Consider the following 57,671-nt stretch of genomic DNA (forward strand, 5'->3'; position numbering starts at 1 on the left):
CTCCGTGCGGTGCAGTCCTAGACAGCTCCACCACACCGGAGGTCTTCGCCATGATCAAGCACCGGCACGTGTCAACAACGCTCGTGATCAATACACCTAGGTCCTGTCCGGCGGCGGGAGGCGCGCCCACGGGCCGCGTCCGCCCCGTACAACCGATGGTACGAAACGAGCCACAATCCGGGGTGATCGCGTCACGGCACATCGGCCCCCCGCACCACACCCCGTTCACAATCCACAACAGCGCGAGCCGCCCGCCGGATCTCCGCACCCTGTCCGGATCCGGTTACCGCGAACCCCCGGAAACACCACCGCAATGATCGACGAAACGTCCGCTTAACGAACAAGGCCCTTCGGGCAGCGAACGAATTCCGGCCAACTTATTGACGCGCTCCTGACAGCCAGCCGTCACGCCTGCCACTCTTCCCCCGTTCTCCGCACCACCTTGCTCCGCGTGCACTGTCCGGACGGCCCACCGAGCTGCCCGGTACCCCCCTCGCAGAAGGAGTTCGCGTGAGACCCACGCTCAGCCGCCGCGCCACCGCGACCGGCGCTCTGATCGCCGCAGCAGCTCTTCTCACCGTCGGTGTCCAGGCCGGCACCGCCAGCGCCCAGCCGGACAGCGCGCCCGCCGCGCCCGCCGCCGGCCAGGCCGACCCCGGAGCGCTGCCGCGCGCCCTCTCCCCCGCCCAGCGCACCGCGCTGATACGCGAGGCCGACGCGTCCAAGGCGGCCACCGCCAAGGAACTCGGCCTCGGCGCACAGGAGAAGCTCGTCGTCCGCGATGTCGTCCAGGACGTCGACGGCACCACGCACACCCGGTACGAGCGCACCTACCAGGGCCTTCCGGTCCTCGGTGGTGACCTCGTCGTCGCGGCGACGAAGGCGGGCACGACCCAGTCCGTCAGCAAGGCGTCCGCGGCCGCGCTGAAGAACGTCGCCACCACGGCCGATGTCGCGCCGGCCGTCGCCGAGAAGCAGGCGCTCGGCGCCGCCGCCGCGGACGGTTCGAAGAAGACCGAGGCCGAGCGCGCGCCGCGCAAGGTGGTCTGGATGGCGCAGGGTTCACCGACGCTCGCTTACGAGACCGTCGTCGGCGGACTCCAGCACGACGGCACCCCGAACGAGCTGCATGTCGTCACCGACGCCGCCACCGGCAAGAAGCTGTACGAGTGGCAGGCCGTCAACAACGGTGTCGGCAACACCCAGTACAGCGGTCAGGTCACCCTTGGCTCCACCCAGTCGGGTACGACGTACAACCTGACGGACGCCGGTCGCGGCAACCACAGGACGTACAACCTGAACCGCGGCACCTCGGGCACCGGCACGCTCTTCTCGAACTCCACCGACACCTGGGGCAACGGCACCCCGTCCAACCTGGAGACCGCGGGCGCCGACGCCGCCTACGGCGCCGGGGAGACCTGGGACTACTTCAAGAACGTGCACGGCCGCAGCGGCATCCGCGGTGACGGCGTCGGCGCGTACTCCCGGGTCCACTACGGCAACAACTACGTCAACGCGTTCTGGCAGGACAGCTGCTTCTGCATGACGTACGGCGACGGATCGGGCAACGCCAAGCCGCTGACCTCCATCGACGTGGCCGCGCACGAGATGTCCCACGGCGTCACCGCCGCCACCGCCGGTCTGATCTACAGCGGCGAGTCCGGCGGTCTGAACGAGGCCACCTCCGACATCTTCGCCGCGGCGGTCGAGTTCTACGCCAACAGCCCGCAGGACCCGGGCGACTACCTGGTCGGCGAGAAGATCGACATCAACGGCAACGGCACCCCGCTGCGCTACATGGACAAGCCGAGCAAGGACGGCGCGTCCAAGGACTACTGGTACTCCGGCATCGGCGGCATCGACGTCCACTACTCCTCGGGCCCGGCGAACCACTGGTTCTACCTGCTCTCCGAGGGCAGCGGCGCCAAGGTCATCAACGGTGTCTCGTACGACTCCCCGACCTCCGACGGTCTGCCGGTGACCGGCATCGGCCGGGCGAAGGCCGAGCAGATCTGGTTCAAGGCGCTCACCACGAAGTTCACCTCGACGACCAACTACGCGGCGGCCCGCACCGGCACGCTCGCGGTCGCCGGTGAGCTGTACGGCACCACCAGCCCCGAGTACACCGCGGTCGCGAACGCCTGGGCGGGTATCGCGGTCGGCACCCGCCCCGGTGGCGGCGGCGGGGGCGGCACGGTCTTCGAGAACACCGCGGCGGTCGCCATCCCGGACAACGGCGCGGCGGTGACCTCGTCGGTCAACGTCACCGGCGTCACGGGCAACGCCCCGACCAACCTCCTGGTCGGCGTGGACATCACGCACACCTGGCGCGGTGACCTGGTCATCGACCTGATCGCGCCGGACGGCACCGCGTACCGGCTGAAGAACTCCAGCGGCAGCGACTCCGCGGACGATGTCGTGGAGACCTTCTCCGTGAACGCCTCCTCCGAGGTGGCCAACGGCACCTGGCAGCTGAAGGTCCAGGATGTCGCGGCGCAGGACACGGGCCGTATCAACAGCTTCAAGCTCACCTTCCCGACGAGCTGAGCCGCGGGACCCTACGATCGGCGGACCGCCCGGGGTGTGACGACACCCCGGGCGGTTCCATGTCCGCGCCGAGGACCGCCGTCGGGCAGGTGGCACGGCCGTGGTCGGCCATCGCGGGGACGAGAAGGGGGAGCTGGTCAGGCCCCCGGGTCGGCGGCGCGGACGAGCTGGCGCAGCGCGCCGTAGAAGACCTCGTGGTCCACGACGGCGGGCAGGATGGCGGCGAGATGCCCGGTCAGCACGGGGAACTCCGCCGGGTCCAGCGCCGCCAGCGCGCTCCGGGTCACCGCCAGCGAGGACTTCGGGTCACGGTGATCGACGAAGGTCGCGCTGCCGAGGGTGAGCAGATACATCCGGCGGTACGCGACGATCGCCTCCCCGGGGGTCATGCCCGCCCGGATGCTGTCGGCGAGCTGCGGCTCCACCAGCCGCCCCAGCAGCTGCGGCCCGAGCCACGGCCGGCCGCCGCGCAGGGCGAGCAGCCCCGGATGAGCGGTCAGCGATTCGTAGAGCCGGCGGAAGCGGACCTCGGTGGCATGGGCCCAGTCGGTGCCGGGCGGGATGTCCGGCAGATCGGCCGCGAGGTGGTCGGCGCAAAGGTCGAGCAGCCCGGCGAAATCCGTGCAGCGGCGCTGGACGGTGGCGTGGGCGACACCGAGGCGGGCGGCCAGCGTACGGAAGCTGAGGGATCCGGGCCCCTCCTCGTCGACCAGCGCGAGAGCCGTCGCGGCGATGCGGCCGGGGGTGGCGGAGTCGAGGGAAGCGGATTGCCGAGGCATGCGAGCCAGCGTACGGTACACCGTATCGAAACGAGGAGCAGCCGGTGCGAGATCTCAGCTACGACGACATCAAACAGGCCACCGACCGCATCGCGGGACTCGTACGCCCCGTGGCGGTGGCGCCCGCCGACTCCGGCGCCGCCCAGCTCTGGCTGGCCCTGGAACACCTTCAGCACACCGGCAGCTTCAAGGCCAGGGGCGCCCAGAACTTCCTGCGCGCCCATCGCGAGGAGGGCACCCTCCCCGACGCGGGCGTGACCATCGCGTCGGGCGGCAACGCCGGACTCGCCTGCGCGTGGGCCGCCCGCCGGCAGAACGTGACCGCCACGGTGTTCCTCCCGCAGACCGCGCCGCCGGTGAAGGTCGCGCGGCTGCGCTCGTACGGCGCCGACGTACGGCTGACCGGTGCGTCGTACGCCGAGGCGCTGGCCGCGTGCCAGGACTTCGCCGCGACAAGCGGAGCGCTCGCCTCGCACGCGTACGACAACCCGCTGATCGCCGCGGGCGCGGGCACCCTGCTGGAGGAGATCCACCAGCGGATCCCGGATCTGGACACGGTCGTGGTCTCGGTGGGCGGCGGCGGGCTCTTCACCGGGGTGGCCACCGCCGCACGGCACCACGGCATCCGGACGGTGGCGGTCGAGCCGGAGAACTGCCGCGCCCTGAACGCCGCGCTCGAAGCCGGCCGGGTGGTCGACGTCCCGGTCGACTCCGTGGCCGCCGACTCCCTCGGCGCCTCCCGCGCCTCGACGCTCGCCCTGCGCGCCGCCGGCCACGACGATGTGCGCTCCGTCCTGGTCCCGGACCCGGAGATCACCCGCGCCCGCCGCATGCTGTGGACGGACCACCGCCTCGCGGTCGAACACGCCGCGGCGACGGCTCTCGCCGCGCTGACCGTGGGGCGCGAGGGGTATGGCTACCGCCCCGAGAAGGGCGAGCGGATCTGCGTGGTGCTGTGCGGGGCGAACACGGATGTGGGGTCGCTGGCGGGAGCGGATGAGCCGGCGGGCTCGGGTGAAGGGGACAGCTGAGTGCGGGGGTGACCGGCCGGTGGGGCCGGTGGGCGACCGTGGTGTGATGGGGCTGTGAGCCACGCCGCCGAGGAGTCCAACCGCCGCATGCTGCGGGCACGGGACGCGATGGACCGCGCCTACGCGCAGCCACTCGATGTCCCGGCCCTGGCCCGGATCGCCCATGTCTCGGCGGCACACTTCACCCGCACCTTCCGGGCCACGTTCGGCGAGACGCCGCACCGCTATCTACAGCGCCGCCGTGTCGAGCGCGCGATGTACCTGCTGAGGGAGACCGACCGCAGTGTGACGGACATCTGCTTCCAGGTCGGCTTCGGCAGTCCGGGAACCTTCAGCCGCACGTTCCGCGACATCGTCGGCCGGTCGCCGAGGGCATACCGCAAGGAGGCGACGGCCACGAACGTACCGACGTGCTTCACGAGGGCGTGGACGCGGCCGAGCGACTGACCACCCGCGCCGCGTGTTCACCGGCTGAGCAGTTTTGGATAAGTTTTCGTCGATGTGGCTCGGTAGCGTGATGCACATGTTCAACGCGATCACGCACTCACAGATTTACGTACTCGACCAGGACGAGGCTCTCGACTTCTACGTCGGCAAGCTCGGCCTGGAAGTCAACGCCGATGTCGACCTGGGCTTCATGCGCTGGCTGACCGTGAACGTCCCGGGCCACCCGGACCGTCAGATCCTGCTGGAGAGGCCGGGCCCGCCGGCGATGTCCGAGGAGACGGCGGAACAGGTGCGCGAGCTGGTGACCAAGGGCGCGACGGGCGGCTCGCTCATCTTCAGCACGGACAACTGCCGCACGACGTACGAGACGCTACTGGCCCGGGGCGTCGAGTTCACCGACGAGCCCACCGAACGCCCGTACGGAATCGACTGCGGCCTCCGTGACCCGTTCGGCAACAACATCCGCTTCACCGAGCCGAAGGGCTGACGTTCGCCCAGCCGAAGGGCTGACGCCGACCGCCCACCACCCTCACCCCGCCCGCGCCCTCACCCTCCCCTTCCGCACCGCGTCCACCAGCGCCTGGTGATCGCGTTCGTTCTGGTCCGCGTAGCTCTCGGCGAACTCCGTCAGCGCGGCATCGAACGCCTCCCCCGCCCCCAGATACGCGGCGATGGCGATGCGGTCACCCGACCGGGCGTGGGCGCGGGCCAGGGTTTCTCCGCAGAGTTCGCCGAATACCCGCATCCCCCTCGGCACCATGATCTGCGGCACCATGATGCCCTTCCAGTCACGCAACTGGCGTACATAGAAGTCCCGTCGACGGCCGTCGATCCCCTTCACCCGGTCCCAGCCCAGGAAGACATCGCCGACGGCCTGCATGAGCCGCTGTCCCGCGACCACGCGCTGTCCCTGGTTGTCGTACGCGCTCTCGCCGACATGCGCGGCGAGCACCGAGTGGTCGGCCTCCTTGGCCTGGAGGATCAGGGGGTCCTCGTCGTCCTTGCCCAGCAGCAGCAGAATCCAGCAGCGGGTTCCGACGCTGCCCACCCCGACGACCTTGCGTGCGATGTCGGCCACCCGGTACTGCCGGAGCAGATGCGCCCGCTCCGTGGACAGGCTCCGACCGTACCGTTCGACGAGCGCGTGGAGTTCACGGGAGATCCGGTCCCGCTCGCTCCCCACCGACATGTCGTCGATCGGCACGACCAACGGCGGGTCGGCCACGAACCGGCGTTCACCGTCGCGGAGTCGGGTCAGTTTCGCGAATGCCTGAAGGCTGTCCTTGGTACGCGCCTTCGCCATGACCTGCGACACCCGCCCCCGGCCTCGCGCGCTCAGCCGCCGGTCCATGACCTTCTGGAGCTGCGCGGTGTCGGCGCTGTCGTACCACACCTCAAGATTTCCCATGCCCGCGTAGAGCCGCATCCGCTCGCGGTACGACCGTACGGCGGCCCGGACGATCCCCGCCCGCTGCTTCGCCGAGTAGCCGTTCTCGCGTCCCGCGATCACCAGGCTCGCGGCCAGCCGTTTGACATCCCATTCCCAGGGGCCGGGCAGGGTCTCGTCGAAGTCGTTGATGTCGAACACCAAGCGCCGCTCGGGAGAGCCGAGCAGCCGGAAGTTCAGCAGATGCGCGTCCCCGCACAGCTGAGTCCTGATGCCGGAGACCGGAGTGGAGGCCAGATCACCGGCCATGATCGCGGCAGCGCCCCGGTAGAAGCGGAACGGCGACTCCGTCATACGTCCGTACCGGATCGGGACGAGGTCGGGCACGCGCACGGCCGACTGCTCCTCGATCACATCCACCGGGTCCGGCCGTCCCTTGGCCGGGGTGTACTCGGCGTGGCTGGACCTGGGAGTTCTCTTGCGGGCTGCCCTGCCCCTGTCCGCCCGTTCCCGTGGTGACAGGGGCCGCCCGTCACCGGAGATTCCGCCGCCCTTGATCATGGCGTGCACTTCCGTCCGAGAGTGCGGTGGCGCGGAAGGGATGGGGCACCGACGGTCCCGCCCCGCCTTCCCCTACGCCTACGAAGCCAATTATCCGTGGCCCTCAGCGGCCCGCATCCCGGCACCGTTCACCCGGTCCCTCACCCGTCCGCCTCATCGGGGCCCACGGATCCCCAGGGCGCGCGCCCGCCGCCGCGTCGAGGAGGGCGCGCGCCCGCCGGCGCACGCCCTCCTCGCCCAGGATTCGGCTGCGGCTAGGTCCTGTCCGACCGGACAGGACCTAGTTCGGGTTACTGGCGTTCGTCAGTGTCTCCCAGGCCACGAACAGGTTGTTCGTCCCCGCCGGCCGCTGCTGCTCCGTGAGCCGCTGGGTGTTGGTCATCGCGTAGCCCAGCCGCGTGTTGAGCGCGTTGAAGCCCACCTCGGTGATCGGTCCGAGGCCGCGCTGCACACTGCCGCCGCAGAGCGAGGACGGTACGGGCTCGGCCTGGATCTCGTACTTCGCCTGGAAGCCGAGCGCCTGCCGCAGCCGCTCGCCGACCTGCGGGAACAGGTCCTGGCCCTGGAGGCGCGCGGTCTCGTAGACATGGCCGACGGACGAGATGCCGTAGCCGGTGTGCACGAAGTCGCGGCAGGTCTCCTGGGTCAGCCCGGTCATGAAGGTTCCCTGGCCCTGCCAGTAACTGACGATCTTGTCGCGGGTGTTGAGGTTCTGGCTCGGGACGGTCTTGGGCAGCGCGCCGTCCGAGGCGAGATAGATGTAGGCGGGCACGCGGACGAGGTACTTGCCGATCGCCCTGTCGTAGCTGGCGCCGTCATCGAGGAAGACGGAGATGCTGACCGCCGCCTCCATCATCGTCAGCTCCCAGTTGCCGTTGGAGTTGGAGCCGTTGATGATCTCGGGCAGATAGACATTGCGCAGCATCGTGCTGAACCGTCCGGCGTTCGGCCAGTTCCCGTACACATGCTTGATGATCTCGGCGGCCTTGGGCCACGAGGATCCGGCCCATCCGGTCTGGAGCGGGGCGTTGCTGTTGGTGTGGTCCTGGATGGAGTTGGACCAGGCGTCCATGAGCTGGATCGCCTTCTGCGCGTAGCGGTCGTCGCGGGTGATGTACCAGGCGAGGGCGTCGGTGTACGCGGCGATCGCGTCCTCGCGCTCGTCGGTACAGCCGTTGTTGGGGTTGGAGTACGAGCCGCACTCGACGATCGCGCGCGGCTTGGGCGCCCGCGTGAGACTGGCGTACTTGCTGGCCATCATCTGGTCGTAGGCGCTCTTCCAGGGCTGCGCCCCGGCCTGCACCTTGGCGCGGATGAAGTCGAGTTGGGCGGTGTTGAGGTTCACCCCGGGGTGGGTGAAGGCGGCCGGCGCGGCGGCGACCGCGGCGGTGGCGGGCTTGGCCGGTGCGGCGTCCGGCGCCTTCTCGGCCGAGGCGGGTGTCATGAAGGCGGCGGCGAGCACGCCGGCGAGAGCTGTGGCGAGTCCGAGGACTCGGGGGATGGATCCGGGGCGCATGTGGGGGTGCCTTCCGGTCGCTGGACGTCCTCAACTCGATTCACCCACATGAATGCGGGATTGAGTTGTGAACCGGTTGTTGAGTGAGGAACGTAGAACCATCCCATGGACACGTCAAGGTCTGGACCATTGGGCAACGCAGGGCGGTTGGGCCGCACAAGACGGTTGGCCATCGGGAGGGGCCGGACATCCGAAGATGTCCGGCCCCTCGTGACTCGGCGTGATCCGGCGTGATCCGGCGTGACCGGTGCGGCCGACGGGATCCGGCGTGACTCGCTGCGGCCGACGGGATCCGGCGTGATCGGCGAGACCAGCCCTCACCTCAGCAGCACACCCGCGCCCTCCCCCGTCGCCTCCGTCGGCAGCGCGACCAGCCCCAGATCCGCGCTGGTGGCGAGCAGCGGATGGGCCGGCAGCACCCGGACCGTATATCCGTACGGGCCCGTACGGTCCAGGGCGAGCGGGCCCTCGTACACCCAGCGGCCCTCCAGATCGGGTCCGCCGGCCGGCTTGAGCGGGAAGGTCTGGGCGTCCACGATCGTGTCGTCGGAGCCCACCCGCCCGGCGACCGCCTGCACCTCCACATCCTCCGGGCGCAGTTCACCGAGGCCGACGCTCACCCGTAGCGAGAGCGTCGCGCCCAGCTCGGCGCCGCCGCCCGCGCCGCCCCCGACGCCGGTCGCCGCGACCGTCTCGACATGGTCGACCGACACGTACGGCCAGAGTGTGCGTGTGCGGTACTTCCAGGACGCCAGCTCCGAGGCGGTCTCGGCGTCCAGCGCGCGATGGGCGACGGCCGCCGGGGCGTACAGCCGCTCCACGTACTCGCGCACCATCCGTCCCGCGAGCACCTTCGGCCCGAGCGACACCAGCGTGCGCCGGACCATCTCGATCCAGCGGTCCGGCAGTCCGTTTCCGCCGCGGTCGTAGAAGCGGGGCGCGACGCGGTCCTCGATCAGTTCGTAGAGCGCGTTCGCCTCCAGTTCGTCCCGGCGGTTCTCGTCGGCGGACGAGCCGTCGGCGGTGGGGATGGCCCAGCCGAAGTCCGGCTCGAACCACTCGTCCCACCAGCCGTCCAGGACGGACAGGTTGAGACAGCCGTTGAGCGCGGCCTTCATTCCGCTGGTGCCGCACGCCTCCAGGGGCCGCAGCGGGTTGTTCAGCCAGACGTCGCAGCCGGGGTAGAGCTTCTGGGCCATGCCCATCCCGTAGTCGGGCAGGAAGACGATGCGGTGCCGCACCCTCGGATCGTCGGCGAACCGCACGAGCTCCCGCACCAGCCGCTTGCCGCCGTCGTCCGCCGGATGGGCCTTGCCCGCGACGACGATCTGGATCGGCCGCTCGGGGTGCAGCAGCAGCTCGGTCAGCCGCTCGGGGTCCCGCAGCATGAGCGTGAGGCGCTTGTACGAGGGGACCCGGCGGGCGAAGCCGATGGTGAGGATGTCCGGATCGAGGACGCCGTCGATCCAGCCCAGCTCGGCGGCCTCGGCGCCGCGCTGGCGCCAGGAGGCGTGCAGGCGCGCGCGCACCTCGGTCACCAACTGCTCGCGCAGGGCGCGCCGTACGGCCCAGACGTCGGCGTCGGGGACGCCCTCGGCGTCGCCGAGGCGGGCCATCTCGGGGGCCACCCAGGTCGGTGCGTGCACCCCGTTGGTCACGGAGGTGATGGGCACCTCCGAGGGGTCGAAGCCGGGCCACAGCCCGGCGAACATCCGGCGGCTGACGGCGCCGTGCAGGGTGGATACGCCATTGGCGCGCTGGGCGAGCCGCAGGCCCATCGCGGCCATGTTGAAGAGGTTCGGCTCGCCGCCCGGGTACGTCTCCATGCCGAGCCCGAGGACGCGCTCGGCGGGCACACCGGGCAGCTCGCCGTCGTCCCCGAAGTGGCGGGCCACCAGTTCGCGGTCGAAGCGGTCGATCCCGGCGGGCACCGGGGTGTGGGTGGTGAAGACCGTACCGGCCCGGACGGCTTCCAGGGACGCCTCGAAGCCGAGACCGCCCGCCATCAGCTCGCGGATGCGCTCCAGGCCGAGGAATCCGGCATGGCCCTCGTTGGTGTGGAACACCTCGGGCTCGGGGTGGCCGGTGAGCCGGCAGTACGTACGGACCGCCCGGACCCCGCCGATGCCGAGCAGCATCTCCTGGAGGAGGCGGTGTTCGCTGCCGCCGCCGTACAGCCGGTCGGTGACCTCGCGTTCGCCCGGACCGTTCTCCTCGACGTCCGAGTCGAGCATCAGCAGCGGGACCCGCCCGACCTGCGCCTGCCAGACGCAGGCGCGCAGCGAGCGGTCGCCCGGCAGGGTGAGGACGATCTGGGCGGGGGTGCCGTCCGGCTCGCGCAGCAGTGTCACCGGGAGTTCGTCGGGATCGAGGAGCGGATACTGCTCCTGCTGCCAGCCGTCCCGGGAGAGCGACTGGCGGAAGTAGCCGTGCCGGTAGAGCAGCCCGACGCCGATCAGCGGTACGCCGAGATCGCTGGCGGCCTTGAGATGGTCACCGGCGAGGATGCCGAGGCCGCCGGAGTACTGCGGCAGGGCGGCGGTGACCCCGAACTCCGGCGAGAAATAGCCGATGGCGGCGGGCAGCTCGGCGCCCTCCTCGTCGCGTTCCTGGTACCAGCGCTCGCCGCGCAGATAGGTGTCGAGACCGGCCGCCGCGGCGGCCAGCCGGTCGAGGAAGGGACGGTCCCCGGCCAGCTCGGCGAGGCGCGCGGCGGACACCGCTCCGAGCAGCCGTACGGGGTCGCGGCCGGTGGCCCGCCAGCCGGCGGGGTCGATGGATTCGAAGAGTTCACGGGTCTCGGTATGCCAGGACCAGCGCAGATTGCGGGCGAGGTCGCTGAGCGGTTGGAGTGGTTCGGGCAGGACGGGGCGGACGGTGAACCGACGGATTGCCTTCACGTGTTCCACCTTCGCAGGGGACATACGAGCCACAGGGGACGCACCACGTTGTGCGACCCGCCGTCTCTTTGACGGTAGCCCCACCTCACCCTCCGCAACCACGGCGCACACGCGCACTCACCCGGGGGTGTCCGCGCCCTGCTCCCCAATTCATGGCCCGAACCTTGCCGTTAGTGACCGTGCGCTCCCACTGTTCCTGTACGCCGCAGTAGTTAACAATCCGCCGGATTGCCCACCCGAAAAGAGTGGGAAGGCTCCCCCGGTACACCCGGCACGTACGCATGTTCATCGCACCGCACACGAGCGCGTCCCTACACAATTGAGGACGAATCCAGCGCTATTCGAGTGAACGCGGACAGGAGCGGCCATGCCCGCAGCCTCCCAGTCGTCTACCGAGCAGCTACAAAGAACATCAAAACCTCGCAAAAACAGCAGATCTTCGGAGGGCAGCAGTTCCTCCGATCCCGCACCACCCGACGCGTCCGCACCGCCCGGTCGGTCCGATCGGTCAGCTCCACCCGCCCTGCCTGTCACGCCCGCACAGCCCTCAGGTGATCCAGTGAAACCGCTGATTGGTCGCATTCCCGTCCTGGACGTACGCCCGCTCGTCGACTGCGGCAGACGCCCCGCGAAGGCGGTGAGCGGTGAGTCCTTCCTGGTCACCGCGACCGTCTTCCGGGAGGGTCATGACGCCGTCGCGGCCAATGTCGTCCTCATGGACCCCAGTGGCCGCCCCGGCCCCTGGACCCCGATGCGTGAACTCGCCCCCGGCACCGACCGCTGGGGCGCGGAGGTCACCCCCACCGAGGAAGGCCGCTGGACCTACACCGTCGAGGCGTGGAGCGACCCGGTCGCCACCTGGCGCCACGCCGCCCGCATCAAGATCCCGGCGGCCGCCGACGACCACGACATCGACCACGACATCGCCCTCGTCCTCGCGGAGGGCGCCGCGCTGTACGAGCGGGCCGCCGACGGCGTACCGAAACGCGACGGCCGGGAGGCCGTGCTCGCCGCCGCGGACACCCTGCGCGACGAGACGCTGCCCGCGCGGGCCCGGCTCGACGCCGCGCTCGCCCCCGAGGTCGACGCCGCCCTCTCCCGCCATCCGCTGCGCGATCTGATCAGCTCCTCGCGCCCCGCTCCCCTGCTGGTGGAGCGCGTGCGGGCACTCTTCGGCTCCTGGTACGAGCTGTTCCCGCGCTCGGAGGGCGCGGTCGTCAAGAAGGACGAGCCGCCGGTGAGCGGCACGTTCAGGACGGCCGCCGAACGGCTGCCCGCCGTCGCCGCGATGGGCTTCGACGTCGTGTATCTCCCGCCGGTCCACCCCATCGGCACCACGCACCGCAAGGGCCCCAACAACACTCTCACCCCCGCCGCCGGGGATGTCGGTGTGCCCTGGGCGATCGGCTCGGCCGACGGCGGCCATGACGCGATCCACCCCGATCTCGGCACGATCGAGGACTTCGACCACTTCGTGGAGACGGCCCGCACCCTGCGCATGGAGGTCGCGCTCGACTTCGCGCTCCAGTGCTCCCCCGACCACCCCTGGGTCACGAAGCACCCCGAGTGGTTCCACCACCGCGCGGACGGCTCCATCGCGTACGCGGAGAACCCGCCGAAGAAGTACCAGGACATCTATCCGATCGCCTTCGACAGCGATCTGCGCGGTCTGGTCCGGGAGAGCTGCCGGATCCTGCGCTACTGGATGGCCCACGGCGTACGGATCTTCCGCGTCGACAATCCGCACACGAAGCCGGTGCTCTTCTGGGAGAAGGTCATCGCGAACATCAACCGCACCGACCCCGATGTCATCTTCCTGGCCGAGGCGTTCACCCGGCCCGCGATGATGCACACGCTCGGCGCGATCGGCTTCCAGCAGTCGTACACGTACTTCACCTGGCGCAACACGAAGCAGGAGCTGACCGACTATCTGACGGAGCTGTCGGGTGAGGCGGCCGCGTACATGCGGCCGAATCTCTTCGTCAACACGCCCGACATCCTGCACGCCTATCTTCAGGAGGGCGGCCGGCCGGCCTTCGAGGTACGGGCGGTACTGGCCGCCACGTCGGCACCCACCTGGGGTGTCTACGCGGGCTACGAACTCTGTGAGAACACCCCCGCGAAGCCCGGCAGCGAGGAGTACCTCGACTCCGAGAAATACCAGCTGCGGCCCCGGGACTGGGAAGCGGCCGAGCGCGAGGGCCGCACGATCGCCCCGCTGATCACCACGCTCAACCGGATCAGACGGCGCCACCCCGCGCTGCGACAGCTGCGCGACATCCACTTCCATCACGCCGACAACGACGCGGTCATCGCGTACAGCAAGCGGTCGGGTACGAACATCATTCTGGTGGTTGTCAACCTCGACCCGCACCACACCCAGGAGGCGACGGTCTCGTTGGACATGGAGCGGCTCGGCCTCGACCGGCACGAGACCGTCCCGGTGCGCGACGAGCTCACCGGCGAGACCTATCACTGGGGCAGTGCCACCTACGTGCGCCTAGAGCCGGGCGTCACGCCCGCGCACGTCGTGGTTCTGCGACCGTCCCCGCCGATCGGAGGGTCACCCACATCATGATCGTCAATGAGCCCGTCCACGACACGTTCGAGGACACCCCGGCCAAGGACCGCGATCCCGACTGGTTCAAGCGTGCTGTCTTCTACGAGGTCCTGGTGCGCTCGTTCCAGGACAGCAACGGCGACGGCATCGGCGACCTCAAGGGCATCACGGCCAAGCTGGACTATCTCCAGTGGCTCGGAGTGGACTGCCTCTGGCTGCCGCCGTTCTTCAAGTCACCGCTGCGCGACGGCGGCTACGACGTCTCGGACTACACGGCGGTGCTCCCCGAATTCGGGGACCTCGCCGACTTCGTGGAGTTCGTCGACGCCGCGCACCAGCGCGGCATGCGCGTGATCATCGACTTCGTCATGAACCACACGAGTGATCAGCACGACTGGTTCCAGGAGTCCCGCAAGGACCCCGACGGGCCGTACGGCGACTACTACGTCTGGGCCGACGACGACAAGCAGTACCAGGACGCCCGGATCATCTTCGTCGACACGGAGACGTCCAACTGGACCTTCGACCCGGTGCGCAAGCAGTACTACTGGCACCGCTTCTTCTCCCACCAGCCGGATCTCAACTACGAGAACCCGGCGGTGCAGGAGGAGATCATCTCCGCGCTGCGCTTCTGGCTGGACCTGGGCATCGACGGCTTCCGGCTGGACGCCGTGCCGTATCTGTACCAGCAGGAGAACACCAACTGCGAGAACCTCCCGGCCACCCACGAGTTCCTCAAGCGGGTACGGAAGGAGATCGACGCCAACTATCCGGACACGGTGATCCTCGCCGAGGCGAACCAGTGGCCGGAGGATGTCGTCGACTACTTCGGCGACTACGGGGCGGGCGGCGACGAATGCCATATGGCGTTCCACTTCCCGGTGATGCCGCGGATCTTCATGGCCGTACGGCGCGAGTCCCGCTACCCGGTCTCGGAAATCCTGGCGAAGACCCCGGCGATCCCGACCGGCTGCCAGTGGGGCATCTTCCTGCGCAACCACGACGAGCTGACGCTCGAAATGGTCACGGACGAAGAGCGCGACTACATGTACGCGGAGTACGCCAAGGATCCGCGGATGCGGGCCAACATCGGCATCCGGCGCCGGCTCGCCCCGCTGCTGGACAACGACCGCAACCAGATCGAGCTGTTCACCGCCCTGCTGCTGTCGCTGCCCGGATCCCCGATCCTCTACTACGGGGACGAGATCGGGATGGGCGACAACATCTGGCTGGGCGACCGGGACGGCGTACGGACGCCGATGCAGTGGACGCCCGACCGGAACGCGGGGTTCTCGTCCAGCGACCCCGGCCGGCTCTATCTGCCGACGATCATGGACCCGGTCTATGGCTACCAGGTCACCAATGTGGAGGCGGCGATGGCGTCGCCGTCCTCGCTGCTGCACTGGACGCGGCGGATGATCGAGATCCGCAAGCAGAACCCGGCCTTCGGCCTCGGCTCGTACAGGGAGCTGCCGTCGTCGAACCCGGCCGTGCTCGCCTTCCTCCGTGAGGCGCCCTCCGAACAGGGGGAGGGCGACGATCTGGTGTTGTGTGTGCACAACTTCTCCCGCTTCGCGCAGCCCACGGAGCTGGATCTGAAGGAGTTCAGCGGGCGCTGTCCGGTCGAGCTGATCGGCGGTGTGCGGTTCCCCGCGATCGGTGAGTGGCCCTATCTGCTCACCCTGGCCGGCCACGGCTTCTACTGGTTCCGGCTGCGCAAGGATCCCGCGGCCTGACAGCGCCGCTCGACACCCCTCAACACCGCTCACTCGTTCACGCGGTGTTGCCCGTGCTCCCGTGCCGGGCGGTTTCCACCGCCTCGCACGGGGCACGCTCCTCCACATCCAGTTCGATCGATTCGATCAAATTCGTATCGAGTTCGTACGGAATCGATCCGTACGGATCATCCTCACCCGACACGTCCCGCACAGCCGGACAGCCATTGCCGCAATCCGGGACACTCTGCGCATCCTGTGGTGTGCCCGGGGAAAGGACGCGATGCCATGTCGAAGGCTGCATCCACCCGGATCACGCCGCGCCCCGCAACTGCTTCGCCCGTCGCCCCGTCCGTCGCGCCGCCCGTGTCACCGGCCCTGTCGCCCGCCGACGCGAGAACGCTGGTCGGCTCGCTCGCTCCGCTGCTCCACGACTGGCTGCCCCGCCAGCGCTGGTTCGCGGGCAAGGGCCGTCCCGTCACCGGCTTCGTGCCGGTGACGGTCACCGAACTGCTGCCCGTGGACGCGGCTGGTCCGGGTCTGCTGCATCTACTCGTACGCGTCGAGCAGCGCGGCACCTCCGGTCCCTCGCGGTCGATTCCGTCGTCCCCCTCCGCCACCCCCTCCGGTGTCTCCTCGCCCGCCGGTGACTGCTATCAGCTGCTGCTCGGGGTACGGAAGGCACTGCCGCCGCGCCTCGCCTCCGCGCTGATCGGCCACACCACGCAGGGGCCGCTGGCCGGCCGTACTGTCTACGAGGCCCTGCACGACCCCCATCTGGCCGAACCGCTGCTGGAGCGGCTGCGCTCCCCCGGCGCGCTGGGCCCGCTGCGATTCGACCGCGCGAGCGCCGTACCCGCCGGGCTGACCGGCCGACTGCTCGACGCCGAGCAGTCCAACTCCTCCCTGGTCTACGGGGACGCCTACATCCTGAAGATCCTGCGCCGGGTCTACCCCGGCCCGCACCCCGATCTGGAACTGCCGCTCGCGCTGGCCGCCGAGGGGTGTGAGCGGGTGCCGGCGCCGGTCGGCTGGTTCGAGGCCGCCGACCCCTCGGGCAGCGGGGACTCCCTCACCCTCGGCGTCCTCCAGCCCTATCTGCGCGGCTCGCAGGACGGCTGGCAGCTGGCGCTCTCCTCGCTGGCCCACGGCAGGGAGTTCATCACGGAGGCCCACGCGCTGGGGCGGGCCACCGCCGAGGTGCACACCGCGCTCGCCGCCGCGCTGCCGACCGTGACCCTGGGCCGCAGACAGACCGCGCAGTTGGCCGACGGGATGGCGGAACGCCTGGAGTCGGCGGCCCGCGCGGTGCCCTCGCTCATGCCGTACGCCGCCGGGCTGCGTACCGCCTTCGACGCGCTCGCCGGTCTCGACGAGGCCGGACGCGGCCGGCCCGCGCAGCGGGTCCATGGCGATCTGCATCTGGGCCAGACCCTGCGGACGCCGGACGGCCGCTGGTCGGTCATCGACTTCGAGGGCGAGCCCGCCAGACCGCTCGCGGAGCGCCGCCGCCCGCAGCCACCGGTCCGCGATGTGGCGGGCATGCTCCGCTCCTTCGACTACGCGGCCCGCTCCCACGAGCCATGGCGCCCTGACTGGGCGGCGCGCTGCCGGGAGGCGTACTGCGAGGGGTACGCGTCGGCCGGCACCGACCCGCGCGCGGAGCCCGAGCTGCTGCGCGCGTACGAGACGGACAAGGCGATCTACGAGGTCCTGTACGAGGCGAGGCACCGCCCCGACTGGCTCCCGGTCCCGATGGCGGCGATCCGCCGGCTGGCCGCGGGCGCCTGACACATCCGGCCGGAGGCCGGTCGCCCTGTTCCCCATACCGACCTGTCCGGCCCCGCTCCCCACCCCGTTCGACCGTCCAGCAGCGAAGCCCAGCCGAGGAGGCAGCACCCGTGACCGCCCGCACGCCGTCCGACCGTTCGTCCGACAGCACGTCCCAGCCCGAGCTTCCCACCGCCTCGCTCCCGGTTCCGGCGCCCGCCACCCCGACCGCGCGTCCGGCTGCGGCTGCGGGCAAGGCCACCGCCAAGAAGGGGAAGAAGACCGCGCGCCGCAAGGCACCGCCGCCCCAGGCGGCCCCGCCCGCCCTGGCGGAATCGGCCGCCACGGCCGGGGCCCCGGCGGTGGCTCCCACGGCGCCCCGGCCGCGCGGGCAGCGGGGTGGCGGCCGTCGGGTGCGGGCCGCGCGACCACTGGGCGTCGGCGACCGGGAGCGGCTGCTCTCCGGTGCGCACCACGATCCGCACGGGCTGCTGGGGGCGCATCCCGTGAAGGACGGTGTCCTCTTCCGGGCGCTGCGGCCGTACGCCCGTGCCGTCACCGTCGTCGCCGACGGGCTGACGCTCCCGGCCTTGCTGAACGACGACGGCGACGGCTTCTTCTCCGGGGTGCTGCCGCTGCGCGCGGTGCCCGCGTACACGCTCCGCGTCCGCTACAGCGACGCCACGCAGGAGCTGAACGAGATCGAGATCCGGGATCCGTACGGCTTTCTGCCCGCCCTCGGTGATCTCGATCTGCATCTGATCGGCGAGGGCAGACACGAGGAGCTGTGGACAGCCCTCGGCGCCCGGATCATGACCCACCAGGGCGCCGAGGGCACCCGCTTCACCGTCTGGGCGCCCAACGCCCAAGGCGTCCGGGTCGCCGGTGACTTCAACTACTGGGACGGTACGAGCCTCCCGATGCGCTCGCTGGGCTCCACCGGGGTGTGGGAGCTGTTCGTGCCGGGGGTCGGTGAGGGCGCGCTCTACAAGTTCGACATCACACGCCCCGACGGTTCGCACACCCTGCGCGCCGACCCGATGGCGCGGCGCACGGAAGTACCGCCCGCGACCGCGTCCGTCGTCACCGAGTCCCACCATGTCTGGCGCGACGAGGAGTGGATGGCGCACCGCGCCGACCGTCCCGTGCACGAGTCGCCGTTCTCGGTGTACGAGGTCCATCTGGCGTCCTGGCGTCCCGGCCTGACATACCGTCAGCTCGCCTCGCAGCTGCCCGCGTACGTCAAGGACCTCGGCTTCACCCATGTCGAGCTGATGCCGATCGCCGAGCATCCCTTCGGCGGCTCCTGGGGCTATCAGGTCACCGGCTACTACGCGCCGACGGCCCGGATGGGCACCCCGGACGACTTCCGGTATCTCGTGGACGCCCTGCACCGCGCGGGCATCGGGGTGCTCGTCGACTGGGTGCCCGCCCACTTCCCCAAGGACGACTGGGCACTGGCCCGGTTCGACGGCCGGCCGCTGTACGAGCACGCCGACCCGCAACGGGCCGAGCACCCCGACTGGGGCACCCTGGAGTTCGACTACGGCCGTACGGAGGTCCGTAACTTCCTGGTCGCCAACGCCGTCTACTGGTGCGAGGAGTTCCATGTCGACGGGCTGCGGGTCGACGCGGTCGCCTCGATGCTCTACCTCGACTACTCGCGCGAGGAGGGGCAGTGGACCCCCAACGAGCACGGCGGCCGGGAGAACCCGGACGCCGTCGCCTTCCTCCAGGAGATGAACGCCACCGTCTACCGGCGCTGTCCCGGCGCGGTGACCATCGCCGAGGAGTCCACCGCCTGGAACGGGGTCACACGCGCCACCCACTATGTCGGGCCCGACGGCTTCGGCGGGCTCGGTTTCGGCCTGAAGTGGAACATGGGCTGGATGCACGACTCCCTGGACTATGTCTCCAAGGAGCCCGTCCACCGCAAGTACCACCACGGTGAGATGACCTTCTCCATGGTGTACGCGTACAGCGAGAACTACGTGCTGCCGATCTCGCACGACGAGGTGGTGCACGGCAAGCGGGCGCTGGTCTCCAAGATGCCCGGTGACTGGTGGCAGCAGCGCGCCAACGAACGCGCGTATCTCGGCTTCATGTGGGCCCACCCGGGCAAGCAACTCCTGTTCATGGGGCAGGAGTTCGCCCAGGGAGCGGAGTGGTCGGAGGGGCACGGCCCGGACTGGTGGCTGCTCGATCCGTCGTACGCGGCCGAGCCCGACCACCGGGGCGTGCGGGATCTGGTCCGCGATCTCAACACCGTGTACGGCGCGACGCCCGCGCTCTGGCAGCGGGACACGGTCCCCGAGGGCTTCGCCTGGGTGGACGGCGACGCGGGTGAGGACAATGTCTTCGCGTTCCTGCGCTTCGACGCGGACGGCTCGCCGCTGCTGGCGGTCTCGCACTTCTCGCCGGTGGTGCGCCATGAGTACCGGCTCGGTGTGCCCGAGGAGTTCTCCGCCTGGACGGAGGTCCTGAACACGGACGCGGCGCGCTACGGCGGCGGCGATGTGCTCAACGCGGACCCGGTGAAGCCCGAGTCGGTGGCGGCGCACGGCCGGCCGGTGTCGATCCAGCTGACGCTGCCGCCGCTGGCGACGGTCTGGCTGCGACCGGTCTGATACGGAGGTCTCTCCCGCGTGTGAGGAGGTGGCGCCGCCCGAGTCCTGGGCGGCGCCACCTCGTCGTTCCGAGATCAGGAGCCGGGGCTCAGGATCCGAGGCTCAAGAGCCGGGCTGTGGCTCCGCCGGGGCTGTGGCTCAGGCCGCCGGCGCATGCTCCGCCGCCAGCGTCGCGGCCACCTCGGAGGGGGCCGGCATCGCGGCGATCTGGTCGGCGACCATCCGGGCCGCGGCCCGGAAGCCCTGGTCGGCCAGTACGGCGGACGCGGCCTTGGCGACCCCCTCGGGGGTGGCCGTGCCCGGCGGGAGGCCCAGTCCGGCGCCCGCCGCGGCCACACGGTCGGCCTGGATGAACTGGTCGGCGCCCTGCGGAGCGATCACCATCGGAACGCCCGCGGCGAGCGTGCCCAGCGTGGTGCCCGCGCCGCCGTGGGTCACCACCAGGTCCGTATCGCGCAGCAGTTCACTCAGCGGGGTGAAGCCGACGAAGGTCACCCGGTCGTGGTCGACGTCGAAGTCCTCGGCGGACGCGCTCAGTCCGAGCGTGACCCGCAACTCCATGTCCGTCTGGGACAGTTCGCGCAGAATCGGGCTGAGCACTTCGGGCGCGGAGAAGACCGTGCCGAAGGTCACCAGTACGCGCGGAGGCCGCCGATCAGCATCGACCGGCGCCACGGCCGGCTCCGACGGCCGCTGTCCGCGCTGCCCGTGGGGCTCCGGGCGCAGCGGCAGCCGGCCAGAGGGGGGCTGCCAGCCGTCCTGCTGCATCGCGGGCGGGCAGGTGTCCAGGTAGTGGGCGGCGGGGCGTGGGGTCAGACCGCGCTCGGCGTAGCGGACGGCGGCGACCGCGTCCATGGGCTCGATGAACTCGGGCGGCAGGGCGGGGCCGAACGCGACCGTCGCCACCGGCACTTCGAGGTCGGCCGCGGCCAACGGGCCCACGAAGTCGCACGGTTCGGAGACGATCAGCTCGGGCCGCCAGTCGCGGGCCGCGACCAGCGCCTCGTCCGCGGTGAGGTCGACCCTGGCCCCGGCGAAGAACTCGGCGACCACGTCCGGGGTCGGCTCGCCCTTCGGGTCCGCGCCGGTCCTGCGGGCGGCTTCCGCCATCAGCACATCGATGGCCGGTCCCGCCGGCAGTACCTCGAAACCCTCCCGCGCCAGTAAGGGAGTGAGCTCACCCGCGGTCAGGAACACCACGTCGTCACCTCGCTCTCGGAACGCGCGGGCGAGGGGGAGTTGGGGGAGCAGATGGCCATGGGCGGGGGTGCTTGAGAAAAGTATCCGCATACCGATCAGGGTATTTGCTCGGCTCGGCTCCGGAGCGTTGATCCCGATGGTCGTCGTGCCGACCGGAATCGGACTCCGACCGCGCGGGCGGACCGCGCGCCCGGGTTACGCGCGGTCCGCCCGCGTCCTGGGCGGGGCTTCACGGATACGGCCTACGGCGTGGCCGTCTTCAGCCGGGACGGAACCTCCGCGTCGCGGACGATCCCGAGCCGCTGGGTCGCCCGGGTCAGCGCCACATACAGATCGTTGGTGCCGCGCGGCGAGGCGTCCATGATCCCCTCCGGGTCCACGACGATCACCGTGTCGAACTCCAGGCCCTTCGCCTGCCGTGCGGTGAGCAGCACGACGGGCCGCGTCAGATCGGGCGTGATGCCCCAGGAGGCGTCGGGCAGTTCGGCGGCGAGTCGCGGCAGCAGCGCGGCCGTGGCGATCACCGCGAGCCGGCCCTCGCCCGGGTGCTCGATCGCCATCGCGGCGGCCGTACGGGCCAGATCACCCGGCTTGGCCGAGCGTACGAGCGGCCCCTCGCCCGTCGCGCGCACGGACCTCGGCGGCTCGAAGAGCGGGTCCGCCAGCCGCCGCACCTCGGCCGCGACCTCCATGATCTCGGCGGGCGTACGGTAGTTGACGCCCAGCTTGGACAGCTCCCAGCGCCGCTGTACGTACGGCTCCAGGATCTGCTGCCAGGAGTCGCAGCCCGCCGCGTCCCCGGTCTGGGCGGGGTCGCCGACCAGGGTCATGGACCGGCTCGGGCAGCGGCGCATCAGCAACCGCCAGGCCATCGCGGAGAGTTCCTGTGCCTCGTCCACGACGATATGACCGAAGGCCCAGGTGCGGTCGGCCGCGGCCCGCTCGGCGGCGCTGCGGGTGTCGGTCTCCTCGTGCCGCTCCGCGAACCGCTCGGCGTCGATGACGTCGTGCGCGGCCAGGACCTCCGAATCCTCGTCGTCCTTGTCCTCGAACTCCTGCGTACGGGAGCCGTAGGACAGCTCAAGCACACCCTGCGCGTAGGCGATCCGCTCCTGGCGCTCCAGCGCGGCGGCGGCGCGGGCGGCGCTGTCGTCCTCACCGAGCAGCTCGGCCGCCTCGTCGAGCAGCGGTACATCGGCCGGGGTCCAGTCGATCCTGGCGTCGGCGCCGGTCCGGGGCCCGCTGCGGCGTACGGCGGCGGCGTCGCGCGAGCCGAGCAGGGCGCCCGGATCCGCCAGGAAGTCGGCGACGAGTTGCTGCGGGGTGAGCCTCGGCCACAGCGTGTCGATCGCCGCCTGTACCTCGGGACTGGTGGCGATCTCCTTGCCGAGCTGGGCGATGTCCGTCGGGTCGAGGAGGTTGGGACCGCCGAGCGGATCGGCGCCGATCCGGTCCGCGAGCTGTTCGGTGAGCGCGTCGATGATCCGGAAGGCGAAGGTCGGCCGGGCGGGGTTGTGCGGCAGTCCTGTGTCCCGGGCGCGCTGCCGTGCCTCGTGGACGGTGTCGCGGTCGAGCACCAGCGTGCCGTACTCGGCGTGCGCGATCTCCAGGACGGGGCGGGGCAGCGACTGCCGGCCGCGCAACTCCTCGGCCAGTACGCGCGCCATGTCGGCCCGGCCCTTGACCTCGGCAGCCTCGGGAGTGTCCGTGCCGGTGGCCCGTACGCCCGGGAACAGCTCCCCCACGGTCGCCAGCAGCACACCGGTCTCACCGAGCGAGGGCAGCACCTCGCCGATATAGCCGAGGAAGGCGGGGTTGGGGCCGACGATCAGCACGGCGCGGCGGGCCAGTTGCTCGCGGTACGCGTAGAGCAGATACGCCGCCCGGTGCAGCGCGACGGCGGTCTTGCCGGTGCCGGGGCCGCCCTCCACCACCAGCACACCGCGGTGCGGCGCGCGGATGATGCGGTCCTGCTCGGCCTGGATGGTCTGCACGATGTCGCTCATCCGGCCGGTACGCGCGGAGTTCAGCGCGGAGAGCAGTACGGCGTCGCCGTCCGGGTCCTCGTATCCGGTGCGTGTGGTGTCGGTGAGGTCCATGATCTCGTCATGGAGGTCGGTGACACGACGCCCGTGGGTGGTGAGGTGGCGTCGTCTGCGCAGCCCCATCGGGGAATGGCCGGTGGCGAGATAAAAGGGACGTGCCACAGGGGCCCGCCAGTCGATCAGCAGCGGGGTGCGTTCCGGGTCGTCCTGTCGCATTCCGATGCGCCCGATGTGGTGGGTCGTCCCGTCGCTGAGATCGATCCGGCCGAAACACAGCCCGGATTCCACCGCATTCAGCGCGGACACCCGGCCCGAGTGTTCCGCGACGCTGATATCGCGCTCGACACGGGCCTGCCGCACGGTGGTGACCTGGCCGATCGACGCCTCCACGGCGGTCTCCGCCTGCTCCCTCAAGGCATCGAGACGCTCATAGAGGAGGGAGACGAATTGCTGCTCATTTCGCAATTCCTCGGTTGACAATTCAGCCCCTGTCCGATACGCTGCTTTCCAGTGACCTGGCCCATGCCGTTATTCATTGAAGACATGGAAACAGTCAATATACGCAGAGGAACACCCCGGTCGTCAATTCGATCCGGGGTCTTTTTATGTTCCACACCTTTCTCACACATATCGACCGTCAGCGCGCGCCCCCTCGGTGCCGCCTCGGCGCACCCTCGGGCGGATCGCTGCCCGTATACTCGTTGTATGCAACCTTCGCTGTGGGGGAAGTCATGACGTCGGGCAGGGAGAAGGCGTACGCGTTCCTCAAGGAGAACGTGCTCACCGACCCGGACAGACAGGGCGAGTTCCTCTCCGAGCAGGAGCTGGCGAACCGCATAGGGGTCTCCCGTACCCCCATCCGAGAGGCGCTGCTCCTGCTCGCCGCCGAGGATCTCGTACGGCTGGTCCCCAAGCGGGGGGCGCAGATCGTACCGCTGTCGGGGCGGGAGATCACCGAACTGATGGAGCTGCGCGGCATCGTCGAGCGGTACGCGGCAGAGCAGGTCATCCCGGGAGACCGGGACGGACTGGTGGCCGAGCTGACCGGGCTCCTGGAGCGCCAGCGGACCCTGAGCGGGCCCGAGCACGCCAAGGAGTTCATCGCGGTGGACCATCTCTTCCACGCCACGATCGTGGCCGCGGCGGGCAACTCGCTGCTCAACCGGCACTACGACGGGCTGCGCAGCCGGCAGATCCGGGCCGGGGTGGTGGCGCTCTACAACCAGCAGGGGCGGCAGGAGTCCGTACTGACCGAGCACCGCGCGATCCTGGCGGCGATCGCCTCCGGTGACCGGTCGGCCGCGCACAGCGCGATCGACGGTCACCTGGAGACGACGCTCAAGGTCCTGCTCGCCGGTTAGGACCTAGGCCCTGTCCGGGTGGACGCGTACGCGCTGACGGGCGGGCACGTACGCGCCGACCGGTTGCTGTCAGGCGTGCGGATCAGACGTGCGGGTCAGGCGTGCGGGTCAGGCGTTGGGGTCGAACGGGATGCCGACCGGCTTCGCCTTCTGGAGATGGCTGTTGAAGTTGCCGTCCTTGAGGCCGAAGACGGCGCTGCCGAAGTTGGCCTGGCTCAGCTTGTCGCGGAGACCCGCGGGGTAGCCGTTCCAGCCGACCAGCGTCGGGAACTGCCAGGCGCCCTTGTGGTTCTCCGGCGGCTCGTCGTTGTTGTTCGCGGCACGGAAGCAGTGGGTGCCGATGCCGTCCTTGTGGTAGACGACCTTCGGGTGTGTACCGTCCCAGCGGATCTGGTCACGGGTGTGGATGTTGAAGTTGCCGTGGGCGGACGTGGAGACGTACTGGGCCACGTTGTTCTGCGTCCACACCACGACATGCTCCCAGTCGTGGCGGTGCCCGCCGAGCCCGCTGCCGGCCACGGCCTGGTCCTTCTCGAAGTAGAGGCCGTAAATGATCGCGCACCAGCCGTTGTTGCACTTGGAGCGCGCGTATCCGTTGGTGTTGTCGAGGTCCCACGAGTCGCGGCACGAACCGTTGACGGCCCCGGTCGTGTTGAGGCCGGGGGCGATGGTTCCGTCGGGGCCGATGGCGGGGGTGGGGTAGCAGCCGTCCGTGTCGTAGTCGAAGGCCGGCTGGAACGTCTGCTCCAGGCCGTCCGCGTTGCCGGGCAGAGCCTTGGGGGGATCGGCGAGCGCGCTGCCCGGCACAGCGATGACCAGCGCGATGGCGCTGCCGAGGATGAGCGAGACCTTGCGGATGCGCGAGCTTTTCTTCACTGCGTCCTCCTGATCGGCCGCGAGGTGGGGGGTACGCGGTCCGGTTGACATGCTCGGATCAGATTCGCCCGCCCTCGTTGACACGTCGAGCATCGCCGGATGTCGGAGCGATGAAGGGTCAGCCAATACGGAGGGGGGTGAAGCAGACCGGAGTTACACGCTGAGTGAAGTGTGACGGCAGAGGACGCCGAAGTGAAGCGGGCCGAAGTGCGGCTGAGGAAAACCGAGTTGAGCCGAAGCGGGTAGGCGGGCGCCTACCGCTTCGGCTCAACTCGGTCGTCGCCCCACTCGGTCGTCGCCCCACTCGGGCTTCGTCAACTCGGGAAGCGGCGATCGGGTCAGTCGGCTCGGGGGGAGGCTGATCAGGTCAGCCTGCGGTTGGCCAGGACGGGAACGGCACGGCGGACCGCGGCGACCTCGTCCAGGTCCACGTCCACGAGCAGTGTCCCGGGGCCGGCGCCGAGCCGCTGCCGTACGGTCCCGTCGGGACCGACGAGGGCGCTGTGGCCGATCCCGGTGGGGGCGGTCGACTTCGTGGCGGATACCGCGGGATCGGAGGCGGCGGGATCGGCCTGGCCCACGGCGGCGAGCCAGAGGGTGGCGTCCAACGCCCGTGCGCGGATGAGCAGTTCCCACTGTTCACGCTTGCCGGGACCGGCGCCCCAGGAGGCGGGGAGCAGCGAGAGCACCGCTCCGGCGTCGGCGTGCGCCCGGAACAGTTCGGGGAAGCGGACGTCGTAGCAGGTGGCCAGGCCGATCCGGACACCGTCCACCTCGATGGTCACCACCTCGGAGCCCGCCGCCACGGTGTCGGACTCGGCGAAGCCGAAGGCGTCGTAGAGATGGATCTTGTCGTAGGCCGCCTCGACGCCGGGACCGGTGGCGAGCAGGGTGTTGGCCACCTTGCCGTCCGGCGCCGGGGTGAACATGCCCGCGACCACGACGAGTCCCGTCTCCTGCGCGAGCCGCCGCACCGCCGTCGCCCAGGGGCCGTCGAGCGGCTGCGCGAGCGGCGCCAGGGGCGTGCCGAAGCAGGCCATCGCGGCCTCGGGGAAGACGATGACGCGGGCGTTCTCCGCCGCGGCGCGGTGGGCCTCGGTGCGCAGGAGTTCGAGGTTCCGCTCGGGGTCGGGGCCGGTGGTGAGCTGGCTCAGCGCGATGCGCATGAGGTGGTTCCCTTCTCGGGGCGCGTGGCTCGAAGGCTCGGGGGTCGGGCTCGGGCTCGGGCTCGGGCTCGGGCTCGGGGGCGGGTGCGGGGGCGGGTGCGGGGCGCTCAGGTGCGGGGCTCGGGTGTCGGGTGTCGGGTGCCGGGCTCGGGTCTCGGGTCTCGGGTCTCGGGTACGGCGTACCGCTCACGCCTGTACGCGGACGGGCTGTTCCGTACCGCTCAGATCCTCGTCGTCGGCCGGGTTCCCGTCGCGGCCCAGGGACAGGCCGACGACCGTGACCACGGCGGTCAGCGCGACATAGAGGGCCAGCGGGATCCAGGAGTCGTACGCGTCGAGCAGCGCGGTGAACAACAGCGGCGCGACGGCTCCGCCGATGACCCCGGCCAGCGTGTACGCGAGTGAGGAGCCGGTGTAGCGCAGACGCGGCGAGAACTGCTCGGCGATGAAGGCCGCCTGCGGCCCGTACATCAGTGAGTGGATGGCCAGCGCCACCACGACCCCGAGCGCGAGGAGCGGCCAGTTGCCGCCGCTGGTCATCGGGAAGAACAGGAACGGCCAGACGCCCGCGGCCACGGCGGAGACGCCGTACAGCAGACGCCGGTTCATCCGGTCGGAGAGCGCCCCGGCCAGCGGGATCAGGAAGACCTGGAACGACGAGCCGATGAGGACGGCGGCCAGCGCGGAGCCGCGGGACATGTCGAGTTCGCCGGTCGCGTAGGTCAGTACGAAGACGGTGAACAGCGCGTACAGCACATCCGGGGCGACCCGGCTGAGGATCGCGGCCGTGAGCGCGCGGGGATGCGTGGTGAAGACCTCGCGGATCGGTGCCTCGGGGCGCTTCTGCTCGGCCTCCATCGCCTTGAAGACGGGGGTCTCCTCAAGCTTCGCGCGGATCCACAGCCCGAAGACGACCAGCACGCCGGAGAGCAGGAAGGCCACACGCCAGCCCCAGCTGGTGAACTGAGCCTCCGTCAGCATGGCACCGAGGGCGGCGAGTACACCATTGGCCATCAGGTTGCCGGCGGGCGGGCCGATCTGGGCGGCCGAGGCGTAGAAGCCGCGCCGGCGCGGATCGCCGAACTCGCTGGAGAGCAGGACGGCCCCGCCCCACTCGCCGCCGACACCGACGCCCTGGGCGAAGCGGAGGATGACGAGCGCGATGGGCGCGGCCACGCCGATCGTGGCGTAGGAGGGGAGCAGCCCGATCAGGAGTGTCGCGGCCCCGATGAGTACGAGGGTCGCGATGAGGACCTTCTTGCGGCCGATCTTGTCGCCGAGCCGGCCGAAGACGAAGCCGCCGAGGGGCCGGGAGACATAGCCGACGGCGTAGGTGGAGAAGGCGAGGAGCGTGCCGGTGGCGGGGTCCTCGGAAGGGAAGAAGACATCGCCGAAGACCAGCGCGGCGGCCACGGAGTAGATGGCGAAGTCGTACCACTCCAGGGCGGTCCCGGTGAGGCTGGCGAAGAAGGCGCGGCGGACCGCGGACCCGCCCAGCGATTGCGTTTCCATTCCCTTACCCCTGCTCGTGTCCATGTTCGTGCTGTTCTTCACGATGTCCGTCCTTGCTGAGGTGCGCTATCGACCTTCCGGCATACTTCTTGTATACAGGTCGTATGCGCAAGCCTTCCGCGCAAAGTTAACCTCGCTGATACCGCGATCGATGTGGAGAACCCCATGGCGCTGCTGACCTTCGAACTGCCCGACGGCACCACCAGGCGCGTCGATGTCGTCCAGGTGCTCAACGCCGGATACGCCGGCCGCAGCCAGGACGATGTCGCCGCGCATGTGGCGGAGCTCGCCGAGCTGGGGGTACCGGCGCCGTCCGTGACGCCCGCCCTCTACCCGGTCGCCCCGTATCTGGCCCAGCACACCGACCGGGTCAGCGTCCAGCACGCGCGTACCTCGGGCGAGGCGGAATGGGCCCTGGTCGTGGACGGCGACGGGGAGCTGCTGCTGACGGCCGCCTGCGACCACACCGACCGCGAGCTGGAGGTGCACGGTGTGGCGTGGAGCAAGAACGCGGGCCCGGACGTCCTCGCCCGGCGCGCCTGGCGGCTGGCCGACGTACAGGACCGGCTTGACGCGTTGACCCTGCGGGCGTGGGTGACCCACACCGGCTCAGGGGAGGCGACCCTTATCCAGGACGGCACGCTGGCGGAGCTGCTCACGCCCGGGTACTGGGCCGAGGTGCTGCGGGAACGGGGCGATCTGGTGCCCGGTACGGTGCTGATCTCAGGCACCATCCCCATGGCCGAGGGCGTGGACCAGTTCGCCGACCACTGGCGGGTCGAGCTGGGCGACCCGGCGACGGGGGACGTGATCGAGCTGGCTTATGACGTGGTGCGGATGCCGGCGCCCATCGGCTGAGACGGGGTGGGCCGGGCCGTATGGCGGGGGACGTACGGCACGGGACGTACGGCGAGGCGCCGGATGGCAGTCCGGGGTGCCCCGCGGCCGGACGCCGCGGGGCTGTCGGCCGTACGGTATCCCCCGACGCGATCTCCCCGACGCGTCAGACCACTTCTTCCAGTTCCTGGAGCAGCTTGCGCTTCGGGCGGGCGCCGACCATGGACTTCACCGGTTCGCCCGCGCGGAACACCATCAGCGTCGGCATGGCGAGGACCCCGTACCGCGCCGTGACCTCGGGGTTGGTGTCCACATCGAGCTGCACCACCTTGAGCCGGTCGGCCTGCTCCCCGGCCACGGCGCTCAGCACCGGCGCGAGCTGTCGGCACGGGCCGCACCAGTCGGCGGTGAATTCCACGAGGACCGGGACTCCGGCCTTGAGTACCTCGTTGTCGAAGTCCGTGTCCGTCACGGCGTCGACACCGTCTATCGCGATCATTTCTCTGTCTCTCCTCGATCTCCGTGACTGAACGCGTGCGCGCCTTCGTGTGCGGATCGTTTGGGTGCGGATATGGACGCGGGGGCTGGGGCGGGTGCGGGTGAGGGTGCGGGTGCGGGTGCGGGTGCGGGCAAGGATGCGTGCGGCGTCAGTTCGCACCGCGGTTCAGGACCGCCGGGCACCGCCGCGTCGGCCGCCAGCCCGGCCCGCGCCGCCTCTGCCTGCGCGAGCTGCGCCCCGACCTGGGCCCGTACGGACTGAAGCTCACCGATCAGTCCGTCCAGCTCGCCGAGTTTGCGGCGGTAGACGGCGAGCGAGGCGGGACAGGAGTCCCCGGCCGGATGCCCGGCGCGCAGACACTCCACGAACGGCCGCGTCTCCTCCAGGTCGAACCCGAAGTCCTGAAGGGTCCTGATCTGCCGGAGGAGGCGCAGATCGCTCTCGTCGTAGGTGCGGTAGCCGTTCACCGCCCGCCGGGCGGGCAGCAGCCCGCGTGACTCGTAGTACCGCAGAGTCCGCGTGGTCGTCCCCGCCCTCTCCGCCAGCTCGCCGATTCGCATGTCTTCGACCGTAATCCTTGACGCCGAGGTCAAGGCAAGGAGAAAGGCATTGACGCTGTGCCCGCGCGCCGCTACAAGACGTACTGAGGGCGCGCTGAGAGCGCTCTCAGCACCGTCTTCTCAGTCCCCTCGGCACCATCCGCACCGGAGGTGTTCCTTGAGAACGAGTCCCGTCAGAGCCACTCCCCGCACCCCGCACACCCCGCGCACGCCCCGCGCCGCGCGCACCCCTCGCACGCCCCTCATCGCCGCGATCCTCGCCATGACCGTCGCGCTGGCCGGGTTCATCGGCGTCACCGGCGCCGGCACCGCCCAAGGCGCGATACCGCCCGCTCCCGGCTGGAACCTCCAGTGGAGCGACGACTTCAACGGCGCGGACCGTACCCCGCCCTCCGCCGCCAACTGGCAGACCGACACCGGCCACGGCTACCCCGGCGGGCCGGGCAACTGGGGTACCGGCGAGATCCAGAACTACACCGCGAGCCCGGACAATCTGAGCCTCGACGGCAACGGAAACCTCCGTATCACCCCGCTCAGGGACGGCGCGGGCAACTGGACCTCGGCCCGGGTCGAGACCCGGCGCGCCGACTTCAAGGCTCCGGCGGGCGGCACCCTCCGTATCGAGGGCCGTATCCAGATGCCGAACGTGACGGGCGAGGCGGCGCTCGGCTACTGGCCCGCCTTCTGGGCCCTCGGCTCGCCGTACCGGGGCAACTACTGGAACTGGCCGGGCATCGGTGAGTTCGACATCATGGAGAACGTCAACGGGATCAACTCCGTCTGGGGCGTGCTGCACTGCGGGGTGAACCCGGGCGGCCCCTGCAACGAGACCACCGGAGTCGGCGCCAGCCGCACCTGCCCCGGGGCCAGTTGTCAGTCCGCGTTCCACACCTACCGCTTCGAGTGGGACCGCGCGGTCACGCCCAACGAACTGCGCTGGTACGTGGACGACCAGCTCTACCACACCGTGCGGCAGAACCAGATGGACGCCGGCACCTGGGCCAATATGACCGAGCACGCCGGGTACTTCATCCTCCTCAACGTGGCGATCGGCGGCGCGTTCCCCGACGCGCTCGGCGGCCGGACCCCGACCGCGGCGACCGTCCCGGGCCGCCCCATGCTCGTCGACTACGTGGCCGTCTGGACCCGTGGCGGCACGCCCCCGACGGATCCCCCGACCGACCCGCCGCCGTCGGGCTCCTCGACGCTGTACGCGCGGACGGGCGCCGGGCTCGGTGACTCCACCGGCTCGGCCGCGTCGGCCACCCTCGCCACGGCGGGCGGCGCCAACTACGACGGCACGCCCCACACCCCGCAGGTCTTCACCTCCGGCGGCATCACCCGTAAATACAACGGCGGCGCCACCCAGTTCGACCTGTTCGTGGACGCGGGGACGTCGGTCGGCAACGGCCAGCAGGTGAGGGTGAGTTACGACCGTACGGGCGACGGCACCTGGGACCGTACGGAGACCTACGAGTACTTCGCGACCGATCCGGTGCCGGGCTATGAGCACTACACACAGGCAAGAGGTCTGAAGTCGGCCACCGGGTCGCATGGCGACCTGGTCAACGGAAAGGTGCGGATCGAGGTCTGGAGCGCGATCGGCACCGGCGCGAGCACGCTGGGGATCGGCAACCAGTCGGTGATCCGGATCCCGTTCGCCTGACACGACGCGACATCGGTCGACGCGACACCGGTCGACGCGGCACGAGAGGGCAGGTGTGTCACGCGTAGGCCCGCAGGCCCGCAGGCCGGTACGGACCGTCGTGTCCGTACCGGCCGGGCGCGCGCGACAGGACCGGCAGGACCAACCGGACTCAGCCGCCCGATCGCGGGGCGGTGATCCGCGCCTCGATCGGGATGTTCCGGTACCAGAAGCCGCACAGCCCTTCCCAGAGCTCGCGTTCGGCCGCGCTGCTGAGCGTGTCGGGCGCGGGCGCGGGCGGCGGCTGGTGCTGCTGCCGTTCCGCGGGTCCCGCCTCCGGCAGAGGTGGCCGACCGCCGTGCCGGGCCGTGTCCAGCAGCAACCCCCGGTAGAGGTCGAAGGCGACACGGATCTGCTGCCCGTGCACCACGGCGGTGGCGAGCGCGGTCCGGTAGCCGGTCAGCGCGCTGAGCGCGCCGATGACGAGACAGACGACGGCGAGCCACGGCGAGCCGCCCACCGCCACCGTGCAGACCGGCGCGGCGACGGTGAACACCACGGACAGCGCGGCGGCGGCGAGTGAGGCGTCCAGACGTGCCCGGCTCGACGCGAACGTGCCGGTGAACGGGGCGGGCAGGAGCGGGAACAGCCGGGGCCAGACGAGCACGGCGTCGATTCCGTACCGGGTACGGGGGTAATCCTCGGCCCCGCGCAGGACATTGCCGAGGCGCGTCGGCAGTACGGGCGCGCCGGGCAGCGGGTAGTGCAGATAGAGCGTCTCGTACGCGTCCGGGCTGCCCGCCCTCACGTCGCCGCGCAGCTCGGCGCGGGCTCGTTCGTGACGGCTCGCGCGTCGCGCCCCGAGCCATCTGCCGGGACGCCCCGGCCAGTACCCCTCCGCCCAGCGCGACAGGGTCACCCGATGGGCCGCCAGCAGGGCGGTGAGGAGGGTGACGGCGAGGACGAAGCCCGCCGCGTGGACGGTACGCACACTCGCGGGCCGGTCGCTCCAGGTGGCTACGGCCCTGCCGAGCCCCGAGCCGAAGCCACTGCCGGGGGCGGTCTCGGCACCCGCGCCGGCGACTGTGGCCGCTTCGAGGGTGATCCCGAGGAGGACGGTCGAGAAGACGAGGGCGGGGATGGCCGAGGTGAAAAGCAGGCGCCGGCTCGTACCCGTCAGCGCGTCCCGGAACACGTCCGCGATCACGTCATCACCCTCTTGGGGAAAGGGTCAACGGATGCGCGGGCACCGCGCCGCCGGGCCCTGCCTCGCCGAACCGCGCGCCGCCCGGCCCTGCCTCGCCGGACACCGCCTCGCCTGGCCCGGGGCACTCCGGGGGATCCTCGGGATCGTAGAAGTGCAGCGCGTTGACGCGGCCGCAGCCGCCGAACGCGCAGACCACATGGGCATGCGGAGTGCGGTGTGTGCCGCACAGACAGCCGTCGTCGCCGGTGACCGCACCCCCGCCCGCGCGTACGGGGCCGCCGGGGAAACGGTCCTGCCGGAGATACGCGTCGACGGTGGCGCGTTCCAGTACGCCGGTGACCGTGCCGCTCGCGTGGTCCATCACCACGGCGGCGTCGGGGCTGAGTTCGAGCAGATGGAGCAGGGCCGACCCTTCGACCACGTCCTGAAGGGTCGCGGAGCCGGAAACCACCACGGCGGGCATGCGCCGAGGAGCCGTGCTCGGAGCGCGCACGGCGAGAGTGAGAGGCGTTCCGTCGGCCGAGAGCCCGATCCGGTAACGACGGTCCTGACCGCCCACGACGCCAGGGCCTTCGTAGGTCACGACGAAATCGGAACTGGCCAGGTCTGCCAGCGGGATGTGCGCCGGGAACGCTGCCATCGGGCCTCCCATAGTCATCGAGCCCCCCACGGTCATCGGGCCTTTCACGGTCATCGGGCGTCCCACGGTCATCGGGCGTCTCCTACCAGGACGAACGGGGCCCAGAAGTAAGGGTGCTCGAAGGGGCGGGCTCCGGAACCCATGCCACCTCTCGCCTCGGCGCTGGCGATCAGCCGTGACCAGAGCAGCATCAGCTCCCTCCGCTGCGGGCTGCCGCTCGGGGTGCGCTCCTTGAGCAGCGCGAACTTCCGCTTCGCGGCGGAGAGATCACCGGACTCGCAGATCAGCCGGAGCAGCGCCGCCTCGTACGCGGTCCGCTCGGCGGCTCGGGCGGCGTCGTGATCGGGGACGTGAGCATCGTCGGCCCGTACACCGGCCCGAACGTCGGCCTGAACATCGGCCAGTACGTCGGTCCGGGCATCGGTCCGGGCATCGGTCCGGGCGAGAGCGTCCTCGCACCATCGCACGGCGGCCTCGGTGGTCATCCCGCGTACCGTCGCCCGCGCCTCATGCAGGGCCCGGCCGCGCGGCGCCCCCGCCACCAGCAGGCCGTAGAAGCGCTCCATGAACAGCGCGGTGGACAGATCGTCCACCTGCCACTGCGTGACCAGGACAGACTTGGCCCCGGCGATGAGGAACGCCCGTGCGAGACCGAGCCGTTCATCACCGGGGCGCGCTCTGCTCTCCCCGCTCCGGCAGGCGCTGAGGGTCACCAGATCCGCTCGGATACGCAGCCCGAGCAGATCGTCCATGGTCAGCGGTCCGTCCGCGCAGCTGATCGCGCTGCCGGCGATGTCGTCGGGGGCCAGCACACCATGGCAGGCGAAGTGCACCGCCGTCGCCCCCGAGTGGACGAGCCGGTCCAGGACCGTCTGCCGGGTGACCCGGTCGCCGTGGAAGACTTCGGCGCGCTCACCGAACGCTCCGGCCAGGGAGCGGGCCTCCGCGCGCGCGTGAACGAGCGGCTGACCGGAGCGTGAGTCGGCGAAGACGCACAGGCCGCTCGGGGCGGGCGGGGCGGTGTCCCGGTACAGATCCGCGAGGAGGGAGGCGCTCTGCACCACATGCACGGGGTTGCGAGCGGCCAGCGGCACCCCGCCGGTGGCCACCGCGTGGAGTGGGATCTCGTGCAGCACGCCGTGCGGCACCAGGCACACCGGCTCCCCCGGCCGGCTGTGGCGCGTCACCGCCTCGACCAGCGGGCCGAAGTCCGTATCCAACCCTTCCTGATCGAAGGCCGCGGCCGATGTCAACCGCCCGAAGCTGTGCTGGGCACTGGGCCGCACCAGCTCGGGAGGCAGTTCGCCCTCCTCGACCACGGGCGATGAGGTACCGGCACGGACGAGGAAGACGACGACCCGGGCGTTGAACACGTAGTAGCTGACAAGGAGACCGCGCCGTCCGCCGCTCCGTCCGCCGCTCCGCTCGAACTCCGCCAGCACGGCGGTCAGTTCGGCGTAGTCGACGGTCGCCGAGGAGCCGGCGCCGGTCACCTGGTCAGGGCGCAGCAGTTCCAGCAGCACGCGCGAACGGTCCTGTTCGCTGTGGTCGAAGGCCACCGCCCACTGCGGCGCGGGCAGACCGGGGATGTGCCCGCGCTCGGGCCCGGTGAGGAGGAGGATCAGGCGGTTGTAGTGGGAGGCCTGATAGTCGATGCGCCGGCCGCCGTCGGTGATGGCGCCGCGGCGCGATTCCTCCAGCCGGACGAGTTCGCTCCAGCGCGCGTAGGCGGCGGGCCAGTCCTTCTCCTCCTCGTCGATCGAGGCGAGCAGCTTCAGTGCCTCCATGTGGAGGGCGATGTCACCGGACTTCTTCCGTGCCCGCTCCAGCAGCCACCGCGCTGTACGGAAACGGCGTACGGGGGCGAGGAGTTGGGCGTGCCACACCATCTTCCAGGCGGTGCCGATACTGGCGACGGATTCGCCGTAGTAGTTGATGCCGTCGACATTGAGCCCCGGCCGGTCGACCGCGCCCGAAGCCTCGTCCGACCCCGTGCCGGGGGCCCGCGTCCACGTACGGATCAGCTCACCGGACTCGAACATCTGCTGGTGGACGCGCCAACTCATGCTCTCGAAGCGCCTCACCGCCGCGTCGGGTACCGCCGGTACGACAGCCCGTGGAAACCACCCCCGCCCCTCCGCGCGCCACTGGAAGCTCCCTTCCGCGGCGAGCGTTTCGGCGGCCTCGGCCCGCTCGTGGAACGCGACCCGTTCGGGTGCGCCGGAGCGCGCGGCGTTCGCCAGGAATCGATGGGCGAACGGTGACATCCAGGCCGCGTCCCGGCTGCCGTCGGTGAGGGGGCGCAGCACATCGCGGACGGCGGGGTAGTCGTTGCGCAGCCTCCCCGCCCACTGGAGCCGCGCCACGGCGGCGAAATCGGGATATCCGGCCGCCTCCAGGTCCTCGACTGCCGCGGCGCTCCGCGCGAGGGCGTCTTCCACGGCGCCCTCCCCGTCGGCGACCGCGGCGAACGCGAACGAGACCGTGCCGCGTGCTGCCCGATGCAGTCGCCACAGTTCCTCGCGGCGCTGCTCTCCGATGCCCGGTTCCGCGCGGTAGGCGGCCTCCGCCGTGAGCAGCATGGAGTCGCACAGCCGCAGATAGCCGGGGGCGTTGCGACGGCCGCCGCGGGTATCGGGCGCGGCGGTGGCCTGAGCCGCCAGCAGGATCAGCAGGGTGTAGTCGGGCGTGCCGGGCTCCCCTGACGTGTGAGTCCCGCGGATCCTGGTGATGAGCCGGTCGTGCACCCAGGACCGGACCAGCGCGTCCCCGAGCGAGGCCCACTTCCTCGGCATCGTCGCCGAGTGAAGCATCAGCTGTCCGAAGTCGTTCAGCCACCACCGAACCGTGAGCGCGACGACCAGTTCGGCGAGAATCACCACCAGCGCGGCCTGGACCAGCTCGGGCCGCGGTGCGGCGACACCTGCCAGCAACAGCGGGAGCGTACCGGCGCAGCAGAGGCCGCGCACCAGCTGAACGGGCAGCAGAAGGACGGTGGCCACGACCACGCACCCGCTCCGACCGAACCGGGCACCGGCCGCCGGCTGCGGCCAGAGCATGGTGGCGAGCCCCAAGTCCTGCGGTGCCACGAGGGCGGCCTGAATGGTCAGCCCGGCCAGCAGCAGCCCGCCAGTCCAGCCGGTGAGCCAGGGCCTCCCCAGCCACTGCGCCACCAGCCACTCGCCGGCGGGGCTGTGCGCGAGCACGACCACGCCCACGAGCGGCCCGGCCAGCGCGAGTCGATGGACATCGCGCCCGAACGGCGGCAGGTGCCGGCCGGCGTCGCTCCGTACCAGCCCGAGGACCATCAGCAGCCCGGCAGAGAGCAGCAGAAGCCCACGTACTGCCTCCGGAACGTCGCCCACCGAGGGGATCAGCACAAGCGGCGACAGAATCACGACACCTCGGGCAGGCCCGGCCAGAAGGCTCAGACACCCCAAGCCCTGCACGTCCGCTGCGGGCGGCTCCCGGTCCGAGGCCGGCCGCGAGTCCAACACACCCATCCTTGCTCCCCTCCCCCCTGTGCTCCCCCTGCACTCCCCGCCTTACGCACCCCGTCCGAGCCGGGCCGACGACCGGCCAGGAAGCCACGCCTCCGCTCGGGCCGCCATCACTGCCCCTTCATCCACTGGGAAGCCCCGAAGAGAACGGTGAACCCGCCCAACGCGACGGTCCACACCGACAGCCACATCGGCGCGTCCATGACGAAATTCCCCACGCCCATCACGACGAGCGCGAACCCCTGAACCAATTGCTGCTTCGACGACATGCCGTTCCCCGGGCCATGAGCCACTCCGGCCCACTCCTGAACTCGTTGCGAATGAAGGCTTGTTGGGCCGAGAGTGGCAGACACCACCACCACGCGCGGCGGAACGCGCAACAACCACCCCATCGGGTGCGGGGCGGACGGTGGACGAGTCCCGGCCCTGAACTGCTTGGGATGCCAAGTGCGTCTCATGTCAAGATGAGTTGGTGTCCGTGACCGATCCGGTCGTGGTGGGATGGGGGCTGTCGCATCGTGGGTTACACCATTCCTGAGGGCGTCGACACGATGCTCGACGTGGTCGGCGTGGGCTGGCCCAACGTCGACGAGGACGCGTACCGCGACATGGCGGACGCGTTGAGGGAGTTCGCGGATGACGCGGACGACGACGGACACGCCGCGCATCAGCACATTCAGCGTCTGCTCTCCAGCGGGCAGAGCGAATCACTGACCGCTCTGGACACGCACTGGTCCAAGGTGCAGGGCAAGCACAAGGACCTGGCGAAAGCGGCTCGGGTCATCGCAGCCGCACTCGACCGCGTCGCGGACCTCATCGTGGCCCGGAAGATCGCCGCTGTCGGTGAACTCGCGGATCTCTGCGCCACGGTGGGCATCACGCTCGCGTTCGCCCCCGTGACGGCTGGTCTGTCGACGCTCCTGGCAGGGGCGAAGATCGCGGCCACCCGTATCGCGTTCAAGAGAATCCTCAAGGAGATGGCGGAGGCAGCCGTCGCCGAGATCGTCGCCGCACTCACGGAACCCGCGGTCGCCGCGATCGAGAACGTCGTGGCGGACCTGGCCATCCAGACCGCTCTGAACGTCGCCGGTGTACAGGACGGGATCAACACCGATCAGACGGTCCAGGCCGGCAAGGACGGGCTCCAGCTCAACTCCGCTCCGGGGCCGGTCGGTCCAGGGCCCGGCGGTGGCCCGATCATCGACCACGACACGCACGGCAAGACGGGCTTACACCTGGCCGGCGTACAGGTCTCCATGCGCGAGAAAACCGGCGGCAAGCTCACCAAGGCCAAGGGGCACCACGGCCGCGCCAAGGGCAAGGACTCCCTGACCGCTGTCCTCGACACCACCATCGAAGGCGTCACGGAGAAACTCGGCAAGGCATTGAAGGACCTCGGCGACCACGTCGGCGAGACCCTGCCCAACTCCATCAGCAAGAGTTCGAAGACCCACAAGGAAAACGACCAGGACATCCGCGAAAAGATCAAGAAGATCGATTCCGCGGCCGACAAGGACGAGGGAGGCCTCGGAGGCGGAGGCGGAGGCGGAGGAAACGGTGGCGGAGGAGGCGGCACGCCCGGCGGAGGCCCCAACGGGAAGCCGATCAAGCCGCAGCCGGGGTGGCACGGGCAGAGCGCCGGCAAGATGAAACACCATCGACGCGACGCACTTGACGTCAATCATCTCAGCGAGGAGCAACAACGGGATGCCCTCGTCCGAGAAACACGCAGCCTTGCCGACGACGCCCGCGACCAAGAAGCAGGGCACAATCCGCCCGGCAAGGACCGACTGGTGAAGTCGTGTGCCGGAGGTCTGCTGCACGAGGGAACGCTGACGAGCCACTCAAGCTCCACGAAACGGCACGGTCAGACGCTTCTCGACACCCACCCCGCGCTCAAGAGCGTCCTGGATCAAGTGGAGAAGGAGATCCGAGCGGACAATGAGAACCCGGGCGCCGGGCACGGCAAGTGCGCCGAGATCGCGCTTGTATCCGACCGACTCCATGGTATAGAAGAAAGGGATCACACAGCGATCCGCACACCGGAAGACATTCGTAGAGTGATGAGCGGAGCGCTCGTCTACTCCCTGCAAATCGGAGAACAGGACTCCCCCACCGGGTTCAAGAATCACGGCGATTACAAAGAACCGTGTCGGTCTTGCTCAAGAATTCTGCCGTTGATCGGTGTCACGGCACACAGTTAGAATGAGGACGACGATGCCGATACTTTCCACAGCCGAAGAAGTGGATGCGTGGCTGACAGAAGCCGGATGGCACCCGGAACGCGATGTCGGGGAGGAAGCCTCCGAAGCGGTCGCCGCCGTGGTCGAGCGGTACCGCTCTTACGGCGTGGACATCGAGCCTTCCCCGTCTGCCCTCGCTTTCATCCGGGAGCACGCGTTCCTTCGAGCCGTCATCGACACCGCTCCGGAGAACTTCGCGATATTCACGCCGCATCTCGTCTTCAAGGGAGATGCCGAGGAGATCTCTGAACTGGCCGGAGATCTCGGCACGAAGCTCTTCCCCGTCGGATACGACACATACGACGGCTCGACCATCCTCATGGACGAAACCGGTCGTTTCTTTTTTTCGCACCACACCGGGGCATATTACCTTGGGCGCGAAAAGTACGAGGCACTGATGAACCTCATGAGCAGCGAAATGGAAGATGCGGAGGACTACTTTGTCTGACCTCGTTCCCGGCGTGGCCGCGTCACTGCTCGTCCACGGCCAGATCTTCAGCCACACGAGTCTCGGCGGCGACGAACAGCCCGATCTTCACCCCGCCGTGCGGGAGTTCTTCGACGCATTGCCCGTGGAGCAGCGGGAGTCCTTCATCGGATACTGCGCTGAGTCCGCACTGATCTCGGACCAGTTGTGGGGACTGGACCGCAGGCGCACCGACGGGGGGACGACGCCCCTCAAGGAGGCCGTCGGTCATTTCACCGGCTCCGCCCTCGTCGCGAAGAAGATCCGTGGCCATGGCGACCCCGAACACGGCAGCGCGGCTCAGGTCTGCCGCTCCTGCTCGGCGCTGCTCGACCGGCTCGGCATCCACGTCATCGGCTCATGACACGAGGCGAGGACGCGCTGGTATCCGCCGGCTGGCACAACGGCCGTGACGTCAGGAACGAAGCTCTCTCAGCCATCCTCCGAACCGTCGCACTCATCGAGCCAGTGGCCGATGGAGCGACCTGGGTGCTGTTCCCGGCTGCCGAGCGGGCATTGCGCGAATTCCACGGACTGCGCGTAGAAGCGGCCGGACCCGGTCATGACGTGGCGGCCACGGGATGCGTGATCGATCCTACGGAAGCCCGGCATGCTCTGCGCCCGTTCGCACTTCTCGGTGAGTCCACGGGCTCCCGACTGTTCCCGTTCGGCCGTACGGACGTGGACGCGCTGCTCGCGGTCGACGAGGAAGGGCGCCTCTTCTCCATTGATCACGGTGGGCGTTGGCAGCTCGGCGACACCGTGCGTGAGGGCCTTGCCAGGCTGACGGAAGGACGTACCCCGCACAGGATCGCCGCTCAACGGTGGGCCTGGACCGCACCGTCGACGGCTGATGGACAGCCTCTCGTCAACGCCGTACGTACCTCACTGGTGGCCCTGTACGTCCTGCACCACCATCACGTGTTCAGCGCCCGCGACCTGCGACTGACCGTCACGGCGCTGCGCGGCATCGGCGCGGAGGCGCTGGAGCATACGGTCCCGCTGCCGGGCGGCTCGCTGGAAGAGAGCGCGGCGCCCCTCGCGGCCAGTATGGAGGCGCTGATCAAGGCCGAGGGTGTCACGACGCGGGGCGCCGAACTCAAGGTGACCGTGAGCGCCCCGCAGGACACCGCCGCCCCGCTGTCCTCCGTCAGCTGCGCCGTACGCACGGGGCACTCGGCAGAAAGCCCGGGGATGACGGAACTCTCCCTCTCCGCGGGCGCGGGCGCCTCGGTCGGTCGGGCTCGGACGGCCGTTCTCGCATGCTCGGAGGACTTGGCACGCTACGCCCGGCATCCAGCGCCGTGAGCGATGCGGGAAACACCGGCGACTACTCCTCAACTTCCGTACACGCCAAGCACCCTGCCGGAAGCGTGCCTCCGGCCTCCGGCAGGGTGCTCCTGAAGGCGGGATTCACGCGCACCGACACAGCCCACGGTTTCTCGTTGTACGTGGCGAAGCGCGCCGGCGGGCCGACGCCGGGCGTCCGCGTCCCGGACGGGGCTCGGTAACGTACCGGCAGGTGGGTGGCTGGAAGGGGGTCTTTCGTCGTGCCCGCTGTCGGTTCTGGCGGCTACGGTATCGCCGGAGGGAGGAGGCACCATGATGGAGACGGTCTTTCACAGCGAAGACCTTCCGCCGACGGAGCGGCTGGCCCGCTTCGACGCGTTTCAGGTCGACAGTCCGCACCCGATGCGGGTGGAAAGCGGTGAACCGGCGCGGTTCAGTGCCACGGCGCGTGCGCTGGACCTCGCGGCGGTGAATGTCGTCGAGCTGACCTGCTCGCCCTCGGACGTACGGCGCACCCCGCGGCTGATCCGGCAGTGCGATCCCGAGCTGTACTCGGTCGTCTTCGCCCTGCGCGGTCGGCTCGGTGTCGTCCAGGACGCCCGCGAGGCGGAGTTGGGACCGTTCGACTTCGCGCTGTACGACAGCTCGCGACCCTTCGACGTGAAGATCGTCGGCGACCGCGGGACAGCGGCGCTCGTACGCGCCCATGTACCCCGCGCGCTGCTGCCCCTGCCCGCCGACCGGAGCGCGGCGCTGATGGCGGTGCCGCTCCCGGGTCGCGACGGCATGGGGGCGCTGCTCACCCAGTTCCTCACCAGCCTGACGACCGACTCCGCCGCCTACCGGCCGGCCGACGCCCCCCGGCTGGGTACGGTCGCCCTCGATCTGCTGACCGCGGTGCTCGCCCACCACCTCGAAGCCGACGCGCGCGTGCCGGAGGACTCCCGGCAGCGTGCGCTGCTGCTGCACATCGAGGCGTTCGTACAGCGGCATCTGCACGATCCCGAGTTGTCACCCGGCGCCATCGCCGCCGCGCACCACATCTCCGTCAGCTATCTGCACCGCCTCTTCCGCACGCGCGACAGCACGGTCGCAGCCTGGATCCGCGACCAACGCCTCGAACACGCCCGCCGTGACCTCACCGACGGCACACTGCGGACCGTACCCGTCCACCGGATCGCGGCCCGCTGGGGCTTCCCCGACCACGCCACCTTCACCCGCGCCTTCCGCGCCGCCTATGACCTCCCGCCCCGGGACTACCGCCACCGGGCCCTCGCCTCCACGACGTAGCCGACACGCACGTGGCCGCCGTCTCCCCCGTGGACGGCGGCCACGGAGGCCGGCACTCGACAGCACGACTGTCGGCTGCACAACAAGGATGTTCGACGCCGCCGGTACTGTCTTTGACGTGTAGTGCACGAGTGCTTGCCAAAGCGTGCACTCCGGCGCGCCCGTCCGCCGGGCCCGGTACGGGAAGCGGGCCACGCCGTCGCTCTAACCGCCCGCGCCGTCGCTAGAAGCGCCCGCCGTCAAGCGCCTCGACGAAGGTGGCCCAGGCGCCGCCGGCGACGACAAGCGCCGGACCGTGCGGGTACTTGGAGTCGCGTACGGCCATGGCGCCGTCGGCAAGACGGGCGCCCTCGACGCACGCGCCACCGTGATCGTTGCTGTAGCTCGACTTGAACCAGTCGGCGCCAGTCAGCGCGTCAGCCATGGTCGTCATCGGAATCAAAGCTCCTTCATTGCCTTCTTGATCAAGCTCAGGGATTCCTGCGGTCCGAGAGCGATCGCTTGCAGTTCGGTGAATGCTTCTTCGTGAAGCTCCACGTCCGACTCACGCCGACTCACCCAGGCGTCGGCCAGGTTCTCAAAGTAGATGATCGGCTTCAGAGCGTCGCGGTCGTGGAACTGGAGCGTATGGAAGGCACCGTTCATCCCTGGATGAGCACCGGCCTTGAAGGGCACCACCTGGACCCTGACGTTGGGCAGGGAGGTCACCTCGGCGATATGGGCCAGCTGTGCCCGCATCACTTCGGCCCCTCCCACCCGTCGGTGTAGCACGGCCTCGCTGATGATCGCCGAGAATTTCAGCGGCGACTCCCGGCGCAGCGCCTCCTGCCGTGTCATCCGCACCGCGACCATGCGCGCGATGTCCTCTTCGCTGAGCCCTTGATGCGCGCTCTCGTGAGTCGCGCGCACGTACGCCTCGGTCTGGAGCAGGCCGGGGACGAATTCGGACTCGTAGTTGTGCAGCGCCACGGCCGTGGCCTCCAGGCCCAGGTACGCCCGGAAGCCGGGAGCGATGACCGGGCGGTACTCCGTCGACTGCCACCAGTCCCGCTTCCGTTTGGTGACCGCCGCGTATCCCTTCAGCAGTTCCGTGGTCTCCGCGTCGGCCTCGAAGATCTGGCAGAGGGCCATGACATCGACCGGTTCGACGACCGAGTTCTCACCAGTCTCCAGCCGTGTCAGTTTCGACGGACTCCAATAGAGCTTCCGGACAACCTGAGTTGAGGTCATCCCGGCCTTCTGCCGGAGATGACGAAGCTCGTTGCCCAAGTGCAAGCGGCACAGAGCCGGGGTTGCCGACTCGATGTCCGTGATCATCTGCCGTCCTCTCAGAGCACTGTCCAGTGTGTCGACGTTGCTTCCGCCTCCGCAAGGAACTTTCTGCGTCATAGCGGGAGCCACCGCGTACCCGGGTGAACACCCCTCACCAGAGGGGCGATTCACTGCGATTCCCGCACGCAGAATTCGGCTGGAGCGTTCCAGCCGTAACGCATCTGATGCGACGCTATACCGACAGCTCACCCAGTGCAGTCGATTCGACGCTTTGAGTGAGCACGCTGGATCCATGCAGCAGTCTCAGGAGAGCGACGACAAGGACTCGCGATGCCTCCCATCACGCACAGCGCAACTCCCGCCCCACCCACCGCAGTCGACAGACAGGACGCCGTGCGCCTGAACATGTCGTTCGCGCCCCACGCCCGCCGCGTCGAGCATCTCCGCCGCATCGCGGGCGCGCTCCTTCGCCAGGACGACCTGGGCACCGATGCCATCGAGACCGTACAACTCCTGGTCAGTGAGATCGTCACCAACGCGGTGGTGCACGGACGGGGCGAGCGGGTCCGGTTCTCGTTGGCATACGGGCGGAGCGGGTTCGTGCGGATCGAGGTGGACGATCACTCCCCCGCGCCGGTCACCGTACGGCGGCCGGGGCCCGACGAGGAGAGTGGGCGGGGCCTGTTCCTGGTGGACGAGCTGTCCTGGGCATGGGGCAGGCGCGGTACCCGCACGTGGTGTGTGGTCGCCACGCGGGAGGTGTGCGCCCCATGACACTGACTCGCCGCACCCCCGGCGCTCACTGGCGCCCGCGCCCCCTGGTCTTCGCCACCGACGCCGAGGCGCATCGGCGTCTTCTGACCGCCCTGCGCCACCAGGTCCGTCATGAGCGGCAGTCCGAGGGCCACGTCGGCCTTCCCGTCGACATCGTGACCATCTCCCGCACCGTGCTCGCGGCTCTCGCCCTGCGTGTCACTCTCCCCGAGCGCGCCTGGGTGGACATCACCATTCTCAAGCTCCGCGCGAACCTGGAACTCCTGCTGCGCGAGGACCTGGGTGGTTCCGGCCCGCTCGTGGGGGCCCTGCGCGAGGACGCCCGGCGGCTGCTCGGCCTCTGCTCCCCCTCCGCGCCACCGCTCCCGCCCCTGCACGCGTACGAGTTGATGCGCGCCCTGGCCGGTACCACGCGTTCGTTCGCCGTTCTCTACCAACTGCGCCAATCGGCGCGGGAACACGGCCGGTGAGCCCCGTCACGGCCCAGGCCCTGTACGTCGTCGCGATCACCGCCGTCGGCGGCTCGATCCTCCTGGCGCTCTGGCGCGGCTGCTAGGGCTGTATCGAAAGTGACCTTGTGTTGGTGCTTGGCGGGACGTGCCCGTCGAATACGGGCCGTGGGGCCGGGTCTACGACCCTTTTCGGCGCTGGCAGCGGACGGCACGTGGCACTAGATCCTCACCTGGCTCCAGTCCCTGGCCGACGCGGAAGGTGCGTCGGCGCGGGATCCGCCGCGCCATCCCGGACAAGGCCGACCAGGCGCGTAACCGCACGAAGCTCGGCTCCCGCGGCGGCCGGCCCCCGCACTTCGCCCCGGCCGACTCCCGCGAGCGTCACGCGGTCGGGCCCAGGGGCGGCCTTCCGGGCATCGCTCGACGGGAAGGCCCCGGGCGTGGTTTCGCCCGGGGCCGGTGCTCCAACTCGCCGGAGTGGTATGCCGGTCAGCGTTCGAGGAGGGCGATGCGGATGGCTCGTTCGACGTGGGCGGCGGTGTTGGCGTGTCCTGCGGCGTTGGGGTGGACCAGGGTGACGCGCTTGCCGATGAGACCACAGTTCAGCAGGGTGCCTTGGAGCTTGGCAGGCCAGTAGTCCTCGGCGTCGCCGCAGATTCCCTCGACCCACTTGGTGCCGGCAGGCTGGCAGGCGTCGTGGCCCACGCTGGAGGAGTAGACGTCGACGTAACGGTCGCCGAAGAAGTTCGAGACCCGCTGGATCGTGCTGTTCAGCGGCTTGAGGACGTCGTCACGGAGCCAGTTGATGTCGGCGTGGGTGATCGAGCCGAGTTCGGTGAGGGAAGCGCGGTTGCAGGTGCTGGCGTCCTCGGGCAGGACGGCCGGGTAGCCGACGGTGATCACCTTGGCGTTGGGTGCGGCCTGATGCACCTGCGCCAGCATCTCGATGTACTCGTCCTGGACCCGGGCGAGCTTGTCCTGGATGCTTTCCTCTCCCTCGGGCGGGTTGGTGTAGTGGTCGCGGCAGGACTTGCCGACCGCGCCCTGTTCGAGGCACTTGAGGAGCATGCCGCCGAAGGGCAGGCTGTTGCCGCCGACGCCGATGGTGATGACGTCGGTCTGGTCGCCCAGCTTGGCCCGCTGGATCTGCGGGTCCACCGCGGTCCAGCCGTCCGCGGGTGGCTGGACCGGGCTGATCGGCGTCTGCTTTTTGTTGGCGATGTCGGCGATAGTGGCGTTGCCGCAGCTGACGTTGGTCAGGCTGACGGGCTTGCCCGGCGGGAACTCGGCGAGCTCGCGGTCGACAACGCCCGGGTAGGCGTCGCTGGTGCGGTCGCAGCCGTCCCGCGAAGGATCGCCGAGCGCGGGCTGCGGGTCCCCGACGAAACCGCCGGCCGTGTACGAGTCGCCCAGCGCGGCCCACTCGTACTGATCAGCCGCACTAGCAGCGCCCGAGGGCAGAACAACGGATGCCGCCAGCGCGAGCCCCACGGCCAGCACGCTCGTTCGCAGGCGCGAGAAAGGGTGTCGCATGGATCCTCCAGGATCGATAAGAGAAGCCCAGGGCCGGAACGCGCCCCAGGCCGGAAGTGCATCTCGTCCAAGATCATCCGCACGGCCCGCGTGTTATCGCTGAGGAACTGGACCTACAGTCCCCGATCGAGCTAAATGGTCAGATCTTCACACCGTCACGTACCAGTACTCGCCTCTGAGGCGGCCCGCCTCAAAAGGCCGTTCCGGCATAAGAATCCTTCCGACATACGCCCTGGTGCGTCGCGCCGTGACGCGGCGCCGTACCAGGGGGGAGACGCACGCGGTGATACCCCCTGCCGCCAGGACAGCGGGTACCACCGCACACCGCGCTCATCGCTCATCGCTCAGGGAAGGAATGCGTAGAACGGTCCGTCGGGCGCGGTGTTGCGAGAACACAACGTCACGTCTCTGCCCTGGAGATACGCCAGCAACCACTCGCCGAACGTCATCTCGTAGAGCGTCCATGCCGGACTGTCGAACTCCTGGATCACGACGCGCCAGGGCGACGAGTCGTCGTCCGGAACGCGCAGGAAAACCGCCTCGCCCGTCGTGGCCGTCGCCACCGGCATCAATTCACCGGGGTTCGCGCCCACAGAGTTCGGCAGGAATTCCGTCATGTCCTCGTCGCGCCAGAGTTCCAGATCCTGCCTGATCATCTTGCCGAGGCTGTGCAGAAGATGCCCGGCGGGGTGCTTCAGATACAACTGCCCGTTGATCTCGATCGAGCCGTAGGCGTCGACGATCTCACGGAAGTCCGCAGGGAATTCGAGACCGAGTTCCTGCTCCAGTTCGATCCACGGCGCCGGGTCCGACCAGTTGAACCGGGGTTCGCCCAACAGGGCTCGTATCGCTGAGAGCGTTGCCACCACTATGCCCCTTCTGGCACTTCGAGCCGATTCCGGTGGGGGAGTTGATGGCAGTACACCAGAACGTTTTCCCCGATGTCCCCCGGGGGTCCGTATGCGACCACGACATCGTGCGGTTGGAGGAGCCGCCCGCCGACGTCAGAGTCCTGATCAGAGTCCTGATCAAAGTCCTGCGCGAGCGTTTCGAGGTCTGTCGTCACCAAACGACGGAAGGACGCCGACCGGGGTGTCCAGCCATGGACGGGTGGTTCCGTCCCGGTCCACGGTCAGGCCGAAGCGGTCGACGGCGGGCCGTCCCTGGCTGATCCACCAGGTCAGGGCCTGTTCCACTTCGTCCCAGAGGCGACGCGGGCCCGATTGGTAGACCGTGGCGTCCGGCGCTCCCGGGCTGAAGACGACAGCCGCCCACGACTGGCTGAGGAAGTCGAAGAACCACGCCTTCGCGTCGCCTTCTTCGCCCGAGTCGCCGACGTTCACGACATGGGCGCAATCGGGCACGCAGAGCCCGACGACGAAGTCGGCCGCGTCGTAACGACTCCCGATGTCCGCCAGGGTGAGAGAAGTTCTGGAACCCTCGGCGTTGCCAGGGAACTCTTTCACGTGTCCGCCGAACAAGTTCCAGTCGAGACGCTGGTCTCGAAGCTTCATGAACTCGACCAAACGAACGAACGGGCCGACTGCGCGCCCGTCCTCGCCCACCGCCAGCCGAACGAGCCCGTCCTGATGGCTGTAATGGGTGCCCCAGGGAGCAAGGATGATCCCGCCAGGTCGCGTCTGTTCCAGCCACTTGGCAGGGAAGTTCCGTACCCCCGCCGTGACGATCACCCGGTCGTACGGGGCCCCGACGGGCCAGCCCTCCCGGCCGTCGCCCTCGACCAGTCGTGGACCGAGTCCGGCACGTGTCAGCGCGGCCGAGGCGCTTGCCGCGACCGCCGGGTCGATCTCGACGCTCACCACGTTCCCGTTACCAAGACGGTGCGCGAGGAGCCCTGCGTTCCAGCCGGTGCCGGTGCCCACCTCCAGCACCCGCATTCCGTCGCTCAGCTCCAGATCACGGAGCATGGAGACAACGACCGACGGCATGCTCGCCGAACTGGTTGCCTTCGATCCCGGCTTGTCGCCCGTGTGCTGCCCGTCATCCCATTGAGTGACCAAGGGGACATTCTCGTACGCGGCTCTCGCCCAGCGTGCGAGGTCATCGTTTCTGAAGACGGGAACGCTGAGGCTGGTCGCCATGTCATAGGCCCAGAACGGATCCGGCAGGAACAGGGATCGTGGCACGGCCCTGAGCGCCTCGGCCCACTCAGGCGTCAAGACCCCGATGTCGAGGAGATGCCGCGCCAGTTCTTCACCAGCGCGGCGTTCCTGCTCAGATACAGCTGTCACTTGCGGTGCTTCCCATCGCCATCCGGCGACCCGCCGTCCGGATGCGGCTCCAGGATCGGTTTCCATGGCTCACCAGGAAGGTTGTCCTTCTTCTCATCGTCCCCGCCGTCCTTGCCCCCGCCCACCTGTTCGGCCACTGACAGACGCTCCCCTCACGAGTCATCCGAATCACCTCTCAACCATTGAAGCGATCACCAGGCTCCCCTACCAGGCGTTGGCGTCTTCTCGCCGCCGCCCCATGCACCCCGGACGGCTCGTACCCATTTGCCGTGCGGTAGGCATATCCCCGAAATGGGCGAGGTACTTATCTCTCGCCCACAACGTCCGCGCTCGTCCTGGAGTACGCGATGACCGAAATCGGGGAAACGACCACCTGTCCGTTCGACTTCAGCAAGGGCATGGACTTCGATCCCTCGCTCGGTGACCTCATGTCCCAGGGGCCCGTCACCCGGATCCGGCTGCTCTACGGTGAGGCGGACGCCTGGCTCGTCACGAACTTCGACGGGGTACGGCAGGTGACGACCGATCCCCGGTTCAGCCGCGCGGGGATCATGAGCCACAACTACCCCAGGATGACTCCCGAGCCGATCGTCTCCCCCGAGTCGATCAATGTGATGGACCCGCCCATCAGCAGCCGGCTGCGGCGGCTGGCCTCGCAGGCGTTCTCGCCGCGGCATGTGGACCGGATGCGGCCCGCCGTCGAGGGCATCGTCGATCAGCTGCTCGACGAGATGGCCGCGGACGGCCCGCCGGCCGATCTGGTCGGGCATCTGTCGGACAAGCTCCCCCAGCACACCATCTGCGAGCTGCTGGGCATCGCGCCGCCGGACAGGCCGCGGATGCAGGAGTACGCCCATCATCTGCTGTCCACGGCCCCCGACTCGCGCCAGGCGGCCGCGGACGCCAAGGCGCGGCTGCGCGAGTACTTCGGCGGGCTGGTGGCGGAGCGGCGGCGTGCGCCCGGGGACGATCTGATCAGCACGCTGGCCGCCGCCAAGGACGGCGACGACGCCCTGGACGACAAGGACCTGGCCGTCATGTCGCTGACGCTCATGCTGAGCGGTCACGACACGGCGACCTGCCAGATCAGCAATATCGCGTTCCTCCTGCTCACCCGCCCGGAGCTGATGGACCTGGTGCGGAGCCGGCCGGAATCGCTCAGGCAGGTGCTGGACGAGCTGCTGCGGTACATCCCGTTCCGCAAGGGCGTGGGCATTCCGCGCGTCGCCACGGAGGACGTGGAGATGGGCGGGGTGCGGATCCGGGCCGGTGACTTCGTCCATGTGTCGTATCTGACGGCGAACCGCGATCCGGAGCGGTTCCCCGACCCCGATGTCATCGACCCGCACCGTCCGCCCACTCCGCACATGACGTTCGGCTGGGGCGGGCACCGCTGTATCGCGGCTCCCCTGGCCATGGCGGAGCTGGAGGCCACCATCGGCCGTCTGGTGGACCGCTTCCCGGGGCTGCGGCTCGCGGTGCCGGCCGAGGAGCTGCGCTGGGACACGGAGACGATCCGACGCTTCCCGCACGAGCTGCCGGTGGCCTGGTAGGCAGCCCGCCCGACCCCGGCCTGCCCGGCCTCCGGATCGCCGGCCCCGGACCGACCTCCGGATCGCCGGCCCCGGATCGCCCGCCGGGCGGTGTGTCCGTGTCGCTGCCGTCCGTACCGGTGCCCGATCACATCGGTACGGACGGCAGCGATACGGACGCCCGTCCGGCGGGCGGTACCGCGAGGGCCACGTCCCGATCGGCCGTAGGCGTCCCGGGTGTCGCCTCGGTGGTCGCCTCCGTCGCCGCCTCCGTGCTTTTCGTCACTTCGTGGCTGCCCGGCAACGCACCGCGGTCACCGACCCCCGCACACGACAGACCGGCCGCACGGAAGCGCCTCCGTACGGCCGGTCTTCGTGGGGCCGGGGTGAGGGGGGGAGACCCCCGGCCGGGATCATGGTGCGAGATGGTGCGAAGGGGATCAGACCCCCGCCTTGTCCGCCTTCTCCAGGCCGCGCTGCTCGGGCACGCTCTGGGTCTCGTCCCCCGCGTCGCTGACCGGAGCGTGGTCGTCCACCAGGGTCTTCTCGTCGAACGGGATCTTTCCGGCCAGCACCTCGTCCACGCGCTGCTTGTCGATCTCCTTGGTCCACGTCCCGACCAGGACCGTGGCGACCGCGTTGCCCGCGAAGTTCGTCATGGCACGCGCCTCGCTCATGAAGCGGTCGATACCGACGATCAGACCGACACCGTCGACCAGCTCGGGCCGGTGCGACTGGAGACCGCCGGCCAGCGTCGCCAGGCCCGCGCCGGTGACACCCGCCGCACCCTTGGAGGCGATGATCATGAAGAGGAGCAGCGAGACCTGTTCACCGATCGAGAGCGGGTCGCCCATGCCCTCGGCGATGAAGAGCGAGGCCATCGTCAGATAGATGGCCGTGCCGTCCAGGTTGAAGGAGTAGCCGGTCGGGACGGTGATACCGACGACGGGCTTGCTGACACCCAGGTGCTCCATCTTCGCGATGAGCCGCGGCAGCGCCGACTCGGAGGAGGAGGTCGACAGGATCAGCAGGAACTCGCGGCCCAGGTACTTCAGCAGCGTGAAGATGTTCACGCCCGCGACCAGCCTCAGCAGCGCGCCGAGGACGACGAAGACGAAGAGCGCGCAGGTGATGTAGAAGCCGATCATGATGATCGCGAGCGACTTCAGCGCGTCGAGACCGGTCTCACCGACCACCGCCGCGATGGCGCCGAAGGCACCGACCGGAGCGGCCCACATGATCATCGCGAGCATCCGGAAGACCAGGCGCTGGATGTGCCCGATACCCCGCAGCACCGGCTCGCCCGCGGAGCCCATGGCCTGGAGGGCGAAGCCCGCCAGCAGCGCGACCATCAGCGTCTGGAGGACGGAGCCCTCGGTGAAGGCCGAGACGATCGTCGTCGGGATGATGCCGAGCAGGAAGTCCGCGGTGGACTCGCTCGCACCGGTCGCCTGGGCGGCGCCCGCTTCACGGGTGGCCTCGGTGAGGTGGAGACCCGAACCGGGCTCCAGGATGTTTCCGACGACCAGGCCGATGGCCAGGGCGACGGTCGACATCGCGATGAAGTAGCCGAGGGCGAGCCCGCCGACCGCGCCGACCTTGGCGGCTTTCCTGACCGACCCGACTCCCAGCACGATCGTGCAGAAGATCACGGGCGAGATCATCATCTTGATGAGGTTCACGAAGCCGGTACCGATCGGCTTCAGTTCGACGGCCACGCCAGGAGCCGCGAAGCCCACCAGAATGCCGAGTGCGACGGCGACGATCACCGCGATGTACAGATAGTGGGTACGGTCCCGCCTTGCGGCCACGGGTCCTCCTCGACTCGTCTCCTGCGAATCCCCCGTCCCTGTCCCGAGGGGTCCCGGTGACTATCCACCACCGTGTGACGCCGGTCACCCTTACGTTCATTTCGTTCATATGAATCCGGCCAGGCATTCTTGTTTCATGCATCTGCCGCTCCCCCGCAGTCTCGCCGCGCAGCTCTTCGCGATGCAGGTCGTGCTGGTCGCGGCCGTCGTCGCGGGGTGCGCGGTCTTCGCGTTCGTCACCGGTCGCGCCAATACGGGCGAGACCGCGCGCAAGCAGGTTCTGGCCACGGCGTACACGCTCGCCGACTCGCCGTCGGTACGGGAGGCGATCCGTACCCCTGATCCGAGCGCCGCACTCCAGCCGTACGCGGAGCGCGTGCGGCGGGACACCGGAACCGACTTCATCACGATCATGAACCCGGAGGGGATCCGCTGGACGCATCCCGACCCGGCGCAGATCGGGATGCCCTTCCTGGGCCGCAGGGGACCGGCGCTGCGCGGCGAGACCTTCACCGAGACCTACACGGGCACGCTCGGCCCCTCGGTCCGGGCGGTCACCCCGGTACGGGACGGCGACCGGATCACCGGTCTGGTCAGCGTCGGGATCACCGTGGACCGGATCTCCAGCGAGGTCACCGAGCAGGTCAAGGTGCTGGCCCTGGCGGCGGGCGCGGCCTTGGCGCTCGGCGGACTGGGTACGTATGTGATCAACGCGCGGCTGCGCCGGCACACCCACGGGATGAACGCGGCGGAGCTCAGCCGGATGCACGACTACCACGAGGCGGCGCTGCACGCCGTGAGCGAGGGGCTGCTGATGCTCGACGGCGGACGCAGGATCGCGCTGATGAACGACGGCGGGCGCGAGCTGCTCGGTCTGGACGACTCCGCGGTGGGCCGTCCCATCGCCGAGCTGGGGCTGCCCGCCCCGCTCACCGGTGCGCTGCTGGCCTCGGAGCCCCGGGTGGACGAGGTGCATATGACCGCCGACCGGATCGTGGTCGTGAACACGCGGCCGGTGGTCGGCGGGGAGCAGCGCGGTACGGTCGTCACCTTGCGCGACCACACCGAACTTCAGGCGCTGTCGGGCGAGTTGGACTCGGAGCGCGGCTTCACCCAGGCGCTGCGCTCGCAGGCGCACGAGGCGGCCAACCGGCTGCACACGGTGGTGTCGCTGATCGAACTGGGACGGGTGGAGCAGGCGGTGGAGTTCGCCACGGCGGAGCTTGAGCTGGCGCAGGCGCTCACCGACCGGGTGGTGGGCGCGGTCGGCGAGCCCGTTCTCGCGGCCCTGCTGCTGGGGAAGGCGGCACAGGCCAATGAGCGCGGTGTGGAGCTGGAGCTCGCCGAGAACAGCCGGATCGACGACGGAGTCCTCCCGTCGACGCTCCCGGCGCGCGATCTGGTGACCATCCTGGGCAATCTGATCGACAACGCGATGGACGCGGCGCAGGGCGGCGAGGGCGCGCGGATCATCGTGACGGCCCTGGTGGAGGACGGCGAACTGGTGCTGGGCGTTCGGGACACCGGCGCCGGGGTCGCTCCCGGGGACATGGACGAGGTGTTCCGGCGCGGCTGGTCGACCCGGGGGCCCGGACGCGGTCTCGGCCTGGCACTCGTACGGCAGGCGGTGCATCGCGCGCGGGGGACGGTGAGGCTCGCGGAGGGCCCCGAGGGCGGGGCGGAGTTCACCGTACGGCTGCCGCTGGCGGGGCGGCCGGGACCCGATCCGGCCGGTGAGACGGCCGACGAGCCGACCAGCGAACCGGTCGGCGGCCCGGTCGGCGGCCCGGTCGTCGCCGCCAGGACCGCCGACGACGGGATGGAGGCGGCCCGGTGAGCCCCGGCACCGCAGATCCGGCGGGCCCCGCGGGCCCCGAGGGCCCCGGCCCCGGTGATACGCCGATCCGCGTGCTCGTGGTCGAGGACGATCCGGTCGCGGCGGACGCCCATCAGCTCTACGTCGGCCGGGTCCCCGGCTTCGCCGTCGCGGGCGTCGCCCACTCCCGGGTGGAGGCCGGCCGGCTGCTGGAGCGTACGGACATCGATCTGATCCTCCTCGACCTGTACCTCCCGGACGGACACGGCCTCCAGCTCCTGCGCAGCCTGCGGGCCGGCGGGCACCACGCGGATGTCATCGCGGTCACCTCGGCACGCGATCTCGCGGTGGTACGGGAAGGGGTGTCGCTCGGTGTCGTCCAGTACGTACTGAAGCCCTTCACCTTCGCGACCCTCCGTGACCGGCTCGTACGGTACGCCGAGTTCCGGGCGGCGGCCGGCGAGGCGAGCGGCCAGGAGGAGGTGGACCGGGCGCTCGGCGCGCTCCGGGCACCGCAGCCCGCCTCGCTGCCGAAGGGGCTGAGCGCCCCGACACTGGAGGCGGTGACCCGGACGCTGCGCGCGTCGGCCGAAGGACTCACCGCCGCCGAGGCCGGAGTCAAGGTGGGGATCTCCCGGATCACCGCGCGCCGCTATCTGGAACATCTGGTCACCAACGGACGGGCCCAGCGCAGCCCGCAGTACGGCCAGGTCGGGCGCCCCGAGTTGCAGTACCGCTGGCTGCCCGCGGCCCACTGACCGGACCGCGATCCGCGCGGGACATACCGGAAGCCACCCCCGTCACCGGGCGCCGGGCGCCAACCACTCGCCCCTGCACGGGGATTGACCTTGGTAATGGCCCAGTCCTACGGTCGCGGCAGCCCACTGTGGCTCAGAGGAGGTCGTGCCCGTGCGCCCCACCGCCCCGCTGGTCCTCGTCGCCGTGCTCGCCGCCGGTTCTCTCACGGCGTGCGGCGGCGGTTCAGGAAGCGATCCCGACACCGTCAAGGTCGCCTACAACCGCTCGACGGACAACAAGATCCGCTTCAAGGACAACTATCTGGAGTCCGTGAAGCGGCAGTTCGAGAAGGAGAATCCGGGCAAGAAGGTCGAGCTCATCCCGATCCAGGCCCCGGACAACGACTACGCCACCAAGGCGCAGCAGATGATGCGCTCCCCGAAGACCGCCCCCGATCTGGTCTACGAGGACACCTTCCGCATCAACTCCGACATCAAGGCCGGCTATCTGCGCCCGCTGGACGACTACTTGACGGCATGGGCCGACTGGGACCAGTTCGTCGACACCGCGAAGTCGGCGGCCAAGGCGGAGGACGGCAAGACCTACGGAATCCCCGACGGCACCGACACCCGCGGCCTCTGGTTCAACAAGGAGATCTTCGCGAAGGCGGGGCTGCCCGCCGACTGGCAGCCCAAGAACTGGGCGGAGATCCTGGACGCGGCCCGTACCGTCAAGCGGAAGGTCCCCGGGGTCATCCCGCTCAATGTCTACACCGGCAAGGGCCCCGGCGAGGCGGCCGTGATGCAGGGCTTCGAGATGCTGCTGTACGGCACGGGCGCCGACCCGCTCTACGACGCCTCCGCCAAGAAATGGGTGACGGGCGGCCAGGGCTTCCGGGACGCGCTGGGCTTCGTGGAGACGGTGTACGGCGAGAAGCTCGGCCCGGACGTCTCCGACGCCCTCGACCCCAACGTCGGCACCCGCGTCGCCACGGAATGGTTCCCGGAAGGGAAGCTGGCGATCTCGCTGGACGGATCCTGGATGGGCCAGAACTGGATCAACAAGGGCCCCAAGGAGTGGCCGGACTGGTCAAAGGATCTCGCCCAGACCCCCATGCCGACACAGCACGGGCAGGCGCCGGGCAAGGTGTCGATGTCGGGCGGCTGGACGTGGGCGATCCCCTCGAAGGCCAAGAACCCCGACCTCGCCTGGGAGTTCATCACGACCCAGCAGACCAAGGAGAACGCGGTCGAATGGGACGTCGTCGGCGCGCAGATCGCCGTACGGAAGGATGTGGCGGCCGATCCGCGCTACCTGAAGTCCATGCCGGGCATCGAATTCTTCACCGGGCTGGTCGAGTTCACCCACTACCGCCCGGCCCTGCCCGTCTATCCGCAGGTCTCCACGGCGATCGGCGAGGCCATGGAGACGGTGACCACCGGTGACGGCTCACCCGAGCAGGCGGCGAAGGAGTACGACGACCAGCTGAAGACCCTCACCGACGGCGCGGTGGTCGGCAGGTGAGCACCGCGCACGCGGGCCGCCGGCCGGGCCGGCTGTGGCGCTGGATGCCACTCGCCCCCGCCACGCTCCTGCTGGTGCTCTTCCTGGCCGGCCCCATCGCCTACTGCGTCTGGATCGCCTTCACCAACACCCAACTGACCGGCTCGTCCTCCACGGACTTCGTGGGCCTGGCGAACTTCCGCCGGGCCTTCGCCGACGAGAACTTCCGCAACGCCGTCTGGCTGACGCTGGTCTTCACCTTCGTCTCCTCCATCGTCGGCCAGAACACCCTGGGACTCGCCCTCGCCGGCCTGATGCGAGCCGCGTCCCGGCCGGTCCGTACGCTCACCGGCGCCCTGGTCATCGCCGCCTGGGTACTGCCGGAGATCGTCGCGGCGTTCCTGCTCTACGCCTTCTTCCGCCGCGAGGGCACCCTCAACGCGATCCTGGACTGGCTCCAACTCCCCTCCCAGAACTGGCTGTACACCCTGCCGATCCTGGCCGTCTCCTTCGCCAACGTCTGGCGCGGCACCGCGTTCTCGATGCTGATCTACTCCGCCGCGCTCTCCGAGATACCCAAGGACATCACGGAGGCGGCGCAGGTCGACGGCGCGAGCGGGGTGCGCAGGCTCTGGCACATCACCCTGCCGATGATCCGCCGCTCCATCGGCACGAACCTGATGCTCAACACGCTCTCCACCCTCTCCGTCTTCGGTCTGATCTGGGCGATGACGCGCGGCGGCCCCGGCAACCGCAGCCAGACCCTCCCGGTCTTCATGTACGACCAGGCGTTCCAGAAGAGCCTGATCGGCTACGGAACGGCGGTCGCGCTGCTCCTTCTGCTGGTCGGCTCGCTCTTCTCGCTCGTCTATCTGCGCCTGATGAGGGTGGAGGTCTGACGTGCCGACCCGCCACACCCGCACCCGCCTCTCGGCCGACGCCGCGCTGCTCCTGACCGCGACCGCGTTCGCACTTCCGCTGCTCTGGCTGGCACTCGCGTCGGTCGACGCCGACGCGGATCTGCGCGTACGGGCGCCCTCGTCACTCACCGGCGACAACTTCAGCGCGGTCCTCACCGACGAGATCACCTTCACGCCGATGCTCAACAGCCTGCTGCTGTGCGGCAGCGCGACGATCCTGACCGTGATCTGCGCGGCGCTGGCCGCGTACCCGCTCTCCCGCTACCGCTCGCGCTTCAACCGGCCGTATCTGCTGACGATCCTGTTCACGACCTGTCTCCCGATCACGGCGATCATGGTGCCGGTGTACGGACTGTTCGTCCAGGTCGACCTCATCGACACCACCTACGGCACGTCCCTCTTCCTCGCCACGTCCCAACTTCCTTTCTCCATCTGGCTGATGAAGAACTTCATGGACGGGGTACCGACGGTCCTCGAAGAAGCGGCCTGGACGGACGGTGCGTCGAACTTCCAGACGCTGACGCGGGTGGTGCTGCCGCTGATGGGACCGGGGGTGACCGTGGTGACGATCTACACCTTCATCCAGCTGTGGGGCAACTTCTTCGTCCCCTTCATGCTGCTGCTGAGCCCGGACCAACTGCCCGCGTCCGTCTCGATCTTCACGTTCTTCGGCAACTACGGGTCGGTGATCTACGGGCAGTTGGCGGCGTTCTCGATCTTGTACTCGGCGCCGGTGCTGATCCTGTACGTGCTGATAGCGCGACGGCTGGGCGGGGGGTTCGCGCTGGGCGGCGCGGTGAAGGGATAACGGTCGCCTCCGGCGGGGGTCCATGGGCGCGCTCGTGCCCGGCCGGGCCAGTCCGTGACGGGCGGTGAAGGGGGGCGCGCAGG

45 protein-coding genes and 1 pseudogene are annotated in these 57,671 nt (G+C 69.7%); 24 read left to right on the forward strand and 22 right to left on the reverse strand.

Going from position 1 to position 57,671, the window contains the following annotated elements:
* Positions 1 to 510 precede the first annotated feature (510 nt).
* Positions 511 to 2,547 carry a M4 family metallopeptidase gene (locus ABTZ59_RS17800; RefSeq protein WP_351398644.1) on the forward strand — a complete coding sequence of 679 codons (2,037 nt, stop codon included), beginning with the start codon at positions 511 to 513 and terminating at the stop codon, positions 2,545 to 2,547.
* 137 nt (positions 2,548 to 2,684) lie between these two features.
* On the opposite strand, the gene ABTZ59_RS17805 is transcribed toward ABTZ59_RS17800, so the two are convergent.
* A complete protein-coding gene (locus ABTZ59_RS17805; protein ID WP_351398661.1) occupies positions 2,685 to 3,326 on the reverse strand; it encodes a TetR/AcrR family transcriptional regulator in 642 nt (213 codons plus the stop codon).
* A 44-nt stretch (positions 3,327 to 3,370) separates the two neighbouring features.
* Between ABTZ59_RS17805 and ABTZ59_RS17810 the strand changes: the two genes are divergently transcribed.
* The 3 genes from ABTZ59_RS17810 (at position 3,371) to ABTZ59_RS17820 (ending at position 5,291) form a co-directional block, all read left to right on the forward strand.
* Positions 3,371 to 4,357, forward strand: coding sequence for a threonine/serine dehydratase (locus tag ABTZ59_RS17810; protein ID WP_351398670.1), 987 nt, complete (start codon positions 3,371 to 3,373; stop codon positions 4,355 to 4,357).
* Between the two features lie 54 nt (positions 4,358 to 4,411).
* Positions 4,412 to 4,804, forward strand: a complete 393-nt coding sequence (locus tag ABTZ59_RS17815) for a helix-turn-helix domain-containing protein (RefSeq protein WP_351398686.1) — start codon at positions 4,412 to 4,414, stop codon at positions 4,802 to 4,804.
* A gap of 76 nt (positions 4,805 to 4,880) precedes the next feature.
* Positions 4,881 to 5,291 (forward strand): VOC family protein, encoded by a 411-nt coding sequence (locus tag ABTZ59_RS17820; RefSeq protein ID WP_351398697.1) that lies wholly within the window; start codon positions 4,881 to 4,883, stop codon positions 5,289 to 5,291.
* A gap of 42 nt (positions 5,292 to 5,333) precedes the next feature.
* Here the strand turns inward: ABTZ59_RS17820 and ABTZ59_RS17825 are convergent, their stop codons facing one another.
* From ABTZ59_RS17825 to glgP, 3 genes are all read right to left on the reverse strand, one after another.
* Positions 5,334 to 6,752 carry a DUF2252 domain-containing protein gene (locus ABTZ59_RS17825; RefSeq protein ID WP_351400221.1) on the reverse strand — a complete coding sequence of 473 codons (1,419 nt, stop codon included), beginning with the start codon at positions 6,750 to 6,752 and terminating at the stop codon, positions 5,334 to 5,336.
* 280 nt (positions 6,753 to 7,032) lie between these two features.
* Positions 7,033 to 8,268, reverse strand: coding sequence for an alginate lyase family protein (locus tag ABTZ59_RS17830; RefSeq protein WP_351398711.1), 1,236 nt, complete (start codon positions 8,266 to 8,268; stop codon positions 7,033 to 7,035).
* A gap of 317 nt (positions 8,269 to 8,585) precedes the next feature.
* Positions 8,586 to 11,168 (reverse strand): alpha-glucan family phosphorylase, encoded by a 2,583-nt coding sequence (glgP, locus tag ABTZ59_RS17835; RefSeq protein ID WP_351398725.1) that lies wholly within the window; start codon positions 11,166 to 11,168, stop codon positions 8,586 to 8,588.
* A gap of 568 nt (positions 11,169 to 11,736) precedes the next feature.
* Between glgP and ABTZ59_RS17840 the strand changes: the two genes are divergently transcribed.
* From ABTZ59_RS17840 to glgB, 4 genes are all read left to right on the forward strand, one after another.
* A complete protein-coding gene (locus tag ABTZ59_RS17840; RefSeq protein WP_351400227.1) occupies positions 11,737 to 13,746 on the forward strand; it encodes an alpha-1,4-glucan--maltose-1-phosphate maltosyltransferase in 2,010 nt (669 codons plus the stop codon).
* The gene (gene treS / locus ABTZ59_RS17845) at positions 13,743 to 15,464 is read left to right on the forward strand and encodes a maltose alpha-D-glucosyltransferase (protein ID WP_351398744.1); all 1,722 of its coding nucleotides are present in this window, start codon (positions 13,743 to 13,745) and stop codon (positions 15,462 to 15,464) included. The genes ABTZ59_RS17840 and treS overlap by 4 nt, the downstream gene beginning before the upstream one ends.
* Positions 15,465 to 15,731: 267 nt before the next feature.
* Entirely contained in the window at positions 15,732 to 17,234 is a 1,503-nt protein-coding gene (locus ABTZ59_RS17850) for a maltokinase N-terminal cap-like domain-containing protein (protein WP_351398757.1), read from the forward strand.
* A 110-nt stretch (positions 17,235 to 17,344) separates the two neighbouring features.
* On the forward strand, positions 17,345 to 19,840 hold the full coding sequence (gene glgB, locus ABTZ59_RS17855) for a 1,4-alpha-glucan branching enzyme (protein ID WP_351398768.1): 2,496 nt from the start codon (positions 17,345 to 17,347) through the stop codon (positions 19,838 to 19,840).
* A gap of 138 nt (positions 19,841 to 19,978) precedes the next feature.
* Here glgB and ABTZ59_RS17860 read toward each other — a convergent pair whose 3' ends face one another.
* Both ABTZ59_RS17860 and ABTZ59_RS17865 read right to left on the reverse strand, forming a co-directional pair.
* A complete protein-coding gene (locus ABTZ59_RS17860; protein ID WP_351398781.1) occupies positions 19,979 to 21,130 on the reverse strand; it encodes a glycosyltransferase in 1,152 nt (383 codons plus the stop codon).
* 152 nt (positions 21,131 to 21,282) lie between these two features.
* The gene (locus ABTZ59_RS17865; RefSeq protein ID WP_351398800.1) at positions 21,283 to 23,550 is read right to left on the reverse strand and encodes a HelD family protein; all 2,268 of its coding nucleotides are present in this window, start codon (positions 23,548 to 23,550) and stop codon (positions 21,283 to 21,285) included.
* A 266-nt stretch (positions 23,551 to 23,816) separates the two neighbouring features.
* On the opposite strand from ABTZ59_RS17865, the gene ABTZ59_RS17870 reads away from it, so the two are divergent.
* Positions 23,817 to 24,446, forward strand: a complete 630-nt coding sequence (locus tag ABTZ59_RS17870; RefSeq protein ID WP_351398811.1) for a GntR family transcriptional regulator — start codon at positions 23,817 to 23,819, stop codon at positions 24,444 to 24,446.
* Positions 24,447 to 24,554: 108 nt separating this feature from the next.
* Here ABTZ59_RS17870 and ABTZ59_RS17875 read toward each other — a convergent pair whose 3' ends face one another.
* The 3 genes from ABTZ59_RS17875 to ABTZ59_RS17885 form a co-directional block, all read right to left on the reverse strand.
* On the reverse strand, positions 24,555 to 25,322 hold the full coding sequence (locus ABTZ59_RS17875; RefSeq protein WP_351398819.1) for an NPP1 family protein: 768 nt from the start codon (positions 25,320 to 25,322) through the stop codon (positions 24,555 to 24,557).
* 362 nt (positions 25,323 to 25,684) lie between these two features.
* Complete coding sequence (locus tag ABTZ59_RS17880; protein ID WP_351398827.1) at positions 25,685 to 26,488, reverse strand: carbon-nitrogen hydrolase family protein; 804 nt, start codon at positions 26,486 to 26,488, stop codon at positions 25,685 to 25,687.
* 186 nt (positions 26,489 to 26,674) lie between these two features.
* Complete coding sequence (locus tag ABTZ59_RS17885) at positions 26,675 to 28,000, reverse strand: MFS transporter (RefSeq protein ID WP_351398841.1); 1,326 nt, start codon at positions 27,998 to 28,000, stop codon at positions 26,675 to 26,677.
* Between the two features lie 165 nt (positions 28,001 to 28,165).
* Between ABTZ59_RS17885 and ABTZ59_RS17890 the strand changes: the two genes are divergently transcribed.
* A complete protein-coding gene (locus tag ABTZ59_RS17890) occupies positions 28,166 to 28,858 on the forward strand; it encodes a DUF2848 domain-containing protein (RefSeq protein WP_351398849.1) in 693 nt (230 codons plus the stop codon).
* A gap of 145 nt (positions 28,859 to 29,003) precedes the next feature.
* On the opposite strand, the gene trxA is transcribed toward ABTZ59_RS17890, so the two are convergent.
* Positions 29,004 to 29,336: a thioredoxin gene (trxA, locus tag ABTZ59_RS17895; protein ID WP_351398865.1), complete on the reverse strand. Its 333-nt coding sequence runs from the start codon at positions 29,334 to 29,336 to the stop codon at positions 29,004 to 29,006.
* A gap of 149 nt (positions 29,337 to 29,485) precedes the next feature.
* Positions 29,486 to 29,896 (reverse strand): annotated as a pseudogene (locus ABTZ59_RS17900) (MerR family transcriptional regulator); the annotation flags it as partial.
* A 262-nt stretch (positions 29,897 to 30,158) separates the two neighbouring features.
* Here ABTZ59_RS17900 and ABTZ59_RS17905 point away from each other — a divergent pair.
* Positions 30,159 to 31,562 carry a glycoside hydrolase family 16 protein gene (locus tag ABTZ59_RS17905; protein WP_351400236.1) on the forward strand — a complete coding sequence of 468 codons (1,404 nt, stop codon included), beginning with the start codon at positions 30,159 to 30,161 and terminating at the stop codon, positions 31,560 to 31,562.
* A gap of 151 nt (positions 31,563 to 31,713) precedes the next feature.
* On the opposite strand, the gene ABTZ59_RS17910 is transcribed toward ABTZ59_RS17905, so the two are convergent.
* The 4 genes from ABTZ59_RS17910 to ABTZ59_RS17925 all read right to left on the reverse strand — a co-directional run bounded on the left by ABTZ59_RS17910 (position 31,714) and on the right by ABTZ59_RS17925 (position 37,157).
* Positions 31,714 to 32,748 carry a hypothetical protein gene (locus ABTZ59_RS17910; protein WP_351398875.1) on the reverse strand — a complete coding sequence of 345 codons (1,035 nt, stop codon included), beginning with the start codon at positions 32,746 to 32,748 and terminating at the stop codon, positions 31,714 to 31,716.
* A 4-nt stretch (positions 32,749 to 32,752) separates the two neighbouring features.
* Positions 32,753 to 33,388, reverse strand: coding sequence for a hypothetical protein (locus ABTZ59_RS17915; protein ID WP_351398883.1), 636 nt, complete (start codon positions 33,386 to 33,388; stop codon positions 32,753 to 32,755).
* Positions 33,389 to 33,456: 68 nt separating this feature from the next.
* Positions 33,457 to 36,786: a CHAT domain-containing protein gene (locus ABTZ59_RS17920; protein WP_351398893.1), complete on the reverse strand. Its 3,330-nt coding sequence runs from the start codon at positions 36,784 to 36,786 to the stop codon at positions 33,457 to 33,459.
* Positions 36,787 to 36,998: 212 nt separating this feature from the next.
* Positions 36,999 to 37,157, reverse strand: a complete 159-nt coding sequence (locus ABTZ59_RS17925; RefSeq protein WP_351398902.1) for a hypothetical protein — start codon at positions 37,155 to 37,157, stop codon at positions 36,999 to 37,001.
* A gap of 249 nt (positions 37,158 to 37,406) precedes the next feature.
* Between ABTZ59_RS17925 and ABTZ59_RS17930 the strand changes: the two genes are divergently transcribed.
* The 5 genes from ABTZ59_RS17930 to ABTZ59_RS17950 all read left to right on the forward strand — a co-directional run bounded on the left by ABTZ59_RS17930 (position 37,407) and on the right by ABTZ59_RS17950 (position 42,177).
* The gene (locus ABTZ59_RS17930; protein WP_351398913.1) at positions 37,407 to 39,092 is read left to right on the forward strand and encodes a YwqJ-related putative deaminase; all 1,686 of its coding nucleotides are present in this window, start codon (positions 37,407 to 37,409) and stop codon (positions 39,090 to 39,092) included.
* 1 nt (position 39,093) lies between these two features.
* Entirely contained in the window at positions 39,094 to 39,579 is a 486-nt protein-coding gene (locus ABTZ59_RS17935; protein ID WP_351398924.1) for an SUKH-3 domain-containing protein, read from the forward strand.
* Positions 39,572 to 39,961 (forward strand): YwqJ-related putative deaminase, encoded by a 390-nt coding sequence (locus ABTZ59_RS17940; RefSeq protein WP_351398933.1) that lies wholly within the window; start codon positions 39,572 to 39,574, stop codon positions 39,959 to 39,961. Before ABTZ59_RS17935 ends, ABTZ59_RS17940 begins: the two co-directional genes overlap by 8 nt.
* Positions 39,958 to 40,905 (forward strand): SUKH-3 domain-containing protein, encoded by a 948-nt coding sequence (locus ABTZ59_RS17945; protein WP_351398942.1) that lies wholly within the window; start codon positions 39,958 to 39,960, stop codon positions 40,903 to 40,905. The genes ABTZ59_RS17940 and ABTZ59_RS17945 overlap by 4 nt, the downstream gene beginning before the upstream one ends.
* A gap of 294 nt (positions 40,906 to 41,199) precedes the next feature.
* Positions 41,200 to 42,177, forward strand: coding sequence for an AraC-like ligand-binding domain-containing protein (locus ABTZ59_RS17950; protein WP_351398953.1), 978 nt, complete (start codon positions 41,200 to 41,202; stop codon positions 42,175 to 42,177).
* A 223-nt stretch (positions 42,178 to 42,400) separates the two neighbouring features.
* Here the strand turns inward: ABTZ59_RS17950 and ABTZ59_RS17955 are convergent, their stop codons facing one another.
* Together ABTZ59_RS17955 and ABTZ59_RS17960 are read right to left on the reverse strand one after the other, a co-directional pair.
* Positions 42,401 to 42,610, reverse strand: a complete 210-nt coding sequence (locus ABTZ59_RS17955) for a DUF397 domain-containing protein (protein ID WP_351398961.1) — start codon at positions 42,608 to 42,610, stop codon at positions 42,401 to 42,403.
* A gap of 5 nt (positions 42,611 to 42,615) precedes the next feature.
* Positions 42,616 to 43,494 (reverse strand): helix-turn-helix domain-containing protein, encoded by an 879-nt coding sequence (locus tag ABTZ59_RS17960; protein ID WP_351398976.1) that lies wholly within the window; start codon positions 43,492 to 43,494, stop codon positions 42,616 to 42,618.
* A gap of 285 nt (positions 43,495 to 43,779) precedes the next feature.
* Here ABTZ59_RS17960 and ABTZ59_RS17965 point away from each other — a divergent pair, with 285 nt between their 5' ends.
* Positions 43,780 to 44,223 carry an ATP-binding protein gene (locus ABTZ59_RS17965; protein ID WP_351398985.1) on the forward strand — a complete coding sequence of 148 codons (444 nt, stop codon included), beginning with the start codon at positions 43,780 to 43,782 and terminating at the stop codon, positions 44,221 to 44,223.
* A complete protein-coding gene (locus ABTZ59_RS17970) occupies positions 44,220 to 44,693 on the forward strand; it encodes a hypothetical protein (protein ID WP_351398992.1) in 474 nt (157 codons plus the stop codon). Before ABTZ59_RS17965 ends, ABTZ59_RS17970 begins: the two co-directional genes overlap by 4 nt.
* Before the next feature lie 471 nt (positions 44,694 to 45,164).
* On the opposite strand, the gene ABTZ59_RS17980 is transcribed toward ABTZ59_RS17970, so the two are convergent.
* From ABTZ59_RS17980 to ABTZ59_RS17990, 3 genes are all read right to left on the reverse strand, one after another.
* Positions 45,165 to 46,208: an SGNH/GDSL hydrolase family protein gene (locus ABTZ59_RS17980; protein ID WP_351399006.1), complete on the reverse strand. Its 1,044-nt coding sequence runs from the start codon at positions 46,206 to 46,208 to the stop codon at positions 45,165 to 45,167.
* Positions 46,209 to 46,552: 344 nt separating this feature from the next.
* Entirely contained in the window at positions 46,553 to 47,074 is a 522-nt protein-coding gene (locus ABTZ59_RS17985) for an SMI1/KNR4 family protein (RefSeq protein ID WP_351399012.1), read from the reverse strand.
* Positions 47,075 to 47,236: 162 nt separating this feature from the next.
* Complete coding sequence (locus ABTZ59_RS17990; protein WP_351399020.1) at positions 47,237 to 48,526, reverse strand: methyltransferase domain-containing protein; 1,290 nt, start codon at positions 48,524 to 48,526, stop codon at positions 47,237 to 47,239.
* 281 nt (positions 48,527 to 48,807) lie between these two features.
* Between ABTZ59_RS17990 and ABTZ59_RS17995 the strand changes: the two genes are divergently transcribed.
* Positions 48,808 to 50,013, forward strand: coding sequence for a cytochrome P450 (locus ABTZ59_RS17995; RefSeq protein WP_351399053.1), 1,206 nt, complete (start codon positions 48,808 to 48,810; stop codon positions 50,011 to 50,013).
* Positions 50,014 to 50,140: 127 nt separating this feature from the next.
* On the opposite strand, the gene ABTZ59_RS18000 is transcribed toward ABTZ59_RS17995, so the two are convergent.
* Together ABTZ59_RS18000 and ABTZ59_RS18005 are read right to left on the reverse strand one after the other, a co-directional pair.
* Positions 50,141 to 50,278, reverse strand: coding sequence for a hypothetical protein (locus ABTZ59_RS18000; RefSeq protein WP_351399073.1), 138 nt, complete (start codon positions 50,276 to 50,278; stop codon positions 50,141 to 50,143).
* A 154-nt stretch (positions 50,279 to 50,432) separates the two neighbouring features.
* Positions 50,433 to 51,803, reverse strand: coding sequence for a cation:dicarboxylate symporter family transporter (locus ABTZ59_RS18005; RefSeq protein ID WP_351399083.1), 1,371 nt, complete (start codon positions 51,801 to 51,803; stop codon positions 50,433 to 50,435).
* A gap of 136 nt (positions 51,804 to 51,939) precedes the next feature.
* Here ABTZ59_RS18005 and ABTZ59_RS18010 point away from each other — a divergent pair, with 136 nt between their 5' ends.
* From ABTZ59_RS18010 to ABTZ59_RS18030, 5 genes are all read left to right on the forward strand, one after another.
* Positions 51,940 to 53,640: a sensor histidine kinase gene (locus tag ABTZ59_RS18010; RefSeq protein ID WP_351399095.1), complete on the forward strand. Its 1,701-nt coding sequence runs from the start codon at positions 51,940 to 51,942 to the stop codon at positions 53,638 to 53,640.
* Between the two features lie 65 nt (positions 53,641 to 53,705).
* A complete protein-coding gene (locus ABTZ59_RS18015; protein ID WP_351400244.1) occupies positions 53,706 to 54,377 on the forward strand; it encodes a response regulator in 672 nt (223 codons plus the stop codon).
* A 151-nt stretch (positions 54,378 to 54,528) separates the two neighbouring features.
* On the forward strand, positions 54,529 to 55,881 hold the full coding sequence (locus ABTZ59_RS18020) for an ABC transporter substrate-binding protein (protein WP_351399102.1): 1,353 nt from the start codon (positions 54,529 to 54,531) through the stop codon (positions 55,879 to 55,881).
* A gap of 44 nt (positions 55,882 to 55,925) precedes the next feature.
* A complete protein-coding gene (locus tag ABTZ59_RS18025) occupies positions 55,926 to 56,759 on the forward strand; it encodes a carbohydrate ABC transporter permease (RefSeq protein ID WP_351400255.1) in 834 nt (277 codons plus the stop codon).
* A 1-nt stretch (position 56,760) separates the two neighbouring features.
* A complete protein-coding gene (locus tag ABTZ59_RS18030) occupies positions 56,761 to 57,588 on the forward strand; it encodes a carbohydrate ABC transporter permease (protein ID WP_351399111.1) in 828 nt (275 codons plus the stop codon).
* Positions 57,589 to 57,671 lie beyond the last annotated feature (83 nt).

Origin of the sequence: Streptomyces sp. NPDC094034, assembly GCF_040303865.1 — a bacterium.
Lineage (GTDB): Bacteria > Actinomycetota > Actinomycetes > Streptomycetales > Streptomycetaceae > Streptomyces.

Coding starts and splice junctions, on each gene's coding strand:
- ABTZ59_RS17805 (WP_351398661.1), bottom strand. CDS start 3,326: ATGCCTCGGCAATCCGCTTCCCTCGACTCCGCCACCCCCGGCCGCATC.
- ABTZ59_RS17820 (WP_351398697.1), top strand. CDS start 4,881: ATGTTCAACGCGATCACGCACTCACAGATTTACGTACTCGACCAGGAC.
- ABTZ59_RS17825 (WP_351400221.1), bottom strand. CDS start 6,752: ATGATCAAGGGCGGCGGAATCTCCGGTGACGGGCGGCCCCTGTCACCA.
- ABTZ59_RS17830 (WP_351398711.1), bottom strand. CDS start 8,268: ATGCGCCCCGGATCCATCCCCCGAGTCCTCGGACTCGCCACAGCTCTC.
- treS (WP_351398744.1), top strand. CDS start 13,743: ATGATCGTCAATGAGCCCGTCCACGACACGTTCGAGGACACCCCGGCC.
- ABTZ59_RS17850 (WP_351398757.1), top strand. CDS start 15,732: ATGTCGAAGGCTGCATCCACCCGGATCACGCCGCGCCCCGCAACTGCT.
- ABTZ59_RS17860 (WP_351398781.1), bottom strand. CDS start 21,130: ATGCGGATACTTTTCTCAAGCACCCCCGCCCATGGCCATCTGCTCCCC.
- ABTZ59_RS17870 (WP_351398811.1), top strand. CDS start 23,817: ATGACGTCGGGCAGGGAGAAGGCGTACGCGTTCCTCAAGGAGAACGTG.
- ABTZ59_RS17880 (WP_351398827.1), bottom strand. CDS start 26,488: ATGCGCATCGCGCTGAGCCAGCTCACCACCGGCCCCGACCCCGAGCGG.
- ABTZ59_RS17885 (WP_351398841.1), bottom strand. CDS start 28,000: ATGGAAACGCAATCGCTGGGCGGGTCCGCGGTCCGCCGCGCCTTCTTC.
- ABTZ59_RS17890 (WP_351398849.1), top strand. CDS start 28,166: ATGGCGCTGCTGACCTTCGAACTGCCCGACGGCACCACCAGGCGCGTC.
- trxA (WP_351398865.1), bottom strand. CDS start 29,336: ATGATCGCGATAGACGGTGTCGACGCCGTGACGGACACGGACTTCGAC.
- ABTZ59_RS17905 (WP_351400236.1), top strand. CDS start 30,159: ATGACCGTCGCGCTGGCCGGGTTCATCGGCGTCACCGGCGCCGGCACC.
- ABTZ59_RS17915 (WP_351398883.1), bottom strand. CDS start 33,388: ATGGCAGCGTTCCCGGCGCACATCCCGCTGGCAGACCTGGCCAGTTCC.
- ABTZ59_RS17925 (WP_351398902.1), bottom strand. CDS start 37,157: ATGTCGTCGAAGCAGCAATTGGTTCAGGGGTTCGCGCTCGTCGTGATG.
- ABTZ59_RS17935 (WP_351398924.1), top strand. CDS start 39,094: ATGAGGACGACGATGCCGATACTTTCCACAGCCGAAGAAGTGGATGCG.
- ABTZ59_RS17945 (WP_351398942.1), top strand. CDS start 39,958: ATGACACGAGGCGAGGACGCGCTGGTATCCGCCGGCTGGCACAACGGC.
- ABTZ59_RS17950 (WP_351398953.1), top strand. CDS start 41,200: ATGATGGAGACGGTCTTTCACAGCGAAGACCTTCCGCCGACGGAGCGG.
- ABTZ59_RS17955 (WP_351398961.1), bottom strand. CDS start 42,610: ATGACGACCATGGCTGACGCGCTGACTGGCGCCGACTGGTTCAAGTCG.
- ABTZ59_RS17960 (WP_351398976.1), bottom strand. CDS start 43,494: ATGATCACGGACATCGAGTCGGCAACCCCGGCTCTGTGCCGCTTGCAC.
- ABTZ59_RS17965 (WP_351398985.1), top strand. CDS start 43,780: ATGCCTCCCATCACGCACAGCGCAACTCCCGCCCCACCCACCGCAGTC.
- ABTZ59_RS17970 (WP_351398992.1), top strand. CDS start 44,220: ATGACACTGACTCGCCGCACCCCCGGCGCTCACTGGCGCCCGCGCCCC.
- ABTZ59_RS17980 (WP_351399006.1), bottom strand. CDS start 46,208: ATGCGACACCCTTTCTCGCGCCTGCGAACGAGCGTGCTGGCCGTGGGG.
- ABTZ59_RS17990 (WP_351399020.1), bottom strand. CDS start 48,526: ATGGAAACCGATCCTGGAGCCGCATCCGGACGGCGGGTCGCCGGATGG.
- ABTZ59_RS17995 (WP_351399053.1), top strand. CDS start 48,808: ATGACCGAAATCGGGGAAACGACCACCTGTCCGTTCGACTTCAGCAAG.
- ABTZ59_RS18010 (WP_351399095.1), top strand. CDS start 51,940: ATGCATCTGCCGCTCCCCCGCAGTCTCGCCGCGCAGCTCTTCGCGATG.
- ABTZ59_RS18025 (WP_351400255.1), top strand. CDS start 55,926: ATGCCACTCGCCCCCGCCACGCTCCTGCTGGTGCTCTTCCTGGCCGGC.